This is a genomic window from Curtobacterium sp. MCBD17_008 (genome assembly GCF_003234475.1).
Classification (GTDB): domain Bacteria; phylum Actinomycetota; class Actinomycetes; order Actinomycetales; family Microbacteriaceae; genus Curtobacterium.
The window spans coordinates 87,709-145,379 of the sequence record NZ_QKTK01000008.1 but is presented as its reverse complement, the minus strand read 5'-3'; the positions used below and the strand labels follow the sequence as shown (position 1 = coordinate 145,379).

At 73.0% G+C, this 57,671-nt stretch carries 45 protein-coding genes, 1 tRNA gene and 1 pseudogene (1 of these 47 running past the window's edge); 7 read left to right on the top strand and 40 right to left on the bottom strand.

Annotated elements, in window-relative coordinates; all coding sequences use genetic code 11:
• From ispG to DEI95_RS09530, 7 genes are all read right to left on the bottom strand, one after another.
• Positions 1-114 carry the 5' end (the start) of a flavodoxin-dependent (E)-4-hydroxy-3-methylbut-2-enyl-diphosphate synthase gene (gene ispG, locus DEI95_RS09560; RefSeq protein WP_110825091.1) on the bottom strand. Its footprint begins 1,017 nt before the window's first position, so only the first 114 of its 1,131 coding nucleotides appear in the window; it begins with the start codon at positions 112-114; its stop codon lies beyond the left edge, outside the window.
• A gap of 66 nt (positions 115-180) precedes the next feature.
• Positions 181-801, bottom strand: a complete 621-nt coding sequence (locus DEI95_RS09555) for a cysteine hydrolase (RefSeq protein ID WP_309146388.1) — start codon at positions 799-801, stop codon at positions 181-183.
• Positions 798-2,330: a cytosine permease gene (locus tag DEI95_RS09550; protein ID WP_111060090.1), complete on the bottom strand. Its 1,533-nt coding sequence runs from the start codon at positions 2,328-2,330 to the stop codon at positions 798-800. Before DEI95_RS09550 ends, DEI95_RS09555 begins: the two co-directional genes overlap by 4 nt.
• A 37-nt stretch (positions 2,331-2,367) precedes the next feature.
• The gene (locus DEI95_RS09545) at positions 2,368-3,696 is read right to left on the bottom strand and encodes an RIP metalloprotease (protein ID WP_181436263.1); all 1,329 of its coding nucleotides are present in this window, start codon (positions 3,694-3,696) and stop codon (positions 2,368-2,370) included.
• A 103-nt stretch (positions 3,697-3,799) separates the two neighbouring features.
• Entirely contained in the window at positions 3,800-4,885 is a 1,086-nt protein-coding gene (locus tag DEI95_RS09540; RefSeq protein ID WP_111060088.1) for a 1-deoxy-D-xylulose-5-phosphate reductoisomerase, read from the bottom strand.
• Between the two features lie 5 nt (positions 4,886-4,890).
• Entirely contained in the window at positions 4,891-5,859 is a 969-nt protein-coding gene (locus tag DEI95_RS09535; protein WP_111060087.1) for an FKBP-type peptidyl-prolyl cis-trans isomerase, read from the bottom strand.
• 5 nt (positions 5,860-5,864) lie between these two features.
• Positions 5,865-6,362, bottom strand: a complete 498-nt coding sequence (locus DEI95_RS09530; protein ID WP_110890821.1) for an OsmC family protein — start codon at positions 6,360-6,362, stop codon at positions 5,865-5,867.
• Positions 6,363-6,403: 41 nt separating this feature from the next.
• Here DEI95_RS09530 and DEI95_RS09525 point away from each other — a divergent pair, with 41 nt between their 5' ends.
• The gene (locus tag DEI95_RS09525; RefSeq protein ID WP_110900170.1) at positions 6,404-7,390 is read left to right on the top strand and encodes an asparaginase; all 987 of its coding nucleotides are present in this window, start codon (positions 6,404-6,406) and stop codon (positions 7,388-7,390) included.
• Positions 7,391-8,439: 1,049 nt separating this feature from the next.
• On the opposite strand, the gene DEI95_RS09515 is transcribed toward DEI95_RS09525, so the two are convergent.
• From DEI95_RS09515 to DEI95_RS09415, 22 genes and pseudogenes are all read right to left on the bottom strand, one after another.
• The gene (locus DEI95_RS09515) at positions 8,440-10,467 is read right to left on the bottom strand and encodes an FHA domain-containing protein (protein WP_220036645.1); all 2,028 of its coding nucleotides are present in this window, start codon (positions 10,465-10,467) and stop codon (positions 8,440-8,442) included.
• A 69-nt stretch (positions 10,468-10,536) separates the two neighbouring features.
• Positions 10,537-10,605, bottom strand: a pseudogene (locus tag DEI95_RS17100) (zinc-ribbon domain-containing protein); the annotation flags it as partial.
• Positions 10,606-10,701: 96 nt separating this feature from the next.
• A complete protein-coding gene (locus tag DEI95_RS09510) occupies positions 10,702-13,041 on the bottom strand; it encodes a transglutaminase-like domain-containing protein (protein ID WP_111060084.1) in 2,340 nt (779 codons plus the stop codon).
• The gene (locus DEI95_RS09505; protein WP_111060101.1) at positions 13,038-14,348 is read right to left on the bottom strand and encodes a DUF58 domain-containing protein; all 1,311 of its coding nucleotides are present in this window, start codon (positions 14,346-14,348) and stop codon (positions 13,038-13,040) included. The genes DEI95_RS09510 and DEI95_RS09505 overlap by 4 nt, the downstream gene beginning before the upstream one ends.
• 95 nt (positions 14,349-14,443) lie before the next feature.
• Entirely contained in the window at positions 14,444-15,415 is a 972-nt protein-coding gene (locus DEI95_RS09500) for a MoxR family ATPase (RefSeq protein WP_110825101.1), read from the bottom strand.
• Between the two features lie 179 nt (positions 15,416-15,594).
• Positions 15,595-21,534 carry an Ig-like domain-containing protein gene (locus DEI95_RS09495; RefSeq protein ID WP_111060083.1) on the bottom strand — a complete coding sequence of 1,980 codons (5,940 nt, stop codon included), beginning with the start codon at positions 21,532-21,534 and terminating at the stop codon, positions 15,595-15,597.
• Complete coding sequence (locus tag DEI95_RS09490) at positions 21,507-22,919, bottom strand: serine/threonine-protein kinase (RefSeq protein WP_111060082.1); 1,413 nt, start codon at positions 22,917-22,919, stop codon at positions 21,507-21,509. Before DEI95_RS09490 ends, DEI95_RS09495 begins: the two co-directional genes overlap by 28 nt.
• Before the next feature lie 160 nt (positions 22,920-23,079).
• Positions 23,080-23,907: a PP2C family serine/threonine-protein phosphatase gene (locus DEI95_RS09485; RefSeq protein WP_111060081.1), complete on the bottom strand. Its 828-nt coding sequence runs from the start codon at positions 23,905-23,907 to the stop codon at positions 23,080-23,082.
• Positions 23,904-24,617, bottom strand: coding sequence for a hypothetical protein (locus DEI95_RS09480; RefSeq protein ID WP_111060080.1), 714 nt, complete (start codon positions 24,615-24,617; stop codon positions 23,904-23,906). Before DEI95_RS09480 ends, DEI95_RS09485 begins: the two co-directional genes overlap by 4 nt.
• A gap of 54 nt (positions 24,618-24,671) precedes the next feature.
• Positions 24,672-25,220, bottom strand: coding sequence for a hypothetical protein (locus DEI95_RS09475; protein WP_111060079.1), 549 nt, complete (start codon positions 25,218-25,220; stop codon positions 24,672-24,674).
• 114 nt (positions 25,221-25,334) lie between these two features.
• Positions 25,335-26,096, bottom strand: coding sequence for a YaaA family protein (locus DEI95_RS09470; protein WP_111060078.1), 762 nt, complete (start codon positions 26,094-26,096; stop codon positions 25,335-25,337).
• A 5-nt stretch (positions 26,097-26,101) separates the two neighbouring features.
• Positions 26,102-26,365, bottom strand: coding sequence for a F0F1 ATP synthase subunit epsilon (locus DEI95_RS09465; RefSeq protein ID WP_110825108.1), 264 nt, complete (start codon positions 26,363-26,365; stop codon positions 26,102-26,104).
• 1 nt (position 26,366) lies between these two features.
• Positions 26,367-27,821 (bottom strand): F0F1 ATP synthase subunit beta, encoded by a 1,455-nt coding sequence (atpD, locus tag DEI95_RS09460; RefSeq protein WP_110825109.1) that lies wholly within the window; start codon positions 27,819-27,821, stop codon positions 26,367-26,369.
• A 49-nt stretch (positions 27,822-27,870) separates the two neighbouring features.
• Positions 27,871-28,773, bottom strand: coding sequence for a F0F1 ATP synthase subunit gamma (locus DEI95_RS09455; RefSeq protein WP_110825110.1), 903 nt, complete (start codon positions 28,771-28,773; stop codon positions 27,871-27,873).
• On the bottom strand, positions 28,774-30,402 hold the full coding sequence (gene atpA, locus DEI95_RS09450; protein ID WP_110825111.1) for a F0F1 ATP synthase subunit alpha: 1,629 nt from the start codon (positions 30,400-30,402) through the stop codon (positions 28,774-28,776). It lies immediately after the preceding gene.
• 107 nt (positions 30,403-30,509) lie between these two features.
• Positions 30,510-31,304, bottom strand: a complete 795-nt coding sequence (locus DEI95_RS09445) for a F0F1 ATP synthase subunit delta (RefSeq protein ID WP_110890829.1) — start codon at positions 31,302-31,304, stop codon at positions 30,510-30,512.
• A gap of 2 nt (positions 31,305-31,306) precedes the next feature.
• Entirely contained in the window at positions 31,307-31,870 is a 564-nt protein-coding gene (locus DEI95_RS09440) for a F0F1 ATP synthase subunit B (protein ID WP_111060077.1), read from the bottom strand.
• A 9-nt stretch (positions 31,871-31,879) separates the two neighbouring features.
• Positions 31,880-32,116, bottom strand: a complete 237-nt coding sequence (atpE, locus tag DEI95_RS09435) for an ATP synthase F0 subunit C (RefSeq protein WP_027465781.1) — start codon at positions 32,114-32,116, stop codon at positions 31,880-31,882.
• A gap of 61 nt (positions 32,117-32,177) precedes the next feature.
• Complete coding sequence (atpB, locus tag DEI95_RS09430) at positions 32,178-33,038, bottom strand: F0F1 ATP synthase subunit A (RefSeq protein WP_258367554.1); 861 nt, start codon at positions 33,036-33,038, stop codon at positions 32,178-32,180.
• Between the two features lie 104 nt (positions 33,039-33,142).
• Positions 33,143-33,622, bottom strand: a complete 480-nt coding sequence (locus tag DEI95_RS09425; RefSeq protein ID WP_110825115.1) for a hypothetical protein — start codon at positions 33,620-33,622, stop codon at positions 33,143-33,145.
• Positions 33,619-34,872: an MraY family glycosyltransferase gene (locus DEI95_RS09420; RefSeq protein WP_110825116.1), complete on the bottom strand. Its 1,254-nt coding sequence runs from the start codon at positions 34,870-34,872 to the stop codon at positions 33,619-33,621. Before DEI95_RS09420 ends, DEI95_RS09425 begins: the two co-directional genes overlap by 4 nt.
• A complete protein-coding gene (locus DEI95_RS09415; protein ID WP_110825226.1) occupies positions 34,869-35,543 on the bottom strand; it encodes an L-threonylcarbamoyladenylate synthase in 675 nt (224 codons plus the stop codon). Before DEI95_RS09415 ends, DEI95_RS09420 begins: the two co-directional genes overlap by 4 nt.
• Positions 35,544-35,581: 38 nt before the next feature.
• Here DEI95_RS09415 and DEI95_RS09410 point away from each other — a divergent pair, with 38 nt between their 5' ends.
• Entirely contained in the window at positions 35,582-36,229 is a 648-nt protein-coding gene (locus DEI95_RS09410) for an HAD family phosphatase (RefSeq protein ID WP_258367553.1), read from the top strand.
• Positions 36,230-36,253: 24 nt separating this feature from the next.
• Here DEI95_RS09410 and prmC read toward each other — a convergent pair whose 3' ends face one another.
• The 9 genes from prmC to argS form a co-directional block, all read right to left on the bottom strand.
• The gene (gene prmC / locus DEI95_RS09405) at positions 36,254-37,150 is read right to left on the bottom strand and encodes a peptide chain release factor N(5)-glutamine methyltransferase (protein ID WP_111060076.1); all 897 of its coding nucleotides are present in this window, start codon (positions 37,148-37,150) and stop codon (positions 36,254-36,256) included.
• 5 nt (positions 37,151-37,155) lie between these two features.
• A complete protein-coding gene (gene prfA / locus DEI95_RS09400; RefSeq protein WP_110825118.1) occupies positions 37,156-38,238 on the bottom strand; it encodes a peptide chain release factor 1 in 1,083 nt (360 codons plus the stop codon).
• A gap of 3 nt (positions 38,239-38,241) precedes the next feature.
• A complete protein-coding gene (gene rho, locus DEI95_RS09395) occupies positions 38,242-40,419 on the bottom strand; it encodes a transcription termination factor Rho (RefSeq protein ID WP_111060075.1) in 2,178 nt (725 codons plus the stop codon).
• Between the two features lie 129 nt (positions 40,420-40,548).
• Positions 40,549-41,529, bottom strand: coding sequence for a homoserine kinase (thrB, locus tag DEI95_RS09390; RefSeq protein WP_111060100.1), 981 nt, complete (start codon positions 41,527-41,529; stop codon positions 40,549-40,551).
• Between the two features lie 41 nt (positions 41,530-41,570).
• On the bottom strand, positions 41,571-42,650 hold the full coding sequence (thrC, locus tag DEI95_RS09385) for a threonine synthase (protein ID WP_110890832.1): 1,080 nt from the start codon (positions 42,648-42,650) through the stop codon (positions 41,571-41,573).
• A 72-nt stretch (positions 42,651-42,722) separates the two neighbouring features.
• Positions 42,723-44,030 (bottom strand): homoserine dehydrogenase, encoded by a 1,308-nt coding sequence (locus DEI95_RS09380; protein ID WP_111060074.1) that lies wholly within the window; start codon positions 44,028-44,030, stop codon positions 42,723-42,725.
• A gap of 28 nt (positions 44,031-44,058) precedes the next feature.
• Positions 44,059-45,480, bottom strand: coding sequence for a diaminopimelate decarboxylase (lysA, locus tag DEI95_RS09375; RefSeq protein ID WP_111060073.1), 1,422 nt, complete (start codon positions 45,478-45,480; stop codon positions 44,059-44,061).
• Positions 45,481-45,547: 67 nt separating this feature from the next.
• Positions 45,548-46,357, bottom strand: coding sequence for a hypothetical protein (locus DEI95_RS09370; RefSeq protein WP_111060072.1), 810 nt, complete (start codon positions 46,355-46,357; stop codon positions 45,548-45,550).
• A 2-nt stretch (positions 46,358-46,359) separates the two neighbouring features.
• A complete protein-coding gene (gene argS / locus DEI95_RS09365) occupies positions 46,360-48,030 on the bottom strand; it encodes an arginine--tRNA ligase (RefSeq protein ID WP_110900157.1) in 1,671 nt (556 codons plus the stop codon).
• A 73-nt stretch (positions 48,031-48,103) separates the two neighbouring features.
• Here argS and DEI95_RS09360 point away from each other — a divergent pair, with 73 nt between their 5' ends.
• The 4 genes from DEI95_RS09360 to DEI95_RS09345 all read left to right on the top strand — a co-directional run bounded on the left by DEI95_RS09360 (position 48,104) and on the right by DEI95_RS09345 (position 54,495).
• Entirely contained in the window at positions 48,104-48,685 is a 582-nt protein-coding gene (locus DEI95_RS09360; protein ID WP_111060071.1) for a hypothetical protein, read from the top strand.
• Between the two features lie 130 nt (positions 48,686-48,815).
• Positions 48,816-48,887, top strand: a tRNA-Arg gene (locus DEI95_RS09355).
• A gap of 296 nt (positions 48,888-49,183) precedes the next feature.
• On the top strand, positions 49,184-53,170 hold the full coding sequence (locus DEI95_RS09350; RefSeq protein WP_111060070.1) for a Pls/PosA family non-ribosomal peptide synthetase: 3,987 nt from the start codon (positions 49,184-49,186) through the stop codon (positions 53,168-53,170).
• 8 nt (positions 53,171-53,178) lie between these two features.
• Positions 53,179-54,495, top strand: coding sequence for a M1 family metallopeptidase (locus DEI95_RS09345; protein ID WP_181436261.1), 1,317 nt, complete (start codon positions 53,179-53,181; stop codon positions 54,493-54,495).
• Here the strand turns inward: DEI95_RS09345 and DEI95_RS09340 are convergent.
• Both DEI95_RS09340 and DEI95_RS09335 read right to left on the bottom strand, forming a co-directional pair.
• Positions 54,492-55,193, bottom strand: coding sequence for a 4'-phosphopantetheinyl transferase superfamily protein (locus tag DEI95_RS09340; protein WP_111060069.1), 702 nt, complete (start codon positions 55,191-55,193; stop codon positions 54,492-54,494). The two genes, DEI95_RS09345 and DEI95_RS09340, sit on opposite strands and share 4 nt — an antisense overlap.
• 93 nt (positions 55,194-55,286) lie before the next feature.
• Positions 55,287-55,490 carry a hypothetical protein gene (locus DEI95_RS09335; protein ID WP_110825128.1) on the bottom strand — a complete coding sequence of 68 codons (204 nt, stop codon included), beginning with the start codon at positions 55,488-55,490 and terminating at the stop codon, positions 55,287-55,289.
• Between the two features lie 223 nt (positions 55,491-55,713).
• On the opposite strand from DEI95_RS09335, the gene DEI95_RS09330 reads away from it, so the two are divergent.
• The coding region (locus DEI95_RS09330) for a YgcG family protein (RefSeq protein ID WP_220036644.1) at positions 55,714-57,671 on the top strand (1,958 nt) is incomplete at its 3' end.

Sequence of the window (57,671 nt, the reverse complement as noted above, 5' to 3'; positions counted from 1 at the left end):
CGTCGTGGTCATCGACTGCACGGACACCGGGGCGTCACCACCGACCAGGACCTTGCCGACCCGGATCTGCCGGGACTTGCGACGCGGGGCCAGGGTTTCGGGGGCCTTCGGCATTCCGAGGTTCACTGCGGGCACGGTGGGAACTCTACGCGCTCGTCCACGGAACGCGGTGCGGCCTGCTCACAGGGAGTCGACGACGGTGACGAGCGGGGCGTACAGGCGCATCGCATCGAGCGCGCGGGCGTGGTCATCGTCGCTCGCGCCGGCGCACGCCTCGGCCACGACCGTGACGCGGACGCCGGCGTCGGCCGCAGCGAGCGCGGTCGACAGCACACAGCAGTCCGTGGAGACCCCGGTGAGCACGAGGTGCGGCTGCTCCCCCGTCACCCGTCGGAGGTCCGTCCCCCACTTCCCGAAGGTCGGCACGGTGACGACCGGGGCGCCACCCGCCGCGAGTGCTGCGAACGGCTCCGTGAGCGCGTACAACGGGTCGGCGTCGGGAACGAGGGCGAAGGGCCAGTCGCGGTAGTACGGCTGCCACGCGCCGGACGGGTGCTCCGGGGCGACGAACCGGGTGAGCACCGTGCGGTCGCGGAAGCGCGGGAGGAGCCGCTCGACCGCCGCGGACGCCTCGGCGTAGCGCGGTGCCGCCCAGGGGCTGTCACCCGTGAAGACGTGCTGCATGTCGATGACGACGAGCCACGCGTCGGCGGTGTCGGGTGCGTCGGACGTGCCCGTTGCGTCGGCGGCGTCCGGACCGTCGGGAGCCGCTGCGTCCGCGCGTGCCGGTCCGGCCGTCACGGGCGCAGCTCGTCCGCGGGGACGCGGGACACCGGCTCGGTGACGGGCAGCGCCTCCTGGCGGCGGATCGCGCGTCGGCCGAGCAACACCGTCCCGAGGAACCCGACGAGCAGCGCGACGAGGACGCCGAGGTTCGCGTAGGCCCAGGCGCCGTCACGTCCCCCGAGGCCGAACGGGCCGAGCAGGAAGCCCTGCCAGTTGAGCCAGGCCGGGACGCCGTAGGTGTTCGTGACGAGCCCCCACCCGAGCACGGTGCCGACGACCACCAGCGCGATCGCGGTCCAGCGGACGTCGCCGTAGCGGCCGCGCGGGGTGTCGAGCTCGTCCTCCGCGTACGCCCGCCGCCGGAGCAGCACGTCTGCGACGAACACACCGCACCAGGCTGCGACGGGCACACCGAGCGTCACGAGGAAGGCCTGGAACGGCTGGATGAAGCTCGTCGCGAAGAACACCACGTAGACCGCGCCCGCGATCATGAACACGCCGTCGACGCCGGCTGCGACCGGTCGCGGGATCCGCACACCCGCGCTGAGCAGGGCGAGACCCGACGAGTAGATGTCGAGGACGGCACCACCGACGAGACCGAGGATCGCGACCACCGCGAAGGGGACGAGGAACCAGACCGGCAGCAGGGTCGTCAGCGCGCCGATCGGGTCGGCACCGATCGCGGCGTCCAGGTCCGTCGACGAGCCGGCGAGCATGACGCCGATGACGACGAGGACCGCGGGGGCCAGCGCGCCACCGAACGTCGTCCAGCCGACGACGCCGCGCGTCGAGGCGGACCGCGGCAGGTACCGGGAGTAGTCGGCGGCCGCGTTCACCCAGCCGAGCCCGAAGCCGGTCATCACGAGCACCAGGGCGCCGATGACGTTCTGGGCGCTGCCGGACGGCAGGTCGGCGAGGGTCCCGAGGTCGATCGACGGCGCGGCCAACACCACGTAGACCACCGTCAGCACCGCGGTGACGACCGTGATCCACGTCTGCAGGCGCATGATCACGTCGAACCCGGCGATCCCCGCCCCGATGACGAGTGCCGCGACCACCACCAGGGCGACCGCCTTCGTGACGACGCCGTCGTCCCACCCGAGCTCGCGGAACACCGTGGACGTCGCGAGGACCGCCAGCGAGGCGAGGGCGGTCTCCCACCCGACGGTGAGGACCCAGCTGAGGAAGGACGGCAACCGGTTGCCCCGGACGCCGAACGCCGCGCGGCTCAGCACCATCGTCGGGGCGGACCCGCGCTTGCCGGCGATCGCGACGATGCCACAGAGCAGGAACGAGAACACGACGCCGATGACCGACACCACCGTCGCCTGCGCGAGCGAGATGCCGAAGCCGAGGACGAACGAGCCGTAGGCCAGTCCGAGCACCGAGATGTTCGCGGCGAACCACGGCCAGAAGAGGCCGCGGGGACGGCCCTTCCGCTCGGCCTCACCGATGACGTCGGTGCCCTGCTGTTCGACGGTCCGGGTCCGCCCGGCGGTCGACGCCTTCGACGGCTCCGGTCGGACGACGGGTTCTGCGCTCATGCGCGCCAGCGTAGTGGTCCGACGCGCGGCTCCGGCGCTACCCGAACAGGTCCACCGGCCGGACCAGGTCGGCGTAGATGAGCAGCGCGCTCATGCCGGCGAGCAGGACGACCACGACCATCGTGAGCGGCATCGTCTTCGCCAGGTCGATCGGCCCCGGGTCGGCCTTGCCGAACAGCCGGAGGGCACGACGCTTGACCGCTTCCCAGATGGCGCCGGCGATGTGGCCGCCGTCCAGCGGGAGCAGCGGCACCATGTTCAGCACGAACAGCCCGATGTTGAGCGAGGCCAGCAGCCCCAGGATCGTGTACACCTTGTCGACCACGGGCACGCCGCTCATCGAGGACACCGTGCCGATCGCCCGGCCGACGCCGACGACCGACACCGGACTGTCCTGCGAGCGTTCCTGCGCCCCGAACGCGGCGTTCCAGACGGCGACGAGCCGCTGCGGCAGGTCGACGATGAGGTGCGCCGAGGCAGCGATCTGTGCACCGGTCGCGGGGAGCACCGCGGCGGGCGACTGCCGGACGAGCGTCTGTCCGATGCTCACCCCGACGACGCCGACGCGCTCGGTCTTCGTGGTCCCGTCGCTGTCCTTCGCGACCGACCCGTCCTCCGTGTACACATCGCGGGTGGCGAGCTGCGGGGTGACCTGCAGGGTGCGCTCGGTGCCGTCCCGCTCGACGACCACGGTGACCTGCTCGCCCGCGGAGCGCTGGAAGAGGTCGGAGACCTGGGTGATCGTGGGGTTGCGGCGGCCGTCGACGGCGACCACCACGTCGCCCGCGCGGATGCCGGCCTCCTTCGCCGGGGACACGGCGTCGCCGTCGGTGCAGGTCGTGCGGGCACTCGTCGGCAGGACGCAGTCGACACTCGACGTGAACGTCGTGGTCGGTGCACCGAACCCGACCAGCAGCACCCCGAACAGCAGGATCCCGATCACCAGGTTCATCGCCGGCCCGGCGACCATCACGATGATCCGCTTCCATGGGGTGAGCCGGTAGAAGGCCCGGGAGTCGTCGCCGCCGGACTCCGCGATCTGCTCGGCACTCGCGGCCCGGGCGTCCTGCACGAACGCCGAGTACATGCCCGTGTTCGTGATCTCCCGCCCGGAGGCACGTGGCTTGAGCATGCCGACCATGGAGATGTACCCGCCGAGCAGGATCGGCCGGATGCCGTACTCGGTCTCGCCGCGCCGGAAGGACCAGATCGCCTTGCCGAACCCGAGCGAGTACTGGGTCACCTTGACGTTGAAGAGCTTCGCGAAGGCCAGGTGGCCGAGCTCGTGGAGGCCGATCGACACCAGCAGCCCGATGACGAAGACGACGACGCCGAGGACGAAGAGCAGGACGGTTCCGACGGTCACCGGGAAAGGGTACGGGACGCTCGCCATGACGAAAGCCGTGAGCGACCTGGGTGGTGCTGCGTGCCTCCCGGTCGGAGCGACCGGACGGGAGGCCCGGCGCGCGTCAGCAGGCGAGGATGCGGTCGGCCTGCTGGCGGGCCCACCGCTCCGCGGCGAGGACGCCGTCGAGCGACGGCTCTCCCGCCGCGTGGTCGTCGACGACCCGCGCCACCGTGTCGACGATGTCGAGGAATCCGATCGCCCCCGCGTGGAAGGCGGCGACGGCCTGCTCGTTGGCGGCGTTGAACACGGCGGGGAAGGTGCCGCCGAGCGTGCCCACCCGCTTGGCGAGGTCGACGGCGCCGAAGGCGGCGGCGTCGAGCGGCTCGAACGTCCACGTGCTCGCGGTCGTCCAGTCCAGCGGCACGCCGACGTGCGGGACCCGGTCGGGCCAGGCGAGGCCGAGGGCGATCGGCAGCCGCATGTCCGGCGGAGACGCCTGCGCGATGGTCGAGCCGTCGACGAACTCGACCATCGAGTGCACGACCGACTGCGCGTGCACGGTGACGTCGATGCGGTCGTAGGGGACGCCGAAGAGCAGGTGCGCCTCGATGACCTCGAGGCCCTTGTTCACCAGGGTCGCCGAGTTCGTGGTCACCACGAGGCCCATGTCCCACGTCGGGTGGGCGAGCGCCTGCGCCGGTGTGACGTCCACGAGGTCGTTCCGCGAGCGCCCGCGGAACGGACCGCCGCTCGCGGTGAGGACGAGCCGACGGACCTCGGCGTCGGTGCCCGATCGGAGTGCCTGGGCGATCGCGGAGTGCTCGCTGTCGACCGGGACGATCTGCCCGGGTGCCGCGGCGGCCTGCACGAGCGGGCCCCCGACGATGAGGCTCTCCTTGTTCGCCAGCGCGAGCGTCGCGCCGGTCTCGAGGACCGCGAGGGTCGGACCGAGCCCGACGGATCCGGTGATCCCGTTGAGCACGACGTCGGCCTCGACGCTGCGGACGAGTCGTTCCGCGTCGGCGGCCCCGAGCGCGGTGTCGCGGACGCCGTACCGGTCGGCCTGCTCGGCGAGGGTGGCGGTGTCCGTGCCCGCGGTCAGGCCGACGAGCTCGAAGCGGTCGGGGTTCCGCTCGATGACGTCGAGCGCCTGCGTGCCGATCGACCCCGTGCTGCCGAGGAGGACGACCCGGCGGCGGCCCGACACCGGGCTCAGCCCTTGGCCAGCAGGTCGACGACGAACACGAGGGTCGCGTTCGCGGGGATGCCCGAGCCCTCCGGCGGGTTGGCGCCGTAGCCGTCCTCCGGCGTGACGACGATCATGACCTGCGAACCGATCTTCTGCCCGACCAGTCCCTTGACGAACCCGGGGATGAGCCCGCTGTTCGAGATCGTGAAGGTCGTCGGCGAGCCCTTCGACCACGAGGAGTCGAACTCCTTGCCGCCCTTGTACGCGACCCCCTTGTACTGCACGAGCGCGGTGTCGCCGTCCTCGATGACGTCACCGTCACCCTGCTTGATGACCTCGGCCGTGGTCTTCGTGGGTGCGTCGGTGTCCGGGATGGTGATCTCGGGCTCGCCGTCCGCCTTGTCCTCGACCGTGGGGAGCGCCGGGTCCTGGTCCTGCGGCGTGCCGGTCGACTTGGTCGGGGTCTGCTCGACGACGTCCGCGACGACGACGATCGACCCGCTCGTGTTGAAGCCGAGTGCGGCGGCCTGACCGACGACGGCGACGCGGTCACCGACGTGCGCGCAGGCGAGGAGGGCGCCGAAGCCGGTGCCGCCCACGGAGAGGACCTGGGGGTTCCCCTGGTCGAAGCCGACGGTCACGAGGTTCTTCGCGTCCTTCGCGTCGTACGCGGAGTACGCGACCTGGACGAAGTCGCCCTCGGCGAGTGCGGCGCCCGTGCCCTTCACGGCGCGGGTCGCCTGCGGCGGGTCGGCGGTGAGGCCGTCGTCGAACGTCACCTTCGGCGCCCGGGATCCGCCGACGTCACCCGTGGCGGCGATCGAGTCCGACGCTCCGCCCGGCTTCGGGCACGACGTGATCGGCGCGGCCGTGGCCTTCGGGGTGGACGATGCGGAGGCCGAGGCGTCCGAGGAGCCGGACCCCGAGCAGGCTGCGAGGCCGAGGATCACGGCGGGCACGAGGGCGATCGGGAGCAGGCGGAGACGCTTCACACGGGTCATCCTGCCGTACCCACCGATGCGTCGGCTCCGAGGACGACGATCTCGGGCTCGTGGTGGACGGGGAACGCGACGGACCGCGCGATGAAGCACAGCCGGTTCGCTTCGGCGTGTGCCGCCCGTGCGTCCGCCACCCGGTCCGCCTCGCGGATCGTCACGAGGGGACGGAGGACCGCACCGGTGAGTTCGCCCGAGCCGTCGCGGTGGAGGTCGAGACCGGCCGTGGCACGGTCCTCGTACGCGACCACCGTGAAGCCCGTGGTCACGGCGACGTGCAGGTAGCTGAGCATGTGGCACTGGCTCAGGGCGGCGAGGACGAGCTCCTCGGGGTTCCACCGGTCGCGGTCCCCGCGGAACGTCGGGTCGGCGCTGCCGGGGACGTCCGGCTTGCCCGCGGCGCTGACGACGTGCTCGCGTCCGTAGTCGCGGTGCCCGCTCGTGCCGGTCCCCCGGTCGCCGGTCCAGTGGACGGAGACCTCGTAGGAGTGGTCGTTCATCGCGGTCCTCTCGTCGTGTGGGTCGTCGGTAGGATCGCGCCATGCGCACGGCCACCAGCACCGACCGTCATCCTCTCACCGCCGACGGCTCGGTCGAGCTGGCCGTCCTCGAACGGTCCGGCTTCGACGAGAGCCGCCACGTCGGCGCGGGCGTCGTCGTCGGCGCGGACGGTTCCGTGCTCGACGCCGTCGGCGACGTGGGCGCCAGCATCTACCCCCGATCGACGATGAAGCCCCTCCAGGCGCTGGCGGTCCGACGTGCCGGGGCGCTCTTCTCGGGCGCGGAGCTGGTGATGACGACGGCGAGTCACGCCGGGACACCGTCCCACCAGTCCCTCGCGATGCGGATGCTCGAGCGCTTCGACCACGTCGAGGAGGACCTCGGGTGCCCGCCCGACCTGCCGTTCGACCGGGACACCGCCCGGAGCATGACGGGTCCCCGTCGGCTGGCGATGAACTGCTCGGGCAAGCACGCCGGCATGCTCGCCGCCTGCCGGGTGCACGGTTGGGACGAGGCGACGTACCTCGACATCGAGCACCCGCTGCAGCAGGCGGTCCGGAGCACGGTGGAGGACGCCACCGGCGAGGTCGTCGACGTCGTCGGGACCGACGGCTGCGGCGCACCGGTGTTCCCGCTCACCCTCACCGGACTGGCGCGGGGCATCGCCGGGGTCGTGGCGCGTGCCGACGAGGACTCCGCCGCCCTGACCGACGCGGTCCTGGCGGATCCGTGGGCGATCGACGGCGTCGGGCGGGCGAACACCGTCACCATCGAACGACTCGGTCTCCTCGCGAAGCTCGGGGCGGAGGGCGTCATGGTGATGGGTGTGCCGGGCGGACCGGCCGTCGCCGTCAAGGTGCTCGACGGAGCCCTCCGTGCCGGGACGCTCGCGGCCCTGACGTTGCTCGTCCGCAACGACCTGGTCGACGCCGTCGCCGCGGACGAGGTGCTGCAGGCGACCGGCGAGCGTGTCCTCGGTGGCGGTCTGCCGGTCGGCGCGGTCCGCGTCGGAGCGGGTCTCCGCTGAGCTGACCGGGGGCGACGAGACCGGCCCTCCGGACGCACCGGGCCGGATGGACACGTCCCGGACCGGACCGGGGAAGCCGATGCCCTCTCGGTCCCCCGCCCGGGCCCGCTGTGGTCGTCGGCGAGGGACGAGCGCTCGTCCGCGGAGAGCACGAGCAGCGGCAGCGTCGGCATGATGACCGTCCCGACGTCGTCGTCCCCGGCGGTGTCCGCGGTGCCCCCGGCCCGGTGTCTCCCGGTCAGCCGGCACCCGTAGCGCGTCACGTCCACGACGGCACCCGTCCGGCGCGGGGTGGCCGCGAGCCCGGGGACCAGGACGACGGTCCCGAGCAGGGCACCGTCGTCGGCGACCGCCGCCGCCGCCGCGTGCCCCTCGGGGAGCCCGGCGCGGACGGTGCGGCGGCCGAGCACGCCCGTGTCCGCCGCGACACGGAGCTCTGCGCCGGGCACGTCCGGTCCGGCGCGCGGCACGAGGCCCTCGAGCTGGTCGACGAGGGCTTCGAAGACGGCGAGGGCCAGCGCGCCGCGACCACGCACGACGACTCCACCGGCAGCGTCGACGGTGACGATCCGGCCCGCGGGGTCCCGCCCGACGACCAGTTCCCCACCCGGTCTCGGCGGGAACGAGCAGACGTCCGCGTCTGGCCCGGTCGCGCCGCACCGGTCGTCCGCGGGACCGGCCGCCGATGCCTCGCCGCCGCACCGGTCGTCCGCGGGACCGGCAGCCGGGCCCGGCGGGATGACGACCGTCGGTGCTCGCGGAAGACCGTCAGCCGGTCGCACCGCGAGACCGAGCACCGCAACGACGGCCGCCGCCACGAGCAGCACCGTCCGGTCGTCGCCGGTGGACACGACGGCCCAGACCGTCACGAGGATGGCGACGGCCGAGGCGACGCTCCGAGCGGTCCGCGGGTCCATGCGCCCATCGCACCGCACCTGACCGTTGCGCGGCGCCTGCTCCGGGCCGCTGTGGAGAACCGGCGCGGAGCAGGTGGGTCGTGGACGAGCGGCCCCGCCATGAGGCGGTGCTGCGCGCGCACCGGCCCGACCTCACTGGACGAGGAAGAACTGCTCCCCGATGTCGACGCGTGCGCCGCGCTCGACGCGGTACCGCCGTCCGGGCTCGCACCGCCGGATCGACCCGTCGATGTGCCGGATCATCGTGCCGTTGCCCGAGTAGCGGTCGGAGACCCAGAGGTCGTCACCGTCCCGCCCGAGTTCCAGGTGGGTCTTCGAGACGGACTTGCCCGGATCGCGGATCGTCAGCAGGCCGTCGAACTGCTCGTCGGCCTCGGGGCGCGGGAGTCGGCCGAGCAGCGCGGACCCGTGCACGCCGAGGCGCTCGCCCGTGCTGAAGTGCAGCAGGAACGGAGCCTGCGCGGGTGCGCGGGACACGATCCGGGTCTCCTCGACGTCCTCGTCCGGGCCCGCGTCGTGGTCCGTCGGAACGGCGGCACCGGTCGCCTCGGTCGCACCGGACCGCGGCGGGGCGACCGGCGGGAGCGAGGCGGCGACCGGCGGGAGCGGGGCGGCGACCGGCGGGAGCGGGGCGGCGACCGGTGGGACGGGAGCACCGTCGGACGTGAGCCGGGGGCTCGTGCCGGGCAGGGCCTCCGCGCCGGGTCCGCCGGCATCGTCGACGGACGGCGCACCGACCGACTCATCGGGCTGTGCGTCGGACGCTCCAGCCGGACGGGCCGCACCGCGGTCGTCGGCGGCGTCGCCCGGCACGACGTCCGTCGTCCCGTCGGTCCCGGCCTGGCCGGCACCCTCGTCGTGACCGGCGGCACCGTCGTCGTGACCAGCGGCGCCGTCGTCGTGAGCGTCGTCGGAGGTGGAGGAGGGGCGACCAGCCGCATCCGAGTCCGCGGCGGCAGGGGCCCCCGGGGTGCTCGTGCTCACCGGACCGCTGTCCGGACCGCGGTCGTCCAGGTCCTCGTGGCCGTCGCGACCCGCCGACGCGTCCCGGTCGTCGGACGGGTCGACAGCACCGGAGGCATCGGGTGTCTCGGCGCCGTCGCGCCCACCAGGGGCGACGTCGTCCCGGCCGTCCGCGTCCGGACCGCTGTGGGCGTCGTCGTCGTCCGCGTCGGGGAGCTCGCTGGAGTCCGCGTCCGGCAGTCCGTCCGACTCCTCGGTCAGGTCGTGGGCGTCGGAGACGGCGCTGCGGAGGGCGTCCTCGTCGGCGGCCCAGTCCGGGCGGGCGAGCGGGAGGGGCATCACCGGCCCCGTGAAGGCGGCGGTCACGGCGGGGCGGACCGATCCGCACTCCTCACAGAAGATGTCGTCCGGCTCGAGGGTGTGGCCGCAGACGTGGCAGACCGTGCTCTGGCTGCCCGGGGCGACGAGCGGTGTGGGGCGCGGCGCCCGGCGCTCGGCCGGCAGCTGGAAGACCGCGGTGTCGCCCGGCCGGGGCGCATCGTCCGTCCGCTGCACGCCCGCGTCGTCGCCGGTCCCCCCGGGAGTCGTCTGCTCGCTCGTCGCCTCGGCGGACGGGGCGCGACCGATCCACCAGGACGGTCCGGTCGGAGGGGCGGCGGGCGTCGACGGCGGTGACCAGACCGGCTCGACGACGGCCGACCCGGCCCCTGTCGACGGGGGCGTGTCCCCCTGGTCCGCCGCTCCGCGCTCGTCCCAGGCGTCGGCGCGCTGGACCTCCGGGTCGTCCTGCGGCGCGAGCGTCTCGGCGGGGAAGGCATCGGGGTCGAGCGTCGGTTCGACGGGTTCCGCTCCGGGACCCTCGGTCGAGCGTCCGGTCCAGTCGCCGAGACCGGTCCCGGAACCGTGCACGTGCGACGGCGCGCTCCGCGGGGCGAGGTCGTCCGCTGCGGGAGTGCCCCGATCGACGGAGGCGGCTGGCTGCCCGGAGCCCGATCGCGGGGAGGCGGGAGCGTCGTGGTCCTGGTGCTCCGTCCCGGTCCGGTCCTGGCGACCCGCCGTCGTGGCGTCCGCGACCGGGGACGCGCCGTGGTCGGCACCGGTCAGCCATGCGCGCGTGGCCGGGTCGAGGGTGGACTCGGGCAGCCAGCCGTCGGCAGCGGGATCGACCCCGCGTCCGGGGACGCCGGGCTGCTGCAACGGGGGTGGGGTGCCACGGTCGACGGCTTCCGCGGGTGCGGTGCGACGCGCTGCCGAGGTCGTGACGGCTCGTCCGCACTCACCGCAGAAGATCGCTCCGTCCGGGAGCGTCGATCCGCAGTGTTCGCATCTGATCACAGGGTGCCTCTGTCCTCGTCCGACCGTCCGTCAGGTGGTTCCGGCCTCCCGACATCGTAGTCACCGCCGCTCCGAGCGCCCTCCGCTCGTCCGGAGTCAGCGGACCCAGCGGCCGGAGCGGAGTGAACGCAACGAGACGGCGGCGCGGAACCGCTCCCGTCGCGTCCGCCCGGACCGCAGCTCGGCCACGGCCGCGTCGGTCGCGTCCCACATCCGGTCCGCCGTCCGGTCGTCGACGTCCGACGGCCCGAAGACCGCCCGGTCCGCCAGGGCCGAGAGGCCGGTTGCGGCGTCACCCGGTGCCGCCACCGCGACCTCGCGCCGGGTGGCGGTGGCGGCGACCGCATGACCGTTGTCGAGCAGGGCGTCCCGGTACTCGTCCCAGGCGCCGACGACCCGGGCCCGTGCGGCCGGGGCACGGCGGCGACGACGACGGCGGAGGCGCTTCAGGACGAGCACGACGACGATCGGCAAGAGCACGAGCGCCGCGACCCCGAGCACGCCCAGCGCCCACGGCAGCACCGCGAGGAGCAGCTGCAGCCAGAACGGGCGCGCGGGCGGGGCGTCCGGGTCGGCCTGCGGCGGCGTCTGCTGCTCCTGCACCTGGGGTTCCGCGGGCGGCGGCGGGACGATGGTCTCGGGACGGGTGACGGGCTGCGGCGTCTGGTCGGACTCCTCGGGGATCTCCCGGACTAAAGGGTTCGGGTCGAGCAGGACCCACCCGTACTCGGCCGTGTCCACCTCGATGCGTGCCGTGACGTCACTCCCCCGGAACGTCGTGCGGCCACCGGCACCGGTGGCGGGCGTCGTCCCGGAGTCACCGCCCGCCGTGAACCCCATGACGACCCGCGCCGGGAAGCCGATCTGCTGCGCCATGAGCGCGGCCGCGACGGCGTACTGCTCCTGGTCCCCCACCACGGGCTGGCCGGTGAGCAGCTCCTCGATGCGGTCGGCCCCGTGCCCGGACCGGCTCGCGCGGTCGTCGCCGACGCCGTGGCTCACGTACCCGGTGCGGGCCAGGGCCGAGAGCGCTGCGACGAGTCGGGCCCCGTCGGACGCGCCGGGCTCGGACACGGCCTGCACGGCGTCCCGGACCGCGTCCGGCACGGCCCGTGGCGTCGGCACCGACGCCGTCCCGGGCCGGGCCGCCGTGAGCTGGCGCTCGGTCGGCTGGGCGGGCAGGACCGCGGAGAGCGTGTAGCGGGTGCCCGCGGAGACGCCGCCGACGAGCGCACCCGTGCTGGTCGCGCGGTCGTAGAAGAACCCGGTGCGGTCCCGGTCCGCGGTGCGTCCCTGGAAGGTCACCGTCTCGAGGTCGCCGACGGTTGGCAGCCAGACGTCCCGGTACCCGTCGACCGTGACGCCCACCCTGACGCGCGTGCCGCGGACACCGGACACGTCGACCGAGGTCGGGACGCGCTCGAACGTCCCGGACGCGGTGGCGCCGTCCGGGCCACCCACGCGGTAGACGACGCCGTCGTAGGTGTCGAGGGTCGCGATCCGGACGAAGCCGCCGCGCGGCAGGCCGGTGACGGTGAGCTGCGGGACGTCGACCTGGTCGTCCTCCTGGTAGGCGCGGAAGCCGCTCAGCGGGCTGACGTGGTCGCGCGGGTCGAACGGCCGCACGACGTCGGTCCGTGCCACGGTCCGGCCCGTCGACGGCGGGACGAGGAGCCCGAGCCCGGTCGCGACGAGGGCCGCCGCCGCGATCGTCGCGGTCCCGACGAGCGCCGGCCGCACGACCGCCCGGAGCACCGGGACGGGCTGGCCGACGGTCTCGGCGACCGTCGTGGCCCGCCGGACGTGCCGGACGCTGAGCGCCCAGACCAGCGCGGCACCCACGAGCGCGACCGCCAGGGCGACCGAGGTGGCCAACCGGGTCGGTCCGACCGCCACCCCCGTGGCGAAGACCACGAGCGGTGCCAGCCCCGCCGCCTCCGGACGGGAGGCCCGGGTCGCGACCGTCACGCCCACCACCGTCGCGAGGAGGGCCGTCACGAAGTACGGCACGAGCAGCGCCTCGTAGGACCCGACCGGCAAGCTGACGGTCACGAGCTGCCGCCACCCGAGCGCGACGCCGGCGAGGAGGTCCACGACACCCGGTCCGGTCGGGAGGACCCCGTCCGCGCGGTCCGGGACGGCCGCGGGCACCCCGGTCACGACGAAGCCGACGACGGTGAGCACCGCCACCGCGGCCGCCGGCAGCCGGAGGACGAGGCCGAGGACCGCCACGAGGGTCCCGACAATCACGGCCGTCGTGCCGGCGACGACCATCGCACCGTCGCGGTGCACGGGCCACCAGGCGACGCTCGCCAGGGCGACGAGGACCCAGACGGCCCCGGTGCCCGCGACGAGGCGCACGACGGGACGACGACGACGCGCCGGCGGTCGACGTGCGGCGCCGCGGGGCCGTTCACGGAGGGGCGTCGTCGTCATGCGGCAGCCGACCGGTGCAGCGCGTGCCGGAGGTCCTCGAGGTACCCGATCGTCAGCACGGTCAGTCCGGCGACCCGGACCGAGCGCGGGACGGCCTCGGGCTCGCACACGACGGCGACGACCTCGACCCCGACCGGGAACCGCGTCGCCGCGAGGCGGAGGGCGGGCAGGCCGACCGCGCTGCCGACGACCAGGAAGGCGACCGAGATGCCTGCCGCGTCCCGCCCGACGAGTCGCGCGACCTCGGCGACCGGCAGGCATGCCTCGGCGAGGCCGACGCTCGCGAAGGCGTCGAGCAGCCGCGTCGGCGTGACGGTCGGCAGTGACTCGAGCGCGTACACCGGGCGCTTCGCGAACTCGGGGGTGCGTTCGGACACCACGACGGTGACCTCGCGGCCGTCCCGGACCGCTCGGGTGCCGAGCGAGGCGGCGGCGCTGACGGCCAGCTCGAACTCGTCCTCGTCGCGGTACTCGGTGTCCGAGACACCGAGGGCGACGACGAGGTGCGACCGACGCGTGTCCTCGAACTGCCGCACCATGAACGCGCCGGTCTTCGCCGTCGACTTCCAGTGGATGGTGCGCGGGTCGTCTCCGGGCATGTACTCGCGGACGGCGTGGAAGGCGATGTCGGCCGGGGACAGGTCGTTCGTCGCCTGCCCCTCGAGGTCCCGCACCAGGCCGGTGCTCGTGGAGGGGATCGCGACCGTGCGCGGGTGGACGATGACCTGTTCCTGCTCGGCCCAGACGAGCTCCCGTCGGACGAGCCCGACCGGGTCGGCACGGACGCCGGTGACCGGACCGACGTCGAGGACACCGCGGCGCGTGGTCGGCACCGGCACCCGGCGGACGTGGACCCCGTGCGGCGCGACGACCGGCACCGCCACGTCGACGAGCCCGTTGCCGACCGGCAGTTCGAGCGTCGTGGGCACGGACGGGAGGCGCGTGGGGTTCTCGGCGGTGACGGTCACCTCGGCGGGGTCGCCGACCGCGACGCGGTGCTGCGGGAGGGTCATGCCCACGACGAGGCGCGACCGCCCGACGAGCGCCACCGCCGCCACGACGGCGAGGACCGCGCCGGCCCACCCGACGACGACGACCTCGCGGAGGCCGAACCGGTACCCGACGACGAACGCGACGACGGTCAGTGCGAGCACGGTCCAGCCGAGCCCGGTGACGACGGCGGCGACCTCGTCCCGGACACGCGTGACGAGCCTCCCGGCCGTGCGCCACACGCGGACGACACCGACGACCGCCTCGGCGGCGACGCCGTCGCGGTCACCGACCAGACGGGTCCGGACGTTCGTCATGCCGGCGACCGTCCCGGTGCGACCGTCGACCGTGGCACGACGCGACCGCGTCGCGGACGGGCGACGCGAGCGCGTGGCGACGGGCCGGCGGTCGGTCACCGCGGCGTCCGGTCCGCGGGCGGCGGCGTCTCGACGAGGATCTGTCCGATGACGCTCGACGCGCTGACGCCGTCGAACTCCGCCTCGGCGTCCAGGACGAGGCGGTGGGCGAGCACCGGCTCGGCCAACGCCTTGACGTCGTCCGGTGTGACGTAGTGGCGCCCCTGCACCGCGGCGTAGACGCGTGCGGCGCGGACGAGGCCCATGGCACCGCGGACGCTGACGCCGAGTCGGACCTCGCCGGCTGCGCGGGTCGCGTCGACCAGACGAGCGACGTAGTCGGCGATGACCGGGTCGACGTGCACGGTGCGGGCGAGCGCGGCGAGCTCGGTGACGCTGGCGGCGGGGACGACGCTCGCGAGCGGGACGGCGGCGGACGGCGCCGAGGACGTCTCGAGGATGCGGACGGTCGCAGCGTGGTCCGGGTAGCCGATCGAGGTCTTCATGAGGAAGCGGTCGAGCTGCGCCTCGGGGAGCCGGTACGTGCCGGCCTGCTCGACCGGGTTCTGCGTGGCGATCACCATGAACGGCGCGCCGAGGCGGTGGCTGACGCCGTCGACCGTGACGGCGGACTCCTCCATCGCCTCGAGGAGTGCGGACTGGGTCTTCGGGCTGGCGCGGTTGATCTCGTCCGCGAGGACGACGTTGGCGAAGACGGGCCCGCGGTGGAACTCGAACTCCTGCGCGCGCTGGTCGTAGACGCTGATGCCGGTGATGTCGCCGGGCAGCAGGTCGGGCGTGAACTGGATGCGGCTCGTCACGCCCTGCACGCTCTGGGCGAGGGCTCGGGCGAGGCTCGTCTTGCCGGTGCCCGGGACGTCCTCGAGCAGCAAGTGCCCCTCGCTGAGCATCGCGGTGACGGCCAGGCGGATCACGAAGGCCTTGCCGAGGAGCACCTGCTCGACGTTCGTCACGATGCGGGCGGCGACGTCGGCGAAGCGGGTGGCCTGCTCCGGGGTCATGGTCATGCGGGTCGTTCCTCGTCGGGTCGGGCGGGGTGCGGGCTGGCGGGGTGCGGACTGGCGGAGTGCGGTTGGCGGGGTGCTGCGGGCCGGGTCGGTGGGGTCTGGGTCGTCGCGGTCTGGATCGTCGCGGCCTGGCGGGGCACGGCTGACGAGCCGTGTCTGCCCGCGGGGCGGCCCGGCGGTCAGCCGGACGCGCCCTGGCCGGGCGGGTCGCCCGTCCCCGGTGGGTCGCCCTGTCCCGGGATCGGTGCGGGGTCGGGCGCGGGTGCGTCCGGGTCGGGGCCGACGTCGACGGGGTCGGAGTCGGTGCCTGTACGGGTCAGGTCCGCGTCGAACGACGTGGTCACGGACGCCCGGACCGACACCGTCGAGGCGTCCGTCGGCGGGGTGGGCCCGACGCTGGACCCGTCCCACGGGTTGCCGTCGCCCGCGGGCAGGACCGTGCCGTCCGCGTCGTACCAGGTGGCGGTGTAGCGGACCGATCCGACGGCGCTGCCGTCCGGGCCACTCACCACGATCGGGTGCCCGTGCGCCGCCGTCGTCACGGACGCGGACAGGTCGAGGGCGCCCGCGGTCGCGGAGGTCCGGTCCGAGCAGAACGCGTCACCAGGGGCACCGCACGCCTGCAGGGCGACCTTCACGGCGGTGTTGCGCGACCCGGCACCGGGGACACCGGTCCAGGAGTCACCGGGCGCCAGGTCGACCGTCCCGCTCCCGGTGTCGAGGCGGTAGTGGTCGACCTTCGTGGTCGGGGCCGTGACGCGCGCGTCGATGCGGTCCGGCTGGCCCGACGTGACGAGGCCGACCGACGGAGCGACCGGAGCCGCGGGCCGTTCGTAGGCGACCGTGTCCGTGACGGCCACGCTGCAGAACAGGCCGTTGTCGGCGACGACCGCGTACCGCGTCACGCCGGCCGGCACGCCCCGGTCGACGGCGCCGGACGCCGTCCCGACGGGCGTCTCCCCGGCGAGGCTCCGGCAGGTCGGCGTCGAGCCCGCCGCGATCCGGTACGCGGCGTACGACGGCCCGCTGCCGCCCTGGCCGTCCGCCGCGCCCCAGGTCACGGTCACGGTGGACCGCCCGTCGGTGTCGGGCGTGCTGCCGGTCGAGGCGCTGAGCCCGGTGACCGTCCCGGGCGTCCCGACCGCGGCGCCCGTCGCGGAACCGGTGTTCCACTGCACGGCGGTGCCGTCGCGGGCCGCGTCGTTCCGTGCCGAGACCGTGACCGCGTACGTCGCACCGCTGAGGGCGCCGTCGAAGGTCGTGGCGGTGGCACCGCGGACGGTCTTCGTGGTGCTGAGCCCCGGCCCGGCGACGGTGACCACGTACTGGTCGACGAGGCTCCCCCGCGACGGACGCGGCACGGCGTCCCAGCGGACGTCGAGCCGGTTCGGCGTGGTGCGGTCCGGGCCGACCGTCGTGCCGGTCGGTGCCGCGGGCACGAAGTCCGCGCTCATCGCGGCCGACTGCGCGGACGGGTCCGACCGACCGACGGCGTTCGCGGCGGTGACGGAGAACCGGTAGGACGCCGTCGGGTCGAGCCCCGTGACCGTGCAGACGGTCGCGGTGCCGCAGTCCTGCGCCACGCCGTTCGTCCCCGTCACCCGGTAGCCGGTGATCGCCGAGTTGTTCGCCCGCGGGGTCGACCAGGAGAGCGTCACGCGGCCGCCCTCGGACGACCCGGTCCGGGTCGGGGTCCCGGGCGCGTCGGGCACGTCCTGCACGGAGATCGTGACGTCGCCCCACACGGACCGTGCCGTGTCCCCGGTGACGTCGGCGACACGGTACTGCAGGTGCGCGTCGACCGGCCTCGCGTCACGCGCGACCGTCACGCGGAGGCGCGAGCGGTCGGCACTCGGGGTCACCGAGACGCCGGACGGCAGCCCGCCGCCGAGCCCGCGGATGTCGGTCACGCGGAGCGGCTCGCCGGGGAACGGGTTCGTCGTCCGGTCGTTCGCCAGGACGTCGACCGTCGTGGTCGTGCCACGGGCGACGACGGTGCTGTCCGGCGCGGGCTGCACGAGCGGTCGGGTCGAGGTCACGACGTCGACGACGATCCGGCCCGCGCGACCGGCGTTGGTCGCGTCCGCGACGCCGACGCCGACGGAGGTGCTCGTCCCGGTCCGTGCGGACTCCGGCACTCGCACGGTGAGGCGCTGCCCGGTCACCGAGGCGGTGGTGCCGCCACCCGGGCGGTCGACCACCGAGTACCGCAGCTCCGGCAGGTCGGCCGGGTACGGGTAGTCGGTGAGCTTCGTGAGGTCGAGTGTGCGGGTGTCGCCCGGCTGGAGCTCGAGCGTGGTCCCGCTCAGCGCCGGCGGCTGGTTCGACCGGGGCGTGACGGTGATCGGCAGGACCAGGGTCGCCACCCGCCCCTTGCCGCCGTCGGCGTCCGAGCCGTCGGTGACCTCGAACGAGATCGACGCGTTGCCGTAGTACAGCTCGGCGGAGGTGAACTGCAGCGTCGAGCTGTCGACGACGAGCGAGCCGCCGTTGGCGTGGGTGGCCTTCACGGCACCGCGGTCGGTCAGCGTCGCGGTGCGGCCGGTGGCGGTCACGACGTAGCGGTCGAGCGGGATCCGCACCGTCGACTCGCTCCGCACCGTGACGGCGGGCGCGGACCGGTCGACCTGGGGCAGGGCGTCGTCGGTGCCGGGCACGTGGACGAAGCCGAGCGAGACGATGTCCGGCTGGTCACGCAGGGCCACCGAGAACGGGATCACCTGCGACCGTGCCGTGATCCGCACCGCGATCCGGTCGTCGTCGGTGACGCGGGCGCCGCTCCGGTGGCCACCGACGAGGCCGACCCGGAGGTCCGCGCGCGTGCCCTCGGCCGCGAACACGTTCCGGAGCACGTCGACCGTGACGGAGTCGCGCCCGAGGACGTCCTGCAGGTCGAGCACGGTGTCGTCGACCTCGGGCCGGAGCGGCGACGCGTCGGGGTCCACCGTGACGGTGAGGAAGGCGGTGCTGGACCCGGCCCGCTCGTTCGTCACGGTGTACAGGACGGCGAAGTCACCCTCGCGCGCGGACGCGGGCGGCGTGACGCGCACCGTCTCGCCGCCGAGGACCCGGGCCCGCACGCCCGACCCCGTCGGCTCGGCGGACGCGACGCGGAGCCGCCCGCCCTCGGGGTCCGAGTCGTTCTGCAGGACCCGGACCGTCACGGTGCCACCGGGCCGGATCGTGACGCGGTCGGCCTGCGCGACCGGGTCGGAGGCCTGGTCGGCACGCGGCGCGATGCCGACGCGGACCGTTCCGGTGGCGCGGGCGCCGAGGGCGTCGACCACCGTGTACGTGAACTCGTCCGTGCCGGCGGAGTAGTCGCCGGCCTCGTACGTCAGCGCATCCGTCGTGACCTCGGTGACAGCGCCCTTCTCCGGGTTCGACCCGACGCCGACGAGCTGCACGGAGTCGCCGTCCGGGTCGGTGTCGGCGAGGGGCACCGCGATCCGGACCGTCTGCCCGGCGACGACGCGGGCCGTCACCGTCTGGGGCACCGGGGCGCTGTTCGTCGTCCGGTCGCGGTCGCGGACCGAGATGGAGACGGTCGCGTCGGCGGTCTGCCCGTCCGGGCCGGCGACACGGTAGGCCGCCGTGTACGTGCCCGGCGTGGTCGGCGCGAGGTACCGGAGCCGGTCGCCCGACACGAACAGCAGGCCGCTGCCGCCCGGGACGTCCTGCACCAGGTCGGGCAGCAGCGTCAGCGAGCCGCCCTCGGGCTGGGTGTCGTTCGCGAGGACGTCGATGTCCGTCACGTCCCCGACGCGGACCGTCGCCGTGTCCGGCTGGGCCACCGGCGGCTGGATGCGGTCCGGCTCCGGGATCTCGACGACGGTCACCGTGCCGGTCGCCGAGGCCAGTCCGTTCGACACCGTGTACCGGAAGGACACCGGGCCGGCCAGCGGGGCGGTCAGCGTCACGCGGACCACGTGCTGGTCGAGGACGCTCGCCTGCACGCCCGATCCGTCCGCGGGGCCGTCGAGCCCGGTCACGAGGAGGACGCCGCCGGACGGGTCGGAGTCGGTCGCCGTGACGTCGGTGTCCTTCGTGCCGAGGGTGTTGACGAACACGGTCTTCGGCGTCGTGACCGGGGCGCTCGAGGCGTCGGGCGGCGCGAGCACCGTGACCCGGACGACGCCGCTCGTGGTCTTGACGCCGTCGGTGACCGTGTACTCGAGTTGGGCGTCGCCGGCGGCCCGCGCGACGACCCGGAAGGTGCCGGCGTCGTAGGACGGGGTAACGGTCAGGCCGGACGCGGACGACACGCTCGTCAGCGTCACCGTGCCGTTCCCGCCGCGGACGTGCTCGAGCGGGTCGACCGTGAAGGGCTTGCCGGCGTACCCGGAGACGGGGAACGAGTCGGCGCGGAGCGGGACGTCCCCGGGCGCGGCGACGTCGACCGTGACCGAGCCCCGACCCTGGTCGCGGCCGTCGCTCACGACGACCCGCTGCGTCCGCTCGCCGGTGCGGCCGCTGTCGTTGCGGTAGTCGAGCAGCCCGTCCGGGGTCGTCGAGGCCGCGTCCCCGTCGGACGGCGTCGCCGACCGGAGGAACACGGGGTCGCCGTCGGGGTCGATCCAGTCCCCGAGGACGTTCGTCGTGACGTGACCGCCGCGCACGACGTCGGCCCGCGTGTCCCGGACCTGCCGCGGCGGCTCGTTGACCGAGTCGGAGCGGACCGTGACGCGCACGGCGGCCGTGTCCGAGCCTCCGTTGCCGTCCGTGATCGTGTACGGGAAGGTCAGGACGCCGGACGCGTCGTCGGGCAGGGTGACCTGCAGCCGCTGCCCGTCCGACACGATCGCGACGGTGCCGCGAGCCGCCGGGACCGTGCCGACCTCGCTCACGACGAGCGGGTCGCCGTTCGGGTCGTGGTCGTTGAGGAGGACCGGGAGGGTCGTGGTGCGTCCGGGACGCGCCCCGAGGTCGTCGTCGACGGCGACCGGCGGCGCCTGGTCCTCCTGCACCTCGGGGTCGTCCTCGGCGATGCGCTCCTGCTGGCGGTCGTCCGCGCGGTCGACCAGGTCCGCCCAGTTGTCGATGAGCTGCCCGCTCCGCCCGACCGCCCACGTCCGGCCGCTGTCCGGGTCGTTCGCGACCACCGCGGCGCCGTTGTGCACGATCCGGAGGGCGGCACCCCCCGGGACGCGGTCGAGGTCCTGCACGGCCCGGCCGGCGCACGTGTCGACGGCCTGACCACCGTTCCAGGCACCGTACGTGCACGAGCCGCTGACGAGGGGTCGTGCGGCCCGCCCGGAGACGGCGAGCGGGACGGCGTCGACGGAACCCGACGGCCCGACCCGGACGAGGCCGGTCGCACCGGCGACGGTGACGCTCGCACCACCGTCCGACGACCGCTGGAGCGCGGGTGCCGCGCCGACACGGCTCGCGAGGTCGACCCGGCGCCCGTCCACCGCGAGCACACCGTCGGTCTGGTCGAGCACGGCGACGTGGTCGCCGAACGCGGCGACCTGCAGTTCGTGCGTGCGGTCCATCCGGACCGTCCACCGGTGCGCGACGGTCGGCGTGGCACCGAGGTCGACGAGGGACGCGGTCGACGTGCGGGGCGAGTAGACGGCGACGCGGTCGTCGGCGGCGTCGAACACCGCGTCGGCGCCGAGCGTCAGGTCGGCCTTCGTCGAGGCGTCGAAGTCCTCGAGCGCGGACGCGGGCGTGGTCCAGAGCTCGCCGGTGTCGCCGTTCCCGACGACCGCGGTGCGCCCCGCGAAGAAGACGTCCGGGCTGCCCGCGGGCAGCGTGACGGCGTCACCCAGGGTGGCGTCCGCGACGTCGACCCGTGCGACCGTCCCCTTCGTCCGGTCGACGCTGTACACGGTCGACCCGTGCTGCAGGACGTCGACGGCGTCGGAGGACGTCGACACCGCGGTGTTGAGCTCGAGCACCCCGGGGTTCGCGCGACCGACCGCGCCGTACTCCGCGGACGGCACCCAGACCGTGCCGTCACCGAGGTCGACACGCTGCGTGTGGTACCCGGTCGACACGAGAGCCGTCCCGGTGACGACCGCGCCGACGACGACGGCGACCACGGACGTCAGCGCCGCCGACCGGTGCGCGCGGAACAGCCGCCGGATCACGAGGTGCCGCCGATCGTCGCGCACCGCTGGTCGCTCACGGCCCCGGTACGCCCGTCCCGGTTCACCGCGACGGTGACGCACTCCTCGACACCCGAGCGTCCGGTGACCACGAAGGACGTGCCGGACTGCTGGCTCGTCGACCCGCCCGAGGTGACGACGTACGTGTCCCCGGGGCGCAGGCCCGGGTCGTCCCAGCGGAACGTGACCGACGACCCGGTCGTGCTCGTGCTGATCCCGGCCACGGTGGGGATGGACGCGTCGGCGTCGCGGGTGACGACCACGACGGCCGTCACCGCCAGTGCGGCGACGACGACGGCGGACGCCACGGAGGCCCACACGACGGTCGTGCGCGGGCCGCGTCGGGCGCGGGCGGACGAGCCGGGGCGGTGCACCGTCCCGACGCTCCGCGAACCGGTGCCGTCGACGCCACCGAGGACGGCTCGGCGCCGACGCCGTCGGCGACCGGCACGGACGGGAGGCTGGAGAGCGCGGACCACGGTCCGGTCACCCTCTGCCGTCGGTGTCGTCACGGCCCAGCTCTCCACGGCGACGTCGGCATGCGTCTGCGGGAGGCCGAGCTCGGCCTCGACCTGCTGGAACCCACGCACGAGGTCGAGGACGGTCGCGGGGCGGTCCGCGGGACGACGGGCCATGCCGGCGGCGAGGACGCGCTCGAGGGTCGGGGGGACGTCCGGCCGTCCGGTGGGGCGTGGGCCGCCCTTGTCGATGCGGGACATCAGGTCGGCGGCGCCGTTCGCACCGCCGGGGACCTCGAACGGGCTCCGCCCTGCGAGCAGGGTCGAGATCGTGGCCGCCAGCGAGTAGACCTCGGACTGGATCGACCCGCGGGACTCGTCGGACAGCACCTCGGGTGCCGACCACGGGATGGACATGCCGATCGGCTCGTCGGGGTCGGCCTCACCGAGGGACGCGGCGATGCCGAAGTCGCTGAGGACCGGGTTGCCGTAGGCCGTCATGAGGATGTTCGACGGCTTGACGTCCCGGTGCAGCACGCCCTCGCGGTGCGCGGTCTCGAGCGCGGCACCGATGCGCACACCGATCGAGAGGACCTGCGACACCGGGACCGGCTCGCGCCGGTAGCGGTCGCTCAGCGACGACGAGCACAGCTCCATGACGAGGTAGGGCCGTCCGTCCGCCGCGACGCTCGCCTGGAAGACGGTGAGGATCGAGGGGTGGGTGCTCAACCGGGCCATGAGGTTGGCCTCGAGCTGGAACATCTGGCGGACGCGGTCGTCGACGACCTCGTCGAGGAGGACCTTCACCGCGACCTGTCGACGCGGCATGTCCTGCTCGTAGAGGAAGACGTCGGCGAAGCCGCCCGACCCGAGCACGTGCACGGCGGTGAAGCCGGGCAGGACGGGAGGGCTCGACGGCAGCCGGCGGGCCATGGTCGCTCCTTCCCGGCCGGACGGCCTGCTCTCGACACGGTCAGGACAGTCTACGAAGCAGCGGTGACGGCTCGGGGCCGGTCTCCGGAGGCGGACACGCGCCGGACCCCCAGTTCGGGGGCCTGCGTGACCGGACAGGGCGCACCCGGGCCCTCGCGGCTCAGTGGCGCGGGAGGGTGTCGTCCACGTCGTCCCGACCCGCCGGTGCAGCGTCGACCTGCAGCACGACGACCGTGACGTTGTCACGCCCGCCCGCGATGACCGCGTCGCCCACCAGGCGCTCGGCGAGCTCCTGCGGGTCCGCGACCTTCGCGGCGATGCGCGAGATGCCGACGTCGCCGATCTCCTTGGTCAGGCCGTCCGAGCACACCAGGTACCGGTCGCCGGTCCGCAGCGGGATCGTCCACCAGTCCGGCTCCGGCGGCTCGCCGAACCCGACGGCCCGCGTGATGACGTTGCTGTCGGGGTGCGACTCGGCGTCCTCGGCGCGGAGCACGCCGGCGTCGACCATCTCCTGCACGACCGAGTGGTCGACCGTCAGACGACGCAACGGGCCTCCGGCCTCGCTCCGGTAGGTGCGGGAGTCCCCCACGTTGAAGACGAGCGCCGCGGGCTGCCCCTGGCCGGCGACGAGTGCGACACCGGTCACCGTCGTCCCCGCCCCGAGGGCGTTCCCGCCCGCTGCGCGCTCGATGTCCGCCGTCGCGAGCAGCAGCGCGTGCTGGATCGTCTGGCGCGATGCGAACGACTCGTCGGTCGACGCACCGAGCCGCCGGACGACGGCGTCACTGGCGCGGTCCCCCGCGAGGTGCCCGCCCATGCCGTCCGCGACGACGAAGAACGGCGCTGCGACGATGTAGCTGTCCTCGTTGTGGTCCCGGCGGCGACCGACGTCGGTCGCCGCACCCCAGGAGAGCGTGAGGGTCTCACCCCCGGCACCGGGGACGTCGATCGCGTGGGCGGAGGCTGCTCGGCCGAGTTCGGTCACGGTTCAGGATCGCTCTCTGGTGTTCGGGACGGACCGGGGTCCGGGGAGGGACCGGGGGACGACGTGTCGGACGGCCACCGGTCGGACGGGCGTGCGACGACGGGCGGCACCGCCCGCGTGAACGGCGACAGCACCTCGATCCCGTTGCCGTCACCGATGTCGACAACCGTACCGGTCAGCACGACCATCGACGCGCCGGACGGCATCCGGTGCGGCGGAGCACCCGCGGGCCGGATGACCGTGCCGTTGGTCGACCCGAGGTCGTCGACGACCGTGGAGGTCCCGGCGGCGGAGAAGCGCACGTGTGACGACGAGACGAGGCCGGTCGGCGACGCCACCGTGACGAGCTCCGGCGCCGCGCCCGGGACCACGCGCGGCGATGTCGGGCGTCGCCCGACGACCACCGGCCGGTCGAGGCGGTGCACGCGGTCGCCGATGCGGACGGCGGGCACCGGGACGGACGGCGTCCACCGAGCTGCCGGGCCCGACGTCTGGGCGGACGCGGACGCCGATGCTCGGTCCGACCCGGCCGCCGATGCTCCGTTGGACCCGGCCGGCGCACCGCCGGGGAGTCCGCTGCCGACGCTCCCCCAGGTGCCCGCAGCCGGGCGGTCAGCGCTGCCGACGGTGTCACCGAGGTCGTCCGGCTCCGCAGCCCGCCGGCGCGCAGGACGGAGCACGGTGTCGTCGAGGTCGTCCTCGTCGTGCACGTGCGGCTCCTCCCGTCGGCACTCCCACCGTAGACGATGCGGTGCACCGGGGCTTCACCTCCGCCACGCCGCGCGGGCGTCGGCGCGACAGGTCCGCAGCACGAGCCCGGCGAGCGGGTCGTCCGCCCGGACCGCGAGGGCGTGGCGTGCCCGGGTCGTCGCCCGGAGCTCGGAGCCGAGGGCCCACGAACACCAGGCTCCGAGTGCGAGGGCACCGGCGACACCGATCTCGGACAGCCCGGAGTCCGATGACCGCGTCCACCGACGCCACGCCTCGACGCACCGGTCCCCCGCGGTCCGCACCCGGTCCCGATCCGGTTCCGGACCCGAACCGTGCAGCGCCGACGGCGTCGGCTCGCTGAACGGGTCGAGCGGCCGGACGTCCGCGGCGTCCACCGGACCCGGATCGGCGAGGAACCGGACGAGGGCGAGCCGGGTCGCGAGCGCCCCGCAGGCGGTCGTGACCGCGACTGCTCCCGACGCACTGAGGTCCTCCGGAGCGACGAGGGCACGGGCGGCTGCCGGCAGGGTCACGGCAGCGGCGATCTCGCGGGTGTGTCGTGTGTACGGGTCGGTCGTGGTGCTGATCGTGGTGGTCTCCATGCCGACAGCCTGCCGACCGGCGACCGCCGCATCGTCACTCCCGGCCCGACCCGTGGACGTGCCTGCCGCGTCCGCACCCTGTGGACGAACGGTCGGGACGGCAGGGGACGGCGGTCAGGCCGTCGCCGGCTCGAGGCTCTCCGCGACGAGGTCCCATGCGTCCCCGCGGCGTTCGAGGTCGACCCCGTTCCCCGCTGCCCAGTCGACGAGGTCCGCCGTCGACGAGACCGCTGCACCGGTCCGACCGAGCAACGCGACGAGCCGTCCCTTCGCGGTCTTGTTCCAGTGGTTCAGCGCCTTCCGCCGCCCGTCCGCGGTGACGGACACCACCCGCAGGACCACGGCGCCCTCGACCGGCCCGAGCGCCCGGTACCCCTCCGAGCGGAGGTCGAGCACGAGCCCCCCGGTGCGGCCCGTCAGGGCAGCACCCGCCGGGGCCGGCCAGTGCGTCGCGAGCCGGAGGCCCGGCAGTCGGGAGTCGTGCGACAACCGGTACGCGGGCACCGGGTCCGCTGCCCCGACCGGCCCGAACATCGCCGACTGCACGACGACGTGTTCCGCCCACCACGCACGCGTGGTGGCGTCGGCCGCCGGCACGTCGAGCGGGTCGTAGAGCACGCCCGTGTAGCGCTCGATCGCCGGCATCGTCGGACTCTCGTGCAGCACGAGGTTCCGGAGCCGTTCCGCGACCGACCTCGGTCCGAGCTTGAGCGCCGCCCGCGCGGTGGACTCCTCGGAACTGACGGAGCGGGCCGCGGTGATCACCGCGGCCCGCTCTGTGGCCAGTTCCGGGAAGGAGAGCGCCCTCAGGTCGAGGGTGCGCTCCGAGTCCCCGCCCTCCCGCTTCGTCTCGGACGGCGGGAGGAGGACGGTCAGTCCGGTCAGGACGCGAGCGCGGCCTGCCGCGCCACGATCGTGACCGTGTCGTGCTCGACGGAGAGGAAGCCGTCCTCCGCGTCGACCGCGACGGTCGAGCCGTCGGCCCGCGTGATGCGGACCTGACCCTGCGCGAGGGTGGCGAGCATCGGCTCGTGTCCCGCGAGGATGCCGATCTGGCCCTCCGTCGTCCGTGCGACGACCATGGTGGTGTCGCCCGACCAGACCTCGCGGTCAGCCGAGACGACACTCACGGTGAGACCCGCCATCTCAGCGGTTCTCCTTCTGGATCTGTGCCCACTTCTCTTCGACGTCGTTGATGCCACCGACGTTGAAGAACGCCTGCGTCGCAACGTGGTCGAACTGGCCGTCGGCGATGGCGCGGAAGGACTCGATGGTGTCCTTCAGCGGGACGGTCGAACCCTCGACGCCCGTGAACTTCTTCGCCATGTACGTGTTCTGCGAGAGGAACTGCTGGATCCGGCGAGCACGCTCGACGGTGATCTTGTCCTCTTCGGAGAGCTCGTCCACACCGAGGATCGCGATGATCTCCTGCAGTTCCTTGTTCTTCTGCAGGATCGCCTTGACGCGGGTCGCGGTCTCGTAGTGGTCAGCACCCAGGTACCGGGGGTCCATGATCCGCGAGGTCGACGTCAGCGGGTCGATCGCCGGGTACAGACCCTGCGACGCGATCTCACGCGACAGCTCGGTCGTGGCGTCGAGGTGCGCGAACGTCGTGGCCGGCGCCGGGTCGGTGTAGTCGTCGGCCGGCACGTAGATCGCCTGCAGCGAGGTGATCGAGTGACCACGCGTCGAGGTGATGCGCTCCTGGAGCACACCCATCTCGTCGGCGAGGTTCGGCTGGTAGCCCACCGCGGACGGCATGCGACCGAGCAGCGTGGAGACCTCGGAACCGGCCTGCGTGAAGCGGAAGATGTTGTCGATGAAGAGCAGGACGTCCTGCTTCTGCACGTCGCGGAAGTACTCCGCCATCGTCAGCGCCGACAGGGCCACGCGGAGGCGCGTTCCCGGCGGCTCGTCCATCTGGCCGAACACGAGGGCCGTCTTGTCGAAGACCCCCGCCTCTTCCATCTCACCGATGAGGTCGTTGCCCTCACGGGTGCGCTCACCGACACCGGCGAACACCGACACACCGCCGTGGTCCTGCGCGACGCGCTGGATCATCTCCTGGATGAGGACGGTCTTGCCGACGCCCGCACCACCGAAGAGGCCGATCTTGCCACCCTGCACGTACGGCGTGAGGAGGTCGATCGACTTGATGCCGGTCTCGAACATCGAGGTCTTCGACTCGAGCTGGTCGAAGGCCGGGGCCTTGCGGTGGATCGGCCAGCGCTCGGTGATCTCGAGCTTCTCGTCCGTGTTCAGCACGTTGCCGAGCACGTCGAAGACCTTGCCCTTGGTCACGTCGCCCACGGGCACCGAGATCGGGGCGCCGGAGTCGCGGACTTCCTGGCCGCGGACGAGACCGTCGGTCGGCTTCAGCGAGATCGCACGGACGAGGTCGTCACCGAGGTGCTGCGCGACCTCGAGACCGATCTCCTGCGACGAGTCACCGATCGTGATCGTCGTGAACAGGAGGTTGTACATCTCGGGGATGGCGTCGTGCGGGAACTCGATGTCGACGACGGGGCCCGTGACACGGGCGATCCGGCCGACACCGGGCGCCGACGACGTCTCGACCGCGGTGGTGGCGGTGTCGGTCATGGCTGGTGCCTTCCTGAGGGTGGGTTCTGTCCGCGAGCTGCGCGGACCACTACTTCTTCTTCGACGAGAGTGCGTCGGCGCCGCCGACGATCTCGGAGATCTGCTGCGTGATCTCGGCCTGACGCGCGTTGTTGGCGAGTCGGGTGAAGTCGCGGATCAGCGAGTCGGCGTTGTCGCTCGCCGACTTCATCGCCTTCTGGCGGGCGGCGTGCTCGGAAGCGGCCGACTGCAGCATGGCGTTGAAGATGCGGCTCTCGATGTAGACCGGGAGCAGGGCGTCGAGGACTGCGTCCGCGTCCGGCTCGAACTCGTACAGCGGGAGGGGCTCGTCGTTCGACGGGGCTTCCACCCCGTCGACGACCTCGAGCGGGAGCAACCGGACGACCTGCGGCTCCTGCGTGGCGAGGCTGAGGAAGCGGTTGAACACGATGTGGATCTCGTCCACGCCGCCCTCAGCCGTGTCCTGGAGGAACTTCGACACGACCGCGTCGCCGATCTCCTTCGCCGTCGAGAACTCCGGCTGGTCGGTGTTGCCGACCCACTGGCGCTCGGACGGACGCTCACGGAACGCGAAGTACCCGACGGACTTGCGTCCGACCAGGTAGAAGACGACGTCCTTGCCCTCGCTGCGGAGCAGGGAGGCGAGCTCCTCGCCCTGCTTGAGGACGTTCGTGCTGAACGCGCCGTTCAGGCCCCGGTCCGACGTGAACAGCACCACGGCTGCACGCGTCGACGTCGCCGGCTCGGTGGTCAGCACGTGGTCGACGTTCGAGAACGTCGCCACGGCCGACACCGCCCGCGTCACGGCCCGCGAGTACGGGCCGGACGCGGCCATGCGGGCCTGGGCCTTCTGGATCCGCGACGCCGAGATCAACTCCATCGCGCGGGTGACCTTCTTGGTGGTCTTCGCCGACTTGATGCGCTGTCGGTAGACCCGGACCTGTGCCGCCATCTAGCGACGACCCTTGACGATCTGCTCCTGGTCGACGTCGTCGGCCGAAGCGGACTCGACGTTCTCGGAGCCCAGGGTCTTGCCGTCGCTGGTCTGGAAGCCCTTCGTGAAGGCGTCGATCTGCTTCGACATCTCGGCGACGGTCTCGTCGCTGAGCTGGTTCGTCTCACGCAGCGTGGTGAGCACGTCCGAGTTGCGACGCAGGTGCTCGAGCAGCTCGCCCTCGAAGCGCAGCACGTCGGAGACGGGGACCTCGTCGAGCTTGCCGTTGGTGCCGGCCCAGATCGAGACGACCTGCTCCTCGACGGGGTACGGCGAGTACTGCGGCTGCTTGAGCAGCTCGGTCAGACGCGCACCACGGTCGAGCTGACGGCGCGACGCCTGGTCGAGGTCGGACGCGAACATCGCGAAGGCCTCGAGCGAGCGGTACTGCGCCAGCTCGAGCTTCAGCGTGCCGGAGACCTTCTTGATCGACTTCACCTGCGCGTCACCACCGACGCGGGACACCGAGATGCCCACGTCAACGGCCGGACGCTGGTTCGCGTTGAACAGGTCCGACTGCAGGAAGATCTGGCCGTCGGTGATCGAGATCACGTTGGTCGGGATGTACGCCGAGACGTCGTTCGCCTTGGTCTCGATGATCGGGAGGCCCGTCATCGAACCGGCGCCGAGCTCGTCGGACAGCTTCGCGCAACGCTCCAGCAGGCGGGAGTGCAGGTAGAAGACGTCGCCCGGGTAGGCCTCGCGTCCCGGCGGACGACGGAGGAGGAGGGACACGGCTCGGTACGCCTCGGCCTGCTTGGACAGGTCGTCGAAGATGATCAGGACGTGCTTGCCCTGGTACATCCAGTGCTGACCGATGGCCGAACCGGTGTACGGGGCGAGGTACTTGAAGCCGGCCGGGTCGGATGCCGGGGCGGCGACGATGGTGGTGTACTCCATCGCGCCGGCGTCCTCGAGCGCACCCTTGACGGACGCGATCGTCGAGCCCTTCTGGCCGATCGCGACGTAGATGCAGCGGACCTGCTTGTCGACGTCGCCGGACTCCCAGTTGGCCTTCTGGTTGATGATCGTGTCGATCGCGATGGCCGTCTTGCCGGTCTGGCGGTCACCGATGATCAGCTGACGCTGACCGCGGCCGACGGGGATCATCGCGTCGATCGCCTTGATGCCGGTCTGGAGCGGCTCGTGCACCGACTTGCGGGACATGACGCCCGGGGCCTGGAGCTCGAGGGCGCGACGGCCTTCCGCAGCGATCTCGCCGAGACCGTCGATCGGGGCGCCGAGCGGGTCGACCACGCGGCCGAGGAAGGCGTCGCCGACGGGCGCGGAGAGGACCTCGCCGGTGCGGGTGACCTCCTGGCCCTCCTCGACGCCGCCGAACTCGCCGAGCACGATGGCGCCGATCTCGTCCTCGTCCAGGTTCTGCGCCAGGCCGAGCGTGCCGTCCGCGAAGCGGATGAGCTCGTTGGCCATGACGCCGGGGAGGCCTTCGACGTGGGCGATTCCGTCACCGGCGTCGGTGACGTGCCCGACCTCGGCCGTGGAGGCCTTCGTCGGCTCGTAGTTCGAGACGAAGTCCTTCAGGGCATCACGGATCTCATCGGGGCTGATGGTGATGTCTGCCATGGGATTTTCCTTGTGGTTTTCCGGGGCCCTTCGGCTCCGAGAGGGTGATGCTGCCGCGGACGACAGTTCCCGTTGTGGACTTGGGTGGGGCGTCTTCGACCGTACGCTCAGCGCGCGAGCTGGAGACGGAGGTCGGCGAGCCGGGACGTGACGGTGCCGTCGATGACGTCGCCGCCGACCTGCACCCGGACCCCGCCGAGGACGGTGGGGTCGACGACCTGGTTGACGCTGATGTCCCGGCCGTACCGCTCGCCGATGCCGCGGGCGACGCGAGCCGCCTGCTCGTCGGACAGCGGGGCTGCCGTGATGACCGTGGCGACGAGCTTGTCCGCCTGGTCGGCGACGATCCGCGAGGCGTCACGGACGATCTCACCGATGCGGCGGCCGCGGGGCTGCTGCACGAGGTTCGACACGATCGTGATCGTCTGCACGGACACCTTGCCGCCCAGGAGACGCTCGGCCAGCGAGCCCTTCTGGTCGGGGCTGCCGAGCTTGGTCCCGAGCGCGAGCTCGAGGCCGGCGTCCGAACGGACCGCGGTCTCGAAGGCGAACAGTTCGGCCTCGATGGAGGTCGACTGGTCCGCCGTCGCTGCCACGGCCCGGACGGCCGCGTCCTCGATGCCGGCGAGCAGGTCCCCCTGGGAGGACCAGCGCGATCCGGCCACCGCGCTCAGGACGGCGCGCGAGGCGTCGCTCTGACCGGCGAAGACGCGGTCGATGAGGACCTTCTTGCCGGCGGTGTCGGCGGTCGGGTCCGCGAGCAGGTTGAGCAGCTGCGGCGCTCGGGCGATCGCACGCCCTGCGGCGAAGATCTCTGTCCCGACCGTGAGGTCGACGGCGCCGCCGAGGTCTGCGAGGGCCGCCCGGGTGGACGACATCGCTTCGCGGGTGGCGCTACGCATGCTCAGTGCTCCGTTCCGGCAGCCGTCTGGGCGCCCTTCGACGACTCGAGGTCGGCGAGGAAGCGGTCGACGACGGCGGTCGCCTTGGCGTCGTCCCGGAGGGACTCGCCGATGACACCCGACGCGAGGTCGAGTGCGAGCGTGCCGACCTCGGTGCGGAGCGACTGGAGCGCGCTCTGGCGCTCGGCCTCGATCTGCGCCTGGGCGTTCGCGGTGATGCGTGCGGCATCGGCCGTGGCCTGCTCGCGGACCTCGTTGCCGATCGCGGTCGCGTCGGCACGGGCCTGCTCACGGATGCGCGATGCCTCGGCACGCGCGTCCGCCAGCTGCTTGTTGTACTCGTCGAGCGCAGCAGCGGCCTGTTGCTGGGCGGCTTCGGCCTTCTTGATGCCGCCCTCGATGGCCTCGGTGCGCTCATCGAGCATCTTCGTGATGCGCGGCGTGACGACACGCCACATCACGATGAAGATGATGACGAAGGCCACCGCGGACCACACGATGTCGTACACCGGTGGGATCAGCGGATTGTGGGTCTCCTCCGCCGCGATGATGAGTGCGTTCTGCATCGAGGGACCTTAGTTGGTGAAGATGAAGTACGTGGCGATGCCGATGAAGGCCAGGGCCTCCGTGAAGGCGATACCGATGTACATGAGGGTCGTCAGGCGGCCCTGGAGCTCGGGCTGGCGAGCGACGGACTCGATCGTCTTGCCGACGACGATGCCGACGCCGATGGCCGGACCGATCGCAGCGAGGCCGTAGCCAACCGTCGCGATGTTGCCGTTGATCTCCGCGAGAACGGTCGTTGCGTCCACGTGTTTTCCTTTCGAGGTGCGGGTCCGACGGTCGCCGGCCCCGTAGGGGGTCAGAAGGGTGTCAGTGCTCGTCAGCCAGCGCGAGCTGGATGTAGACGGCCGTCAGCAGCATGAAGACGTACGCCTGCAGGAGCGCGACGAGGATCTCGAAGAAGCTGAACGCGATGCCGAACGCGAGCGTCCCGACGCCGAACAGCTTGAAGAGGCTCTCCGCGTCGAAGAAGAAGAACCAGGTCGCCGAGAAGAACAGGACGAGGAGCAGGTGGCCGACGACCATGTTCATCAGGAGTCGCAGCGTCAGCGTGATCGGACGCAGGACGAAGGTCGAGACGAGCTCGATCGGCGTCACGATCAGGTAGAGCGGCCACGGGACACCGGGCGGGAAGAGCGAGTTCCGGAGGAACGTGCCCGGGTGCTTGCGCAGGCCCGCGTAGATGAAGGCGACGTACGCGACGATCGCCAGGATCATCGGCATCGCGATGCGGCTGGTGCCGGCGATGTTCATGAACGGGACGAGACCCGTGAGGTTCATGAACAGGACGCCGAAGAAGATCGTCGCGAGGAGCGGCAGGAAGCGCTTGCCGTCCTTCTCACCCAGGTTGTCGAAGGTGTTGCGACGGACGACGTCGAAGGCGTACTCGATGAAGGCCTGTCCACGGTTGGGGACCAGCTTGAGCGCGCGGGTTCCGGCGAACGCGAAGACGAGGAGCACGGCCACCGCGAAGAAGCGGATGAGGACGATGCGGTCCATCTCGAACGCAGTACCGGCGAAGAAGATCGGGTCCGGGAAGAACTCGTTGATCGACGGACCATGGAACTCGGCGGCCTTGCTGCTCCCCGCCGCGACGGGGTTACCCGCAGCGATGAGGGACAGGGGAAGAGCGTGGGATAGCAGCGCTGTCTCCTGTGTCGGGGCGCGCACGCATGGCACGCGGAGGTGGACTGAAGTGGAGGCTTGCCCGTCCGAGCTCGTGCTCCGGCAGCGGGCTCCAGAAGCGTATCAGGTGTGCGCGGCTTCTCGGGCTCTCAGGCAGCCGGGTCGCGATCCCCAGCGTCCGTCCGGTCTCCGGGGAGGGACACCCCGATCGGGACCCGGGACCGCGCGATGACCGTGACGTCGATCACGAGCGACCCGATGACGCCGACGATGATCGCGACGGCCAACACCGGGGTGTCCACCCAGTCCCGGTCCTTGAGCGCGACGAGGACGACGATGAAGAGCACGAACTTGACCAGGAACGTCCCCATGATCGTGCCGAAGAACGCACCGGAGACCATCTGTCCGCCCGAGAACCGGATCGCGAGGAGGACGCTCACCGCGGTCAGACCGCAGAAGACGACGCTCATCACGGCGCCGATGAGCCCGCCGGTCAGGCCGGGGCCACCGGCGACGAACCACCCGACGACACCGCCGACGAGCGCGAGGGCGGCGGCGAGGCCGGCACCCTGCACGAGGATGCGGCGGAACACCGGCCGGACGTGGTCGAGCGCGTTCGGTGCGGTCACGATGGGTCTCCAGGGGTCGAGCGGGGCCGGGGCCGCGGTCGCGGGTCCCGGACGGCGGCGGCACGGTCGAGCGGGTCGTAGCTGGCGTCGAACGGCGCACCGGCGGACGCGGTGGTCTGCGCCGCGATCTCGACCCGCTTCCGGCCGAGTGGGGCGAACGTCACGATGGCACACACCGTGAACCCGACCGCGACGAACGCCGCGACCCACCACCAGTTCACGAAGAGGAAGAGCAGGCAGCCGAAGGCGACCACTGCCGTCCACGCGTAGAAGATGAGCACCGCGTGGAAGTGCGAGTGCCCCATGTCGAGCAGGCGGTGGTGCAGGTGCTTCCGGTCCGCGGAGAACGGCGACTTCCCGGCGCTCACCCGTCGGATCACGGCCAGGCCGAAGTCGAGGATCGGCACGACGAGGATGGCGAACGGCAGCAGGATCGGGATGAACGCCGGCAGCAGGTCGGTCCGGGTCCGGACGGCTGCGGGGTCGATGTTGCCCGTGATCGACACCGCGCTCGTCGCCATCAGGAACCCGACCAGCAGCGCGCCGGCGTCCCCCATGAAGAGCTTCGCGGGGTGCCAGTTGAGCACGAGGAACCCGGCGCAGGCGCCGACGAGCACCGCGGTGAGCAGCGACGGCAGGTTGAAGAAGAACTCCGTCTCCACGACCACGCGGTTGATGAAGAACGTGTAGAGGAAGAACACCCCGCCCGCGATGATCGCGACCCCGGCCACGAGTCCGTCGAGCCCGTCGATGAAGTTCACCGCGTTCATGACGAGCACGACCGCGAGCACCGTGAAGATGAGGCTCATGTAGGACGAGCCGACGCCGAGCGTGTTGCCGATCGGCAGCGAGACGATCGCGACGCCCTGCCAGGCGAGGATCCCCGCGGCGATGATCTGTCCGGCGAGCTTCGTCATCCAGTCGAGGTCCCAGATGTCGTCCGCGACGCCGAGCACGACGATGATGGTCGCGCCCGCCAGGACGGCGATCACCCGCCCCGGCTCGCCGAAGACGAGCCGGAAGTAGTCCTGTCCCGCGATCGCCGGGAAGAGGAACCACGCGCAGAGCAGGGAGACGATCACGCCGAGGAACATCGCGATGCCCCCGAGACGCGGGGTGGGCGTCCGGTGCACGTCCCGCTCACGGACCTTCGGGTACCACTTGTACTTGATCCCGAGCTTCCACACGAGCCAACTGACGAGGAAGCTCACGACCGCCGAGATGACCCCCGCGAGCAGGTAGAACTTCACCGGACGAGGTCGTCCCCGACGACCCGTCTGATCTCGTCGTCCGGGATCACACCGTGGCGGACGATGCGGAGGCCCTCCCCCGCGGACAGACCGGTCGCGTCCACGATGGTGGAACCGGTCGACGCTGCAGCACCGTCGTGCGGCGCCAGCGCTCCGCCGTCGAGGTAGACCGCGACGCTGTCACCGAGCATGCGCTCGGCGTCGTCGACGTCCATCGCGGCCGGGTCGCCGGTGGAGTTCGCCGAGGAGACCGCGAGCGGACCGACCTCGCGCAGGAGTTCGAGAGCGATGCGCGAGTCCGGCATCCGGAGCGCGACGGTCCCCCGCGTCTCACCGAGGTCCCAGTCGAGCGACGGCTGCGCACGGAGGATCACGGTGAGACCACCGGGCCAGAACGCATCGACGAGCTGGCGCACCGGCTCGGGGACCTCGCTGGCGAGGGCGTCGAGCGTCGCGACGCCCGGGATGAGCACCGGCGGCGGCGACTGCCGCGTCCGGCCCTTCGCGTCGAGCAGGCGCTGCACGGCCGAGGCGCTGAACGCGTCCGCCGCGACGCCGTAGACGGTGTCGGTGGGCACGACGACGAGTTCGCCCCGACCGAGGGCGGTCCGTGCGAGCCGCATGCCGGTCAGGAGCCCGTCGGGGTCGGAACAGTCGTATCGGGAAGCCATGACCTGCACGATGATAGTGCGCGAGGATAGGAGGCATCGTGAACGAGACGCCCGCGCCCCCACTCCTGTTCCTCTTCGACATGGACGACGTCCTCGTCCGCTACGACTGGACGACCCGGATGGCCGGGCTGACCGAGCTGACCGGGCACGACTTCACCGAGCTCCGCCGCCGCTGGTGGGACACCGGGAACGAGCAGCGAGCCGAGGCCGGGCACTTCGCGGACGCCGACGCCTACCTCGCCGCCTTCGAGGAGGCCATGGGGTGCCCGGTCCCCGAGACGGAGTGGGCACGCGTCCGCGGAGCGGCGATGACCGAGCTGCCGGACCGGGTCGAGGCGGTGCGGATCGCCAAGCAGCACGGTCGGGTCGCGCTGCTCACGAACAACGGTCCGCTCGCCGGTCGGTGGCTGCACGAATGGGTCCCGTCCCTGCCGCCGCTGTTCGAGGAGCACCTGGACACCACGAGCGCGTTCGGCGCACGGAAGCCCGATCCGGAGGTGTTCCGGCGCGTGCTCGCCCACCACGGTGTCCCGGCCGAGCGCACATTCTTCGCCGACGACATGCCCGAGAACGTCGCCGGGGCACGGAGCGTCGGCATCACCGCCGTGCTCGTCGAGCACGACACCGACCTGCGGGGTGCGGTGCGGACGTTCGTCGCGGCCCACGAGACGGCACCGGTCGTCTAGGAGCCGCCGCCCGGCACACGCCGGTCAGCGCGTCGCGGTGGTCGTGCGGTCGCGTCCGGTGAGGTCGACGTGCGTTTCCGGGGACCGGAAGCCCCGGCCGGCGAGCACCGCGCGGACGCCGGCGCCCTGCTGCTCGGCGTGCTCGACGACGAGCAGTCCGCCGGGCACGAGCAGGCGCCACGCGGTCTCGGTCAGGGCCCGCACGGCGTCGAGCCCGTCCGGTCCGCCGTACAGCGCGAGCGCCGGGTCGTGGTCGCGGACCTCGGGGTCGATCGGGACCGCGTCGTCGGGCACGTACGGCGGGTTCGACACGACGACCGACACCCGGCCGTCGAGCTCCGGCAGCGCGTCGGCGAGGTCACCCTCGACGAGGTGCACCGTCCCGCCGTGTGCGTCCACGTTGCGACGCGTCCACGGCAGGGCCTCGGGCGAGCGTTCGACCGCGTAGACCACGGCGTTCGGCACCTCGGTGTCCATCGCGATGGCGATCGCACCGCTCCCGGACCCGAGGTCGACGGCGATCGGCTCGGGAACCGCGGTCGTCCGGAGCGCGTCGATGCCGAACTGGACGACCGACTCGGTCTCCGGCCGCGGGACGAACACGCCCGGGCCGACCGACAGGGTCAGCGCGCGGAAGTGCGCCTCGCCGGTGACGTGCTGGAGTGGTTCACGGGTGACGCGACGGGCGACGGCGTGCCGGAAGCGCTCGACGTGTCCCTCGGCGATCGCTCCCCCGGTCATCGCACGCGCCTGCACGGCACCCCGCGACGTGTCCGTCGCCCAGGCCAACAGGAGTTCCGCGTCGACCTGCGGCGTCGGGACGCCTGCCGCGCCCAGGGCCGCTGCCGCCTCATGCAGGAGCCGGTCGGCGGTGAACGCGGGCCGGGGACCCGAGGTGGGGCGGGCCTCCCGGCCGGACACGCCGATCAGGCGTCCTGGTCGCCGAGGGCGGCCAGGCGCGCCTCTTCGTCGGCCTGGATGGCGGACTGCACGACCGGTTCGAGTGCGCCGTTCATGACACGATCGAGGTCGTACGCCTTGTAGCCGGTGCGGTGGTCCGCGATCCGGTTCTCCGGGAAGTTGTACGTCCGGATGCGCTCCGAACGGTCCATCCCGCGGATCTGCGACTTGCGGGCGTCGGAGGCGATCGCGTCACGCTCCTCCTGCTGGCGCGCGAGGATGCGGGCCCGCAGGACCCGCATGCCGGCCTCGCGGTTCTGCAGCTGCGACTTCTCGTTCTGCATCGCGACCGTGATCCCCGTCGGGAGGTGCGTGATGCGGACGGCGGAGTCCGTCGTGTTGACCGACTGTCCGCCGGGACCGGAGGAGCGGTACACGTCGATCTTCAGGTCGTTCTGGTTGATCTCGACCTCCTCCGGCTCGTCCACCTCGGGGAAGACGAGCACGCCGGTCGTCGACGTGTGGATGCGCCCCTGCGACTCGGTCGCCGGGACACGCTGGACGCGGTGCACACCGCCCTCGTACTTGAGGTGTGCCCACACGCCCTGCGACGGGTCGGTCGCGTTCGACTTGATCGCGACCTGCACGTCCTTGTAGCCACCGAGGTCGGACTCGGTGCGCTCGAGCATCTCGACCTTCCAGCCCTTGCCCTCGGCGTAGTGCGAGTACATGCGGAGCAGGTCGGCCGCGAACAGCGCGGACTCCTCGCCGCCCTCGCCGCCCTTGATCTCCATGATGACGTCACGGCCGTCGTCGGGATCGCGCGGGATGAGGAGCCGGCGGAGGCGCTCCTGGCGCTCCGCCAGCTGCTCCTCGAGCCCCGGGACCTCGTCCGCGAACGCCTCGTCCTCGCGAGCGAGCTCGCGGGCGGCGGCGAGGTCGTCCCCCGCCGCCTGCCAGCCCTCGTACGCGGCCTTGATCTGGCTCAGCTCGGCGTACCGCCGGTTGACCTTCTTGGCGCGGGCCGGGTCGGCGTGGAGCGCGGGGTCCGACAGCTGCTGCGTCAGTTCCTCGTGTTCCGCCAGCAGCCCTGCCACCGACTCGAACACGCGTTACTCCTGGTGGCCGCTGCCGTGGTGACCGTTGGTCGCCGGCACCGACTTCTGGATCTGGACGAGGAACTCCACGTTCGACTGCGTCTCCTTGAGGTTCCGGAGGACGACGTCGAGCGCCTGCTGCGGGTCGAGCCCGGCGAGGGCCCGACGGAGACGCCAGGTGATCGCGACCTCGTCGGCGGAGAGCAGCTGCTCCTCGCGACGGGTGCCGGACGCGTTGATGTCGACGGCCGGGAAGATCCGCTTGTCGGCGAGGTGCCGGTTGAGGCGGAGCTCCATGTTGCCGGTGCCCTTGAACTCCTCGAAGATCACCTCGTCCATCTTCGACCCGGTCTCGACGAGCGCCGTGGCGAGGATGGTCAGCGAGCCGCCGTTCTCGATGTTGCGGGCGGCGCCGAAGAAGCGCTTGACCGGGTAGAGCGCGGCGGAGTCGACGCCACCGGAGAGCACGCGACCCGACGGCGGTGTGGCCAGGTTGTACGCGCGGCCCAGTCGGGTGATCGAGTCGAGCAGCACGACGACGTCGTGGCCCAGCTCGACGAGGCGCTTCGCACGCTCGATGGCGAGTTCGGCGACCGTGGTGTGGTCCTCGGCGGGACGGTCGAAGGTCGAGGCGATGACCTCGCCCTTCACCGTGCGCTGCATGTCGGTGACCTCTTCGGGACGCTCGTCCACCAGGACGACCATGAGGTGCGCCTCGGGGTTGTTCTTCGAGACGGCGTTCGCGATCGCCTGCAGGACGACGGTCTTGCCGGCCTTCGGCGGGGAGACGATGAGACCGCGCTGGCCCTTGCCGATCGGCGACACGAGGTCGATGATGCGGGTCGAGATCTTCGCGGGCTCCGTCTCGAGGCGCAGGCGCTCGTTCGGGTACAGCGGGGTGAGGTCCTGGAAGTCGACCCGGGCCGCGGCCTCGTCGGCGGTCTGACCGTTGATCGTGTCGATCTTGACGAGCGCGTTGTACTTCTGACGGCTCTGCTGCTCGTCGTTCCGCGGCTGCTTGATCGCGCCGACGACCGCGTCGCCCTTGCGCAGGTGGTACTTCTTCACCTGACCGAGGGAGACGTAGACGTCCTCCGGCCCCGGCAGGTAGCCGGTGGTGCGCACGAACGCGTAGTTGTCGAGGACGTCGAGGATGCCGGCGATCGGGATGAGGACGTCGTCCTCGGTGACCTCGGGCTCGAACTCGTCGTTCTGGCCGCCGCGACCACGCTTGCGGTCACGCTGGCGACGGGTCCGACCGTTCTCGGCCTCCTGCTCGGCGGCGCGCTGCTGGTCGGCACGCTGCTGGTCGCCGCGCTGCTGGTCGCCACGCTGCTGCTCGGCCTGCTTCTGCTGGCCGTTCTGCTTCTGCTCGCCCTTGTCGGCGTTCTGCTGCTTGCCGCTCTGCTGCTGCTTCGGCTCGGCCTTGTCGGCCTCGGGCTGCTGGCCGTTCTGCTCGGCCTGGTCGCCGTTCTGACCGCGACCACGACCGCGACCGCGACTGCGACGACCGCGACGAGCGCCGCCCTCGGCCTGGTCGCCCTGGTCGGCCTGGTCGGCCTGCTGGCCGTCGTTCTGCTGCGCGACGTCCTGGTCGCCCTGCTCGGCGGCGTCCGCGGCCGGGACCTGGACCTCCGCGGTGGCGCTCCGGGCCTCCTGGCCGTCGGCCTGCTGCGCCTGGCGGTCGCGACCGCGACCACGACGCTGACCGGTCTGGGCGGCCTCCTGCGCGTCCTTCTCGGCGCGGACCTGGTCCAGCCCGGCGAGGAGGTCCTCGGTGCCGGTGTGGCCGGCGTTCGTGTGCGAGGCCGCGGCGGTCGGCTCGGCGCTGACGGTGCCACCGGAGGAGGCACGGCGGTTGCGGCGGCCGCGGGCCGGGGCCTCGGCGACCGGTGCGGCGGGCTGCTCGTCGCGCTCCGCCGGCGCCTGCTGCGCGGGCTCCGCGGCAGCGACCTGCTCGGTGGTGTCCGCGACCGGGGTGCCGGTGCCGGCACCGTCGAGGGTCGGCGTGACCGTGGCGGGCGCCTCGGCCGGACGCTTGTCCTCGATCGAGGCGATGAGGTCGCCCTTGCGGAGCTTCGAGAGCCCGGTGATGCCGAGGGACGAGGCGATGCGCTGGAGCTCCGGGAGACGGAGCGCGCGCAGGTCAGTGGGGATCTCCACCGAACCGGTGGAGGTGGTGACGTCGGTCACGATGCTGATGGTTCCTTCCGACCGCAGAACGCGGAGAGTTTCCACCGTTCCCGTCGCGGATGTGCAACGGCCGTCGTTCAGACGACGGACCGGGAACGGTGATCTGGAGAGAGTGCCCCACGCACCGGATCAGCGTGGCGGTCGACCTGGGGTGGTCGACGCCTCCGCGAGTTCGGCTTCGAGCGTCGGGTGCGGCTTCACTGTAGCACCACCGAGGTCGACGGCCAGCATGAGCGCACGCCAGGTGGACTCGGCGTGTCGCTCGACCAGTCCGGCCGCCGCGAGCCGCTGTGCCGGGTCGCTCCCCAACACCAGGAGGCTCGGCCCGGCGCCCGAGACGACGGCCGCCAGACCGTGCTGCCGGAGGAGCCCGATCAGGGCGTCCGTCTCGGGCATCGCGCTCGCGCGGTAGGCCTGGTGGAGCCGGTCCTCGGTGGCCGCGAGCAGCAGTTCCGGGCTCTGGATGAGCGCCGCCACGAGCAGCGCCGACCGCGAGACGTTGAAGGCGGCGTCCTCGTGCGGCACCGTCATCGGCTGCAGGGACCGCGCGAGCTTCGTCGAGAGCGTCGACGTCGGGACGAAGACGACGGGCGACACCCCGCGGTGCACGAGCAACCGCTTGTACGCCGGGCCGTCGGCGGTCATCCACGCGATCGTCAGACCACCGAAGAGCGCGGGGGCGACGTTGTCCGGGTGCCCCTCCATCTCGGTGGCGAGGCTCAACAGCGTGGACGCGTCGAGGTCGACCACGCCGGCGAGGAGCCCGCGCGCGGCCATCAGCCCGGCGACGATCGCGGCGGCGGACGACCCCATGCCGCGGCCGTGCGGGATGGCGTTCGTGGCGTGCAGCTCGAGCCCGGGCTGCGGGACGCCGGCGTGCTCGAAGCCACGGCGGACGGCCCGGACGACCAGGTTCGTGTCGTCGGTCGGCACCTCACCGGCGCCGACGCCGTCGATCGTCACGGTCGCGCCCGGCTCGGGCCGGACGCGGACGTCGACCTCGTCGTAGAGCGACAGCGCGAGTCCGAGGGAGTCGAACCCCGGGCCGAGGTTCGCGGAGGTCGCCGGGACGCGCACCCGGACCGCCCGTCCGGCCGGTACAGCCTCCAGGGCGGTCGCGCCCTCCCCCGGTCCGGACGAGCGGTCGACGCTCACCGCGCGCTGACCAGTCCGAGCACGTCCGCGATCGCGGCGGTGTCCACGGGCACGCTGGTCGGCGCGACCTCGCCGCCGTCCTGCGTGCGGAGCGCCCACTGCGGGTCCTTCAGGCCGTGGCCCGTCACCGTGATGACGACGGTCGCGCCCTTCGGGACGACGCCCGCGTCGGCGCGCTCGAGGAGCCCGGCGACGCCGATGGCCGACGCCGGCTCGACGAACACGCCGACCTCTGCCGAGAGGATGTGGTGCGCTGCGAGGATCGCCTCGTCGGAGATCGCACCGAAGTAGCCGTCGGTCTCGTCCCGGGCCTCGAGCGCGGGCTGCCACGACGCCGGGTTGCCGATCCGGATCGCCGAGGCGATGGTCTCCGGGTGCCGGACGACCTCACCGTGCACGATCGGGGCCGAGCCGGCTGCCTGGAAGCCGAACATCCGCGGCATCCGCGACGAACGGCCCGAGGCGACGTCCTCGCGGTACCCGCGCGAGTACGCGGTGTAGTTGCCCGCGTTGCCGACCGGCAGGAAGTGGAAGTCCGGCGCGTCCCCCAGGACGTCGACGACCTCGAACGCGGCGGTCTTCTGCCCCTCGATGCGGTCGTTGTTGACCGAGTTGACCAGGTGCACCGGGTAGTTCGCCGACAGGTCCCGCGCGATGTCGAGGCAGTCGTCGAAGTTGCCCTGCACCTGCAGCAGCTGTGCGTCGTGTGCGACGGCCTGGCTCAGCTTGCCCATCGCGATCTTGCCCTCGGGCACGAGCACCGCGGCGGTGATGCCGGCGTGCGTGGCGTACGCGGCTGCCGAGGCGCTCGTGTTGCCGGTGGAGGCGCAGATGACGGCCTTCGCCCCGTGCTCGACGGCCTTCGAGATCGCCATCGTCATGCCGCGGTCCTTGAAGGAGCCGGTCGGGTTCATGCCCTCGTACTTCACGTACACCTGGGCGCCGGTGCGCTCGGAGAGTCGTCGCGCCGGGATGAGCGGGGTGCCGCCCTCACCGAGCGTCACGATCGGGGTCGCGTCGGTCACGTCGAGTCGGTCGGCGTACTCGCGCAGGACTCCCTGCCACTGGTGGGCCATCAGGCTTCTCTCTCTGTCCGGTGGGGCGGTCTGGTCTGGGTCGGCTGGTCGGTCGGGAGGCTCGGGGTCGCGTCAGGCGCCGACGACGCGCAGCACGCTGGTCACGTCGATGACGACGTCCTCGCCGCGGAGCGCGACGACGGTGTCGGCCAGGTCGGCCTCACGGGCGAGGTGCGTGCCGATGACGAGCGTCGCGGTCCCCTCGACGGCACCCGTGGTGGTCTGCTCGACGGTCTCGACGCTGACGCCGTGCGCCGCGAGCACCCCGGCGACGGTCGACAGCACGCCGGGGGCGTCCGACACGTGCAGCGCGATCTGGTAGCGGGTCCGCACCGTCCCGATCGGGAAGACGGGCAGTGCCGACTGCGTCGACTCCGCGACACCCGGACCGCCGATGACGTGGCGACGGGCGGCGGACACGAGGTCACCGAGGACCGCGGAGGCCGTCTCCACCCCGCCGGCGCCGGCGCCGTAGAACATGAGGTCGCCGGCGGCCTCGGCCTCGACGAACACCGCGTTCTTCGCCCCGTGCACGCTCGCGAGCGGGTGCGACTCGGGCACGAGCGCGGGGTAGACGCGGGCGCTGACGCCCTCGCGACCCTGGGCGTCGGTGAGGCGCTCGCACGTGGCGAGGATCTTCACGACGTAGCCGGCCTTGCGGGCGGCGCGGACCTGCTCGATCGTCACCGAGGTGATGCCCTCGCGGTGCACGGCGGCGAGCGGGACCGAGGTGTGGAACGCGAGCGACGCGAGGATCGCCGCCTTCTGCGCGGCGTCGTAGCCCTCGATGTCGGCGGTCGGGTCGGCCTCGGCGTACCCGAGCTCCGTCGCGGTCGCCAGTGCGTCGTCGAAGGTCGCGCCCTCGCGGTCCATCAGGTCGAGGATGAAGTTGGTCGTGCCGTTGACGATGCCCATGATCCGCTCGATGCGGTCCCCGGCGAGCGAGTCGTGCAGCGGTCGGATGATCGGGATCGCGCCGGCGACGGCGGCCTCGTAGTAGAGCTGTGCGCCGACCTGCTCGGCTGCGGCGAAGAGCTCCGGGCCGTGCGTGGCGAGCAGCGCCTTGTTGCCGGTGACGACGTCCGCCCCGGACTGCAGGGCCTGCAGCACGAGGGTGCGCGCCGGCTCGATGCCGCCGATGAGCTCGACCACGATGTCGGCCCCGAGGATGAGCGACTCCGCGTCCGTCGTGAAGAGGTCACGCGGCAGGTCGACGTCCCGATGCGCCTCCACGTCGCGGACGGCGATCCCGACCAGCTCCAGACCGGCGCCGGCCCGGGTCGCGAGCTCCTCGCCGTGCTCGAGCAGGAGTCGGGCGACCTGGGAACCGACCGAGCCGGCTCCCAGCAGCGCGACGCGGACGTTGCGGTATTCGATCATCGGGTGGGTGTCTCTCCGGGTCGGGTGGTCAGCGTGCGGCACCGGTGTCGGGCACCGGCGCGACGCCGGTGTCACGGGCGAGGAGGTCGTCGACGGTCTCGCCACGCACGAGGATACGGGCCGTGCCGTCCGCCACCGCGACGACCGGCGGACGACCGACGTGGTTGTAGTTGCTCGCGAGACTCCAGCAGTAGGCACCGGTCGCGGCCACCGCGAGCAAGTCGTCCCGCTGCACGTCGCCGGGCAGGTACTCGTCGTGGACCACGACGTCACCGCTCTCGCAGTGCTTCCCGACGACACGGGTCAGCACCGGGTCGGCGTCCGACGTCCGGGCGAGGCGTGCGGTGTAGTCCGCGCCGTACAGCGCCGGCCGCACGTTGTCGCTCATGCCGCCGTCGACCGACACGTAGGTGCGCGTCGCCGACGTGCCCTCGTCCGTCTCGACCGTGACGGGCTTGATCGTGCCGACGCGGTACAGCGTGACGCCGGGCGGGCCGACGATGTAGCGGCCGGGCTCCACCGCGATCTCCGGCACCGGGATGCCGCGGGACGCGCACTCCTCGGCGACGATCGCGGCGAGGGCGTCCGCGACGTCCTCGGGCGCGAGGGCCGAGTCCGCCTCGGTGTAGTCGATGCCCCAGCCGCCGCCGAGGTTGAGTTCCGGCACCGGACCGGTGGCGACGAGCGTGGCGTGCACGTCCATCAGCCGGCGGGCGGCCTCGCGGAAACCGCTGTCGTCGAAGATCTGCGACCCGATGTGCGAGTGCAGCCCCACGAACGCCAGGGACGGCTCGGCACGGACGGCCGTCGCCGCCTGCACGGCCTCGGACAGCGGGATGCCGAACTTCTGGTCCTCGCGTGCGGTGGCCAGGAACTCGTGGGTCGAGGCGTGCACCCCGCTGTTGATCCGGATGCGCACGCGCTGCACGACACCGGCCTCGGCGGCGATGCGGGCGACGCGGCCGATCTCCTCGTGGCTGTCGAGCACGACCGTGCCGAGCCCGATCGACACCGCGCGCTCGAGTTCTGCGTCGGACTTGTCGTTGCCGTGGAAGCCCATCAGCGCCGGGTCGACGCCCGCGGCCAGCGCGACGGCGATCTCCCCCATCGTGCAGACGTCGAGACGGAGGTCGGCGTCGGCCATCCACCGGGCGACGTGCGTCGTCCAGAAGGCCTTGGCCGCGTAGTAGACGTGCGCCCGGGTCCCGATCCGCGAGAAGGCGTCGGTGAAGGCGTTCCGCACGCGGACGGCGCGCGACTGGACGTCACGCTCGTCGACGACGTACAGGGGTGAGCCGTACTGCGCCACGAGTGCGTCCGCGGCGACACCGCCGATCGCCAGCATGCCATCGTCGGTCCGCGTCGCGGAGGCGGGCCAGATGCGGTCGACGAGTTCGGACGCGTCCGTCGGGAACCGCAGCCGCGGCGGCGCAAGGGGGTTCTCGCTCACGGGACCCGATCCTATCCGGCCGGGACGAGCCTCCCGGCGCATGTGACGCCCATCGCCCGCGGGGTCCTCAGCAGCGGCCGGTGGTGCGCAGGCCGTCCTCGCTGAGCGGGAGTTCGTCCGCGGTGACGCGCACCGTCGCCGCCGACTCCGTCACCCGGAGCGACCGGACCCGGAGCTGCTCCGGCAGGAACTGCGCCGTGCAGACCGGGACGGGCACGTCCGAGACGCCCGGGATGTCGTCGAGGTCCAACCCGAGCGAGGAGTTGGTGATGCGGACGGTCTCGGGCGTGATCGTGACGCCCCGACCGTCGGACTGCACCGCGACCGAGCCGTCCGCCGCGTAGCCGATGTCGAAGCCGAGCACCGAGGTGGTGCCCCGCAGCTCGACGCCGCCGTCGATGAGCCGGAGTCGTTCGAACAGCGGTGAGTACGCCGCCAGGTCCTTGACTGCCCCTGCCGCGAGCCGGACCGTGCCGTCGACGTCGTGCACGGCACCCTGGCCGTCCACCGGCAGGTCGCGCGCGGTGACGTCCGCCGCGAGCGGGATGCCCGCCACCGTCAACCGGTCCGAGGAGATGTGCACCCGGTCGAAGGTCCCGCCGACCAGCTGCGGGATGACGACGCCGTCCACGTGCGCGTCCACCGTCCCGGTCGTGCCGTCGGGCAGCGACTGCTCGACCTGGTCCGCGATCGTCCGGTCGACGACCCCGCGGAGGACGAACTCGGCGACCACGACGACGACCGCCAGGAGCAGGAGCACGACGACCAGCACGATCGCCAGCGTCCGGCCCCGACGCGTCCGGCCCCGACGCTTCCGGCCCCGACGCTCCCGACCCCGACGCTCCCGACCCCGACCGGTGGCGGGTGCGGACGTCACCGCTACATCCGTTCGGGCGCGCTGACGCCGAGCAGACCGAGGCCGTTCCGGACCACCTGGCCCGTGGCGTCGTTCACCCAGAGACGGGTGCGGTGCAGGTCCGACACCGGCTCGTCCCCGAGCGGCGTGACGCGGCAGGAGTCGTACCAGCGGTGGTACAGGCCGGCGAGCTGCTCGATGTACCGGGCGATCCGGTGCGGTTCCCGGAGCTCCGCGGCCTGGCGGACCACCCGCGGGTACTCCGCGATCGCGCCGAGGAGGGCGCTCTCGGACTCGTGGGTGAGCAGCGACGCGTCGAACACCGAGCGGTCCACGCCGGACGCCGCGGCGTTGCGGGCGACGGACTGCGTCCGGGCGTGGGCGTACTGCACGTAGAACACCGGGTTGTCGTTCGTGCGCTTGGTCAGCAGGTCGAGGTCGATGTCGATCGCCGTGTCGCTCGCGAACCGCACGAGCGCGTACCGGCCGGCGTCCACGCCCACGGCGTCGACGAGGTCCTCCATCGTCACGACGGTGCCGTTGCGCTTCGACATCCGGAGCGGCTGGCCGTCCTTGAGCAGGTTCACCAGCTGGCCGATGAGGATCTCGAGGTTCACGCCCGGCTCGTCACCGAACGCCGCACACATGGCCATCATCCGGCCGACGTAGCCGTGGTGGTCGGCGCCGAGCATGATGAGGTTCCGCTCGAAGCCGCGCTCGCGCTTGTCGAGGTAGTAGGCGAGGTCGCCGGCGATGTACGCGGGTTCGCCGTCCGACTTGATGACCACGCGGTCGCGGTCGTCGCCGAAGTCGGTCGTCCGGAGCCACAGGGCGCCGTCCGCCTCGTACATCCGGCCCTGCTCCTGCAGCCGGGCGATCGCCCGGTCGACCGCCTTCGACTCGTGCAGCGAGTTCTCGTGGAAGAAGACGTCGAAGTCGACGCCGAAGTCGTGCAGCGACCGCTTGATGTCCGTGAACATGAACTCGACGCCCTCGCGCCGGAACAGCTCCTGCGCTTCGTCGCGCGGCATCCCCGTGACGTCGACACCCGGCTCGAGCGTCGCGAGCACGCGGGCCGCGATCTCGCCGATGTACGCGCCGCCGTAGCCGTCCTCGGGCGTCGGCTCCCCCAGCGCGGACGCCAGGAGGGAGCGGGCGAACCGGTCGATCTGGTTGCCGTGGTCGTTGAAGTAGTACTCGCGGGTGACGAGGCCGCCCTGCGCCTGGAACACGCGCGCCAGGCTGTCGCCCACCGCGGCCCACCGCACGCCGCCCATGTGGATGGGTCCGGTCGGGTTCGCCGACACGAACTCGAGGTCGATGCGGACCCCGTCGTAGAGGTCGCCGTGCCCGAAGGTCACGCCCTGGTCGACCACGGTGCGTGCGACCTCGCCGGCCGCGGCGGCCTCGAGCGTGATGTTGATGAAGCCCGGCCCGGCGATGTCGACCGAGTCCACGCCGTCGAGCTCGGTCAGCTCGCCGGCGATCTCCGTCGCGAGCTCGCGCGGGTTGGTCCCGAGGCGCTTCGCGAGCTGCATGGCCGCGTTCGACGCCCAGTCGCCGTGCGCCCGGTTCTTCGGCCGTTCCAGGGCCACGTGGGACTCCTGGACCGTCACGGTGTCGGCAGCGCCTCGGCGCTCGACGATGCCCGTGAGGATCGACAGGTACGCGGCGGAGAGTTCGGCAGGAGTCACGGCGATCGAGTCTACCGGGACACCCGGCGACCACCCGGACCACGCCGGGAGGGATGCAGCATCATGGTCCGTCATGACCTCCCGCAGCCTCCGGGCGTCCGGCCTCGCCGCACTCGTCGTCCCCGCCGCGCTCGTGCTCGCGGCCTGCTCGGGCACGGGCGGTGGTGCCCCCTCCGCCTCCCCCACCACCGGGAGCGTCGGCCGTCCGGTGCCGCAGGACTGCGACGAACTCGTGCCGGCGACGACGTTCACCGTCTACGGGCAGGAGTTCGAGCGGGTGCGGACACCGCGTCCCGCATCGGGTTCGGCCGTCGCGCAGATCGCCGGCCAGGACGGTCGCGTGTGCACCTGGCGGTCCACCGCGGACGAGGACGTCACCGTGACCGTCGCCGTGGCACACCTGCCCGCGGCGCAGATCACACAGCTCGAGGACGCCCTCTTCGCGCAGGGCGGGTCCGTCCCCACGTACACGGTGGAGGGCTACTACTCCCTCCGCTCCGGCACCGGTCGCGCCGACGCCTTCGCCGGTCCGTACTGGATCCACACCAGCTCGACGCTCTTCACCGAGCCCGGGACCGCCCAGCCCGTCGTCGACGCCGTCCGGCACGCGGTCGCGCCGGACGCGACCGCGCCGACCGGGTCGCCGACGCCCTGACCGGCGCCACGGCGGACGGGAGGCCCGTGTCGGACCGGTGCGGAGCCTCCCGTCCGACACGGCACGCCCGGGGAGGCGCACCGGCGTTCAGGAGGCGGGCGCGGACCTGCTACGGTTGGTGACACCCCGGGCCCCCATAGCTCAGGGGATAGAGCACTGCCCTCCGGAGGCAGGGGCGGAGGTTCGAATCCTCCTGGGGGCACAGTCACATCCCCCGCGCAAGCTGTCGTCCTCGCTGCGCTCGGTCGGCAGCGCGCGACGTCGCCTGCGGCGACCTTCCCCCGTGGGCACAAGCACGACGTCCGCTGCGGGCACCTTCCCCCGTGGGCACCAGCACGACGTCCGCTGCGGGCACCTTCCCCCGTGGGCACCAGCACGACGTCCGCTGCGGGCGCCTTCCCCCGTGGGCACCAGCACGACGTCCGCCGCGGCGACCCTCCGGGTCGCGGCCACGTGCGTTCCCGAGCAGGACACCTCCGGGCCCTAGGATCACGCGGCGTGACGACCTCCACGCAGCAGGAACTCGACCGCGGGGACCGCGCCGCACCGGCCAGGACCCTGCTCGACGTCCTCACCGCCACCGCCGAGGCACACCCCGACGCCCTCGCCCTCGAGACGCCGGAGGGTGCGCTCGACTACCGCGGCCTCCTCGCCCTCGTGCAGGAGCGCGCCGCCGACCTCGCCCGCCACGGCGTCCGACGCGGCGACCGGGTCGGGATCCGCATCCCCTCCGGTGGCCGGGACCTGTCCGTGTCGATCCTCGCCGTCCTCGCCGCCGGCGCCGCCTACGTCCCCGTCGACGCCGACGACCCCGAGGAACGCGCCACCCTCGTCTTCGGCGAAGCACGGGTGGTCGGCGTCATCGGTGCCGGCGGTGTGCTCCGCGACCGCCAGGGCGCTCCGCTGCCGGTCACCGACCCCGCGGCGAGCGCCGAGGCGCCCACGACCGAGGACGACGCGTGGGTCATCTTCACGTCGGGGTCCACCGGCGTGCCGAAGGGCGTGGCCGTCACCCACCGCTCCGCCGCGGCCTTCGTCGACGCCGAGGCCCGGATGTTCCTGCAGGCCGCGCCGCTCGGTCCGGACGACCGGGTGCTCGCGGGCCTCAGCGTGGCGTTCGACGCCTCGTGCGAGGAGATGTGGCTCGCCTGGGGACACGGTGCCTGCCTCGTGCCGGCGCCCCGGTCGCTCGTGAAGAGCGGGGTCGACCTCGGCCCGTGGCTCATCGCGCACGGCATCACCGTCGTCTCGACCGTCCCCACGCTCGCGGCACTGTGGCCCGACGACGCGCTCGAGTCCGTGCGGCTGGTGATCTTCGGCGGTGAGGCCTGCCCGCCGGAGCTCGCCGCCCGCATCGCGTCCCGGGACCGCGAGGTGTGGAACACGTACGGCCCGACCGAGGCGACGGTCGTCGCGTGTGGCGCCCTGCTCGACGGCAGCACCCCGGTCCGGATCGGCCTGCCGCTCGACGGGTGGGACCTCGCGGTCGTCGACGCCGAGGGGCAGCGCGTCGCGCCGGGGCAGGTCGGCGAACTCGTCATCGGGGGCGTCGGCCTCGGCCGGTACCTCGACCCGGCGAAGGACGCCGAGAAGTACGCGCCCTTCCCGCAGCTCGGGTGGGAGCGGGCGTACCGGAGCGGCGACCTGGTCCGGTACGACCCCGAGGGGCTCGTCTTCCAGGGTCGCGCCGACGACCAGGTGAAGCTGGGCGGCCGGCGCATCGAACTCGGCGAGATCGACGCGGCCCTGCAGTCCCTCGACGACGTCGCCGCGGGTGCCGCGGTCGTGCAGCGCACCCCGGCGGGCAACCAGGTGCTCGTCGGCTACATCGCCCCGGTCGCCGGCGCGGTCGTCGACACGGCCGCGGCGAACACCCGTCTCCGCGAGGAACTGCCCGCCGCGCTCGTGCCGCTCCTCGCCGTCGTCGACTCCCTGCCGACGCGGACGTCCGGCAAGGTCGACCGGGCGGCGCTGCCGTGGCCCCTCGCGGGCGCGATCGGGACGGACCTCCCGCCGACCGTCGCGTGGATCGCCGAGCGGTGGTCGGCGATCCTCGGTGTCCCGGTCGCCGACGTCGACGACGACTTCTTCGCGCACGGCGGCGGTTCCCTGACCGCCGCGCAGCTCGTGTCGACGATCCGCGAGCGCTACCCCACGACCACCGTGGCCGACGTCTACGACCACCCGCGGATCGGCGCACTCGCGGCAGCGCTCGACGCGTCCGGGCCGGTGGCGGCGGCACGACGGGACGTCCGGCCGGTGCCGCCGCGCACCGGGCTGCTCCTGACGGTGCTCGGCCTGCCGCTCCAGGTGCTCCGTGGGCTGCGCCTGCTGAGCTGGACGGCACTCGTCGCGGCGGTGCTGCACGCCACCACGATGCCGTTCCTGCCCGTGCTGCCGTGGCCGCTCCTGGTGATCGCCCTCGTGCTGTTCGTCACCCCGGCCGGCAAGATGACGATCACGGTCGTCGCCGCCCGCCTGCTCCTGGCCGGGGTCCGTCCCGGCGACCACCCGCGCGGCGGCTCGGTGCACGTCCGGGTGTGGCTCGCGGAACGGATCGCGGAGGCCGTGGACGGTCCGTCGACCGCGGGCGCCCCGTGGATCAGCTACTACGCCCGGGCCCTCGGTGCGAGGATCGGCCGGGACGTCGACCTGCACACGCTGCCGCCGGTCACCGGGATGCTCACGATCGGGAAGCGCGCCGCAGTGGAGCCCGAGGTGGACCTCGCCGGACACTGGGTGGACGGCGACGTGTTCCGCCTGGGTCCCGTGCACGTCGGCACGGACGCGGTCGTGCACAGCCGCTCGACCCTGATGCCCGGAGCACACGTGGGCGACGGCGCCGAGGTCGAGGCCGGCTCGGCGGTGGCCGGCGCGGTCCCGGCGGGTGAGCGCTGGGCGGGCTCGCCGGCCGAGCGCATCGGGTCGGCACGCCACGGCCGGGAGGCCCGCCCCGCGTCCCCGAAGCGGTGGCTGCTCGCGTACGGGGCCGGGTCGGTCGCCGTCGCCGGGCTCCCCGTCGTCGGCGTCACGGCCGGACTGGCCGTCGCGGCGCTCGTCGTCGGGCGCCCGACCTCGCTCGGGGCCGCGGTCGGCCCCACGCTGCTGAGCGTGCCGCTCGCCACGGTCGTCGCGGGCCTCGTGTACGCGGGCCTCGTCGTCGCCGCGGTCCGGCTGCTCGGGCTCGGGCTCGTCGAGGGTCGGCACCCCGTGCGGTCCCGGACCGGGTGGCAGGTGTGGTGCACCGAACGGGTCCTCGACGCTGCCCGCACGCTGCTGTTCCCGCTGTACGCGAGCCTCGTCACCCCGCTCTGGCTCCGCCTGCTCGGCGCGCGGGTCGGCCGGGACACCGAGATCTCCACCGTGCTGCTCATCCCCGCGCTGACACAGATCGCGTCCGGGGCGTTCCTGGCCGACGACACCATGGTCGCCACCTACGAGCTCGGCGGCGGTCGGGTGAGGATCGGTCGGTCGAAGGTGGGCCGCCGGGCGTTCCTCGGCAACAGCGGCATGACCGGCGCCGGTCGGTCGGTGCCGCGCGAGGCCCTCGTCGCGGTGCTGTCCGCCGTGCCGAAGAAGGCCAAGCGCGGGTCCTCGTGGCTCGGCAGTCCCCCGGTCCGGCTCCGACGGGCGGCGGCGCAGTTCGACGAGGAGCGCACGTTCCGGCCGCCGACCCGGCTGAAGGTCGCCCGCGGCGCGTGGGAGGTGCTGCGTCTCGTGGCACCCATGGTGTCCGCCGCGATCGGGGTGGCCGTCGCCGCCACCTTCCTGGCCCTGTGGACCACGGTGGGGCTCGGCTGGACGGTGCTGCTCGCCGGCCCGGTCCTCATCGCCGCCGGTGCGGTCGCGGCGGCCGTCTCGACAGTGGCGAAGTGGGCCTTCGTCGGGCGCATCACCGCCACCGAGCACCCGCTCTGGTCGTCGTTCGTCTGGCGCAACGAGGTGCAGGACACCTTCGTCGAGTCCGTCGCACGCCCCTGGTTCGCCGAGCAGGCCATCGGCACCCCGGCCCTGGCGGCGTGGTTGCGGAGCCTCGGCGCGACGATCGGCCGCGGTGTCTGGTGCGAGACCTACTGGCTGCCGGAGGCCGACCTCGTCACGATCGGCGACGGGGCGACCGTCGCCCGCGGCACCGTGGTGCAGACGCACCTGTTCCACGAACGCGTCATGCAGCTCGACACCGTGACGCTCGACGCCGGCGCAACGCTCGGGCCGCACGGTGTGGTCCTGCCCGCTGCCGGCATCGGCCCGGGAGCGACCGTCGGGCCCGCCTCACTCGTGATGCGCGGCGAGCAGGTCCCGGGCGGCACGCTCTGGGCCGGCAACCCGATCGGCCCGTGGGAGCACCCGCCGTGGCGCACCGCGGCGTCCACCACCGGACACGACGGGGCGAGCGTGTCCGGCGACGCCGACGGACCACGCGACGCCAGTGGGTCCGGCGAGCGCGCCGAGCACCCGGGGCCGGTCGGCGCCGTGGCAGACTGACCGGCACCGTGAAGCAGACCGACCCCACCGCCGACCCGTACACCCCGCACAGCGGCGACCGGCGGTGGACGACCCGCCACCACGACCTGCGACTCGACTACCGCGTCGCCACGAACCGGCTCGACGCGACCGCGACGATCAGCGCGACCGCCGACGAGCCGCTCGAGAAGGTCGTGCTCGACCTGCACGGGCTGAGCGTCGACCGGGTCGACGTCGACGGCGTGCGCGCGAAGAAGGTCTCGGTCGGGACCCACAAGACGACCGTGACACCCGCCGCACCGATCGCTGCGGGCGACGAGTTCACGGTGCACGTGCGGTACCGCGGCGCACCCCGACCACTCCGGAGCCCCTGGGGCACGCTCGGCTGGGAGGAACTGACCGACGGCGTGATCGTCGCGAGCCAGCCCGTCGGCGCACCGTCGTGGTTCCCCTGCAACGACCGCCCCGACGACAAGGCGACCTACCGCATCGAGGTGACGTGCGAAGCGGGGTACGAGGTCATCGCGAACGGCGCGCTGCTCGGCCGGGAGCGCACTGCTCGTGGCACGCGCTGGACCTACGCCGTCACCGAGCCGATGGCGACCTACCTGGCCACCGTGCAGATCGGTCGGTACCGCGCGACGAAGCTGCGCGGCGGTGCCGTGCCGGTCACCGTGCACCACCCGTCCGACCTGACCGCCGCCGTGAGGACGGACTTCGGCCAGGTGCCCGACATGATCGCCCTGTTCACCGACCGGTTCGGGCCGTACCCGTTCGCCGAGTACGGCGTCGTGGTGACCGACGACGAGCTCGAGATCCCGCTCGAGGCGCACGGCCTCGCGGTCTTCGGGCGGAACCACGTCGACGGGGAGCACGGCACCGACCGGCTCATCGCCCACGAGCTGGCGCACCAGTGGTTCGGCAACTCGGTGACGCTCGGCGTGTGGCGCGACATCTGGCTGCACGAGGGCTTCGCCTGCTACGCCGAGTGGCTCTGGTCCGAGCACCGCGGCGGCCCCACCGCGGACGACCTGGCGGCGACGTACCGTGCCGGGCTGCTCGACCAGCCGGAGGACCTCGTCGTCGCGGACCCCGGCGCCCGGGACATGTTCGACGACCGCGTCTACAAGCGCGGCGCGCTCGCCCTGCACGCCCTGCGACGGACGATCGGCGACGCTGCCTTCACCGACGGTCTCCGCACGGTGACCGGACGGCACCACCACGGCACGGTGACGACGCCGGACGTCGTGGGCGCGTTCGCGACGGCCGCCGGTACCGACCCCGCGCACGTGCTGCGCGTGCTCGGACCCTGGATCGACGAACCGGGCGTCCCCCCGCTGCCCTAGCCCCGGCGCCGCCCTGACACGGCGCCGCCCTGGCGCCCGTGCCGTCGCGGCGTCGGCGTCGTCCCGGTGTCCCCGCCGTCCTGGGGTCCCGGTCCACGGAGGTCCTCGACCCGGACCGGAGCACCGCCCGCGGCGACGGCCACGACCAGGTCCGCGTCGAGCACGACGACCGTGACGAGCTGCTCCATCCCGTCGAACCGCGCGCGGTCCACCTGCCCGTCGCCGACTCGTCCGAGGACGGCCTCCACGCGTGCGGGATCGACCCGGAGCCCCCGTCCGTCACGCTTCAGCACCGCCTCCTTCACCGTCCAGCACGCGGTGAGGTGCACCCCCGCGCCCTCCGGTCCGGACGCGACCGCGCGGTGCCGCTCCCCCGCGGTGAAGGCGTCGAGCGGGGCCGCCGTCACCCGGGACGCCCGCTCGACGTCGACACCGAGCGACGCCGGCCCGACGGCGAGGACGACGATCCCCGAGGTCCGCGCCAGACCGACGCCGACCGGACGACCGTCGACCCGGGCTCCCGGCCGACCGTGGTCCGCAGCACCGCAGTGTGGACAGCGCTGCTGCACGGAGACCAGGGCCGGGTCCGATCGGGTGACCTCGGCGACGAACGCGACCAGGGCCTCCCGGTCGGCCGTTCGCGACGCCCCTGCGGCGGCCACCCGCACCGACACGGTCTGGAGGCCCGACTCACCCACGCGAGCAGCCTACGGTCCGCAGTGGGACGGCCGGTGCGGGCACGACGACGGCCCCGGTCGGGACCGACCGGGGCCGTGCTGTCGTCCTGCGGGTCAGGCGTGGGTGAGGGCGATGAGTGCGACGTTCATCGTCGCGTACCGGCCCTCGGACCGGGTCGCCTGACGCACGCGTCCGCGGAGGACCTCGTACCGTCCGTCACGCTCACGCACGAACCCGATCACGCCGCTCGCCGGCGTGGACACGCGGTGGTACCCGTCCTCGAGTGGGACGACTTCTGCGGTGGTCGCTCGCTCCATTGCTGCTCCCCTTCCTTCGTTGGCTCAGACCCACTCTACCCCGTTTCGGGGGACATGCCCGCAGCACTGTCCACTGTGTGCGGGCCCCGGGCGATCCCGGTGGGGTACAACCGACGCCGGCCCGCCCTCCCGCTCCACAGCCCCGGCTCGTCCAGGAGGTGCCTGGCTAGACTCCGGACGACGGCCACGGACCAGCTGGACGAGGGCCACGGACGGAGGACGGATGCGCACGGTCGAGGTCAGGACGGACTCCGGGTCGACGGGGGTGCCTGCCCGGGACGACGCGGCGCCACGTCCCCTGCTCGCGCGTCTGCTGGCAGGCGCGACCGCCGCCACCGTCGCCGCGCTGCTCGTCGTCGCCCCGGTCCCGGCCGCGCACGCCACCGAGCCGGTCGACCTCAGCGGCGCGTACGTCCTCGACGACGCGGACGCCCTCACCGACGCCCAGCAGGCCGACGTCGAGCAGGCCGTGCAGGACCTGTACCAGGAGACGCAGACACAGCTGTTCGTCGTCTTCGTGCCGTCCTTCACCGACCCGAGCGACCACACCGCCTGGGGTGCCGCGACCATGCAGCAGAACCAGATCGAGACCGACAGCATCCTGCTCTCCGTCGCGGTCGACGAGCGGAACTACGACGTCCAGCAGACCAACGAGACGGCGATCACCTCGAGCGACGTCGAGCGCGCGGTCAACGGCGACCTGCTCCCCCGCCTCAAGCAGGGCGACTGGGCCGCCGCGGCGACGGCCTTCGCCGGCGGACTCCAGCAGAGCCAGCAGCCCGCCGACCTCACCTGGCTGTGGGTGCTGCTCGGTGTCGCCGTCCTGGCCGCGGTCGTCGCCGTCCTCGTCATCCGGGCCCGCAACCGGCGGCGCACCGTCGCGGCCCGGCGCGAGCAGGAGCAGTCCCTCGCCGAACTCCAGCGACGCGCCGGTGGGGCCCTCGTCACGATCGACGACGAACTGCGCACGGCCGAACAAGAGGTCGGCTTCGCGGCGGCGCAGTTCGGCGAGGACGCCGCCACCCCGTTCGCCGAGACCGTGTCGATCGCCAAGCGCGAGGTCCGCAAGGCCTTCGCCCTCCAGCAGCAGCTCGACGACGAGGTCCCGGACACGCCGCAGGAGCGCGCCGAGTGGGCGAACCAGATCATCGCCATCTGCGAGCAGGCGCACGCGGCCATCGAGTCGCAGACCGAGTCGTTCGACCAGCTGCGCTCGCTCGAAGCGGGCGTCGACACCGCCGCCGCCGAGCTGACCGCCGCCCTCGGGACCGCTCCCGCCGCCGTGGCCGCGGCCCGTGCGGCGCTGGAGCGCGTCCGGACGGCGTACACCGGTCGGACGCTCGCGACCGTCGCCGACAACGTCGACCAGGCCGAGCAGGTGCTCGCGTACGCCGACGAGCGTGCCGGTGCCGCTCGGACGGCGCTCGCCGCGGGCGACCGGGGCGAGGCCGTCGTCGCGGTCCGGGACGGGCAGCACGCGCTGGCCCAGGTGCAGCAGCTCACCGGCGCCGTCACGGCAGCGGAGCGCACCTTCGCCGACGCCGCCGAGCGTGCCGAGGCGATGCGCGCCGACATCGAGGGCGACGTCGCCGCGGCCGCCACCCTCCGAACCGGCGGCCCCGACCTCGCGGCCGCGGTCGCGCGGGCGCAGCGGGTCCTCCGTGCCGACGTCGACCCGCGTGACCCCGTCGGGGCGGTCGACGCGCTCACCAAGGCGAACACGGACATCGACGCCGCCCTCGCGACCGCCCGCACCGCCGAGGAGCAGCATCGTCGCGCGACCCAGGCCCTCGACGCCGCCCTCCGGGACGCCCGCTCCCGGATCGGCCAGGCGCGCGAGTTCATCACCGTGCACCGCGGAGCCGTCGGCCCCGCCGCACGCACCCGCCTGTCCGAGGCCGAGCGGGCCTTCGACGACGCGCTCGACCTCGCCACCACCGACCCGCAGCGGGCACTGCAGGCCGCCCGTGCCGCGGAGCAGTACGCGGCGGCCGCCATCGACGAGGCGAACGACGACACCACCGGGTGGCCCGGCGGCGGCATGGGCGGCGGTCGCGGCGGCCCGCAGCTCGGCGGACTCGTCACCGGTCTCGTCCTCGGCGGACTGCTCGGCGGTCGCGGCGGGAGCTACGGGGGCGGCAGCTTCGGCGGGGGCGGCTTCGGCGGCGGGTCGTTCGGCGG

Excerpts from the sequence above, each read along its gene's own strand:
- DEI95_RS09510 (WP_111060084.1), bottom strand. The coding sequence starts at position 13,041 with ATGACGACGACGCCCCTCCGTGAACGGCCCCGCGGCGCCGCACGTCGA.
- DEI95_RS09500 (WP_110825101.1), bottom strand. The coding sequence starts at position 15,415 with ATGACCATGACCCCGGAGCAGGCCACCCGCTTCGCCGACGTCGCCGCC.
- DEI95_RS09465 (WP_110825108.1), bottom strand. The coding sequence starts at position 26,365 with ATGGCGGGTCTCACCGTGAGTGTCGTCTCGGCTGACCGCGAGGTCTGG.
- DEI95_RS09455 (WP_110825110.1), bottom strand. The coding sequence starts at position 28,773 with ATGGCGGCACAGGTCCGGGTCTACCGACAGCGCATCAAGTCGGCGAAG.
- atpA (WP_110825111.1), bottom strand. The coding sequence starts at position 30,402 with ATGGCAGACATCACCATCAGCCCCGATGAGATCCGTGATGCCCTGAAG.
- DEI95_RS09490 (WP_111060082.1), bottom strand. The coding sequence starts at position 22,919 with ATGGCCCGCCGGCTGCCGTCGAGCCCTCCCGTCCTGCCCGGCTTCACC.
- DEI95_RS09440 (WP_111060077.1), bottom strand. The coding sequence starts at position 31,870 with ATGCAGAACGCACTCATCATCGCGGCGGAGGAGACCCACAATCCGCTG.
- DEI95_RS09550 (WP_111060090.1), bottom strand. The coding sequence starts at position 2,330 with ATGAGCGCAGAACCCGTCGTCCGACCGGAGCCGTCGAAGGCGTCGACC.
- atpD (WP_110825109.1), bottom strand. The coding sequence starts at position 27,821 with ATGACCGACACCGCCACCACCGCGGTCGAGACGTCGTCGGCGCCCGGT.
- DEI95_RS09525 (WP_110900170.1), top strand. The coding sequence starts at position 6,404 with ATGCGCACGGCCACCAGCACCGACCGTCATCCTCTCACCGCCGACGGC.
- DEI95_RS09505 (WP_111060101.1), bottom strand. The coding sequence starts at position 14,348 with ATGACGAACGTCCGGACCCGTCTGGTCGGTGACCGCGACGGCGTCGCC.
- DEI95_RS09415 (WP_110825226.1), bottom strand. The coding sequence starts at position 35,543 with ATGGCTTCCCGATACGACTGTTCCGACCCCGACGGGCTCCTGACCGGC.
- DEI95_RS09335 (WP_110825128.1), bottom strand. The coding sequence starts at position 55,490 with ATGGAGCGAGCGACCACCGCAGAAGTCGTCCCACTCGAGGACGGGTAC.
- DEI95_RS09380 (WP_111060074.1), bottom strand. The coding sequence starts at position 44,030 with ATGATCGAATACCGCAACGTCCGCGTCGCGCTGCTGGGAGCCGGCTCG.
- DEI95_RS09475 (WP_111060079.1), bottom strand. The coding sequence starts at position 25,220 with ATGGAGACCACCACGATCAGCACCACGACCGACCCGTACACACGACAC.
- thrC (WP_110890832.1), bottom strand. The coding sequence starts at position 42,650 with ATGGCCCACCAGTGGCAGGGAGTCCTGCGCGAGTACGCCGACCGACTC.
- DEI95_RS09360 (WP_111060071.1), top strand. The coding sequence starts at position 48,104 with ATGACCTCCCGCAGCCTCCGGGCGTCCGGCCTCGCCGCACTCGTCGTC.
- DEI95_RS09445 (WP_110890829.1), bottom strand. The coding sequence starts at position 31,304 with ATGCGTAGCGCCACCCGCGAAGCGATGTCGTCCACCCGGGCGGCCCTC.
- DEI95_RS09530 (WP_110890821.1), bottom strand. The coding sequence starts at position 6,362 with ATGAACGACCACTCCTACGAGGTCTCCGTCCACTGGACCGGCGACCGG.